General features: G+C 64.8%; 55 protein-coding genes, 6 tRNA genes and 2 pseudogenes (2 of these 63 cut by a window edge). 12 read left to right on the forward strand and 51 right to left on the reverse strand.

Translation table 11 applies throughout. From position 1 onward, the window contains the following. From rpoB to IPL75_16530, 32 genes and pseudogenes are all read right to left on the reverse strand, one after another. Nucleotides 1-3,080: the 5' portion of a DNA-directed RNA polymerase subunit beta gene (gene rpoB, locus IPL75_16375; protein MBK9241780.1), read on the reverse strand. The gene continues 1,237 nt to the left of window position 1, outside the view; the window shows 3,080 of its 4,317 coding nt (coding positions 1-3,080); its start codon is at nt 3,078-3,080; the stop codon falls past the left edge of the window. Nucleotides 3,081-3,262: 182 nt separating this feature from the next. After that, entirely contained in the window at nt 3,263-3,640 is a 378-nt protein-coding gene (gene rplL / locus IPL75_16380; GenBank protein ID MBK9241781.1) for a 50S ribosomal protein L7/L12, read from the reverse strand. Nucleotides 3,641-3,720: 80 nt separating this feature from the next. Next, nucleotides 3,721-4,251, reverse strand: a complete 531-nt coding sequence (gene rplJ, locus IPL75_16385) for a 50S ribosomal protein L10 (protein ID MBK9241782.1) — start codon at nt 4,249-4,251, stop codon at nt 3,721-3,723. 21 nt (nt 4,252-4,272) lie between these two features. Beyond that, nucleotides 4,273-4,977, reverse strand: a complete 705-nt coding sequence (locus IPL75_16390) for a 50S ribosomal protein L1 (GenBank protein MBK9241783.1) — start codon at nt 4,975-4,977, stop codon at nt 4,273-4,275. A gap of 114 nt (nt 4,978-5,091) precedes the next feature. Next, nucleotides 5,092-5,517 carry a 50S ribosomal protein L11 gene (gene rplK, locus IPL75_16395; GenBank protein ID MBK9241784.1) on the reverse strand — a complete coding sequence of 142 codons (426 nt, stop codon included), beginning with the start codon at nt 5,515-5,517 and terminating at the stop codon, nt 5,092-5,094. A 15-nt stretch (nt 5,518-5,532) separates the two neighbouring features. Continuing rightward, the gene (gene nusG / locus IPL75_16400; GenBank protein ID MBK9241785.1) at nt 5,533-6,075 is read right to left on the reverse strand and encodes a transcription termination/antitermination protein NusG; all 543 of its coding nucleotides are present in this window, start codon (nt 6,073-6,075) and stop codon (nt 5,533-5,535) included. Beyond that, a complete protein-coding gene (secE, locus tag IPL75_16405; protein ID MBK9241786.1) occupies nt 6,075-6,332 on the reverse strand; it encodes a preprotein translocase subunit SecE in 258 nt (85 codons plus the stop codon). Before secE ends, nusG begins: the two co-directional genes overlap by 1 nt. Nucleotides 6,333-6,347: 15 nt before the next feature. Further along, a tRNA-Trp gene (locus IPL75_16410) sits at nt 6,348-6,423 on the reverse strand. A 103-nt stretch (nt 6,424-6,526) separates the two neighbouring features. Next, nucleotides 6,527-6,679: a 50S ribosomal protein L33 gene (gene rpmG / locus IPL75_16415; protein MBK9241787.1), complete on the reverse strand. Its 153-nt coding sequence runs from the start codon at nt 6,677-6,679 to the stop codon at nt 6,527-6,529. Between the two features lie 67 nt (nt 6,680-6,746). Then, nucleotides 6,747-7,946, reverse strand: a complete 1,200-nt coding sequence (gene tuf, locus IPL75_16420; protein ID MBK9241788.1) for an elongation factor Tu — start codon at nt 7,944-7,946, stop codon at nt 6,747-6,749. Nucleotides 7,947-8,053: 107 nt separating this feature from the next. After that, a tRNA-Thr gene (locus IPL75_16425) sits at nt 8,054-8,129 on the reverse strand. 165 nt (nt 8,130-8,294) lie between these two features. Beyond that, a tRNA-Gly gene (locus IPL75_16430) sits at nt 8,295-8,369 on the reverse strand. Between the two features lie 164 nt (nt 8,370-8,533). Then, nucleotides 8,534-8,620 (reverse strand) — tRNA-Tyr (locus tag IPL75_16435). 33 nt (nt 8,621-8,653) lie between these two features. Then, nucleotides 8,654-8,730: transfer RNA gene (locus IPL75_16440), tRNA-Thr, on the reverse strand. A 48-nt stretch (nt 8,731-8,778) separates the two neighbouring features. After that, nucleotides 8,779-9,501 (reverse strand): 23S rRNA (guanosine(2251)-2'-O)-methyltransferase RlmB, encoded by a 723-nt coding sequence (gene rlmB / locus IPL75_16445; GenBank protein ID MBK9241789.1) that lies wholly within the window; start codon nt 9,499-9,501, stop codon nt 8,779-8,781. A 141-nt stretch (nt 9,502-9,642) separates the two neighbouring features. Further along, entirely contained in the window at nt 9,643-11,112 is a 1,470-nt protein-coding gene (locus IPL75_16450; GenBank protein MBK9241790.1) for a glutamate--tRNA ligase, read from the reverse strand. Beyond that, nucleotides 11,109-12,177, reverse strand: a pseudogene (gene ispF / locus IPL75_16455) (2-C-methyl-D-erythritol 2,4-cyclodiphosphate synthase). Before ispF ends, IPL75_16450 begins: the two are co-directional and overlap by 4 nt. A gap of 214 nt (nt 12,178-12,391) precedes the next feature. After that, nucleotides 12,392-13,021, reverse strand: coding sequence for a hypothetical protein (locus tag IPL75_16460; GenBank protein MBK9241791.1), 630 nt, complete (start codon nt 13,019-13,021; stop codon nt 12,392-12,394). 17 nt (nt 13,022-13,038) lie between these two features. Further along, the gene (locus IPL75_16465; protein ID MBK9241792.1) at nt 13,039-14,085 is read right to left on the reverse strand and encodes a PIN domain nuclease; all 1,047 of its coding nucleotides are present in this window, start codon (nt 14,083-14,085) and stop codon (nt 13,039-13,041) included. 9 nt (nt 14,086-14,094) lie between these two features. Beyond that, nucleotides 14,095-15,456: a DNA repair protein RadA gene (radA, locus tag IPL75_16470; GenBank protein ID MBK9241793.1), complete on the reverse strand. Its 1,362-nt coding sequence runs from the start codon at nt 15,454-15,456 to the stop codon at nt 14,095-14,097. After that, nucleotides 15,453-16,634 carry an alanine racemase gene (gene alr / locus IPL75_16475; GenBank protein MBK9241794.1) on the reverse strand — a complete coding sequence of 394 codons (1,182 nt, stop codon included), beginning with the start codon at nt 16,632-16,634 and terminating at the stop codon, nt 15,453-15,455. The genes radA and alr overlap by 4 nt, the downstream gene beginning before the upstream one ends. Nucleotides 16,635-16,673: 39 nt before the next feature. Next, nucleotides 16,674-18,017 (reverse strand): replicative DNA helicase, encoded by a 1,344-nt coding sequence (gene dnaB, locus IPL75_16480; protein ID MBK9241795.1) that lies wholly within the window; start codon nt 18,015-18,017, stop codon nt 16,674-16,676. A 123-nt stretch (nt 18,018-18,140) separates the two neighbouring features. Next, nucleotides 18,141-18,602 (reverse strand): 50S ribosomal protein L9, encoded by a 462-nt coding sequence (locus IPL75_16485; GenBank protein ID MBK9241796.1) that lies wholly within the window; start codon nt 18,600-18,602, stop codon nt 18,141-18,143. Nucleotides 18,603-18,617: 15 nt separating this feature from the next. Then, entirely contained in the window at nt 18,618-18,929 is a 312-nt protein-coding gene (locus tag IPL75_16490; protein ID MBK9241797.1) for a 30S ribosomal protein S18, read from the reverse strand. Then, entirely contained in the window at nt 18,926-19,387 is a 462-nt protein-coding gene (gene rpsF / locus IPL75_16495; GenBank protein ID MBK9241798.1) for a 30S ribosomal protein S6, read from the reverse strand. The genes IPL75_16490 and rpsF overlap by 4 nt, the downstream gene beginning before the upstream one ends. Nucleotides 19,388-19,453: 66 nt before the next feature. Further along, nucleotides 19,454-20,044 carry an aminoacyl-tRNA hydrolase gene (locus IPL75_16500; GenBank protein ID MBK9241799.1) on the reverse strand — a complete coding sequence of 197 codons (591 nt, stop codon included), beginning with the start codon at nt 20,042-20,044 and terminating at the stop codon, nt 19,454-19,456. A gap of 9 nt (nt 20,045-20,053) precedes the next feature. Next, the gene (locus IPL75_16505) at nt 20,054-20,725 is read right to left on the reverse strand and encodes a 50S ribosomal protein L25 (protein ID MBK9241800.1); all 672 of its coding nucleotides are present in this window, start codon (nt 20,723-20,725) and stop codon (nt 20,054-20,056) included. Between the two features lie 70 nt (nt 20,726-20,795). Continuing rightward, nucleotides 20,796-21,740: a ribose-phosphate pyrophosphokinase gene (locus tag IPL75_16510; GenBank protein MBK9241801.1), complete on the reverse strand. Its 945-nt coding sequence runs from the start codon at nt 21,738-21,740 to the stop codon at nt 20,796-20,798. 46 nt (nt 21,741-21,786) lie between these two features. Next, nucleotides 21,787-21,861 (reverse strand) — tRNA-Gln (locus IPL75_16515). Nucleotides 21,862-21,970: 109 nt separating this feature from the next. Then, entirely contained in the window at nt 21,971-22,882 is a 912-nt protein-coding gene (gene ispE, locus IPL75_16520; GenBank protein ID MBK9241802.1) for a 4-(cytidine 5'-diphospho)-2-C-methyl-D-erythritol kinase, read from the reverse strand. A 5-nt stretch (nt 22,883-22,887) separates the two neighbouring features. Continuing rightward, a complete protein-coding gene (locus IPL75_16525; protein MBK9241803.1) occupies nt 22,888-23,706 on the reverse strand; it encodes a hypothetical protein in 819 nt (272 codons plus the stop codon). Next, the gene (locus tag IPL75_16530; protein ID MBK9241804.1) at nt 23,703-25,262 is read right to left on the reverse strand and encodes a tetratricopeptide repeat protein; all 1,560 of its coding nucleotides are present in this window, start codon (nt 25,260-25,262) and stop codon (nt 23,703-23,705) included. The genes IPL75_16525 and IPL75_16530 overlap by 4 nt, the downstream gene beginning before the upstream one ends. Before the next feature lie 66 nt (nt 25,263-25,328). Between IPL75_16530 and IPL75_16535 the strand changes: the two genes are divergently transcribed. From IPL75_16535 to IPL75_16550, 4 genes are read left to right on the forward strand one after another with little or no spacing between them, the layout of a single operon-like run. Continuing rightward, nucleotides 25,329-25,508 carry a Trm112 family protein gene (locus IPL75_16535; GenBank protein ID MBK9241805.1) on the forward strand — a complete coding sequence of 60 codons (180 nt, stop codon included), beginning with the start codon at nt 25,329-25,331 and terminating at the stop codon, nt 25,506-25,508. Continuing rightward, a complete protein-coding gene (locus IPL75_16540) occupies nt 25,505-26,587 on the forward strand; it encodes a glycosyltransferase family 9 protein (protein MBK9241806.1) in 1,083 nt (360 codons plus the stop codon). Before IPL75_16535 ends, IPL75_16540 begins: the two co-directional genes overlap by 4 nt. Further along, a complete protein-coding gene (locus tag IPL75_16545) occupies nt 26,584-27,768 on the forward strand; it encodes an O-antigen ligase family protein (GenBank protein MBK9241807.1) in 1,185 nt (394 codons plus the stop codon). The genes IPL75_16540 and IPL75_16545 overlap by 4 nt, the downstream gene beginning before the upstream one ends. Then, nucleotides 27,765-28,733 carry a bifunctional hydroxymethylpyrimidine kinase/phosphomethylpyrimidine kinase gene (locus IPL75_16550; GenBank protein ID MBK9241808.1) on the forward strand — a complete coding sequence of 323 codons (969 nt, stop codon included), beginning with the start codon at nt 27,765-27,767 and terminating at the stop codon, nt 28,731-28,733. Before IPL75_16545 ends, IPL75_16550 begins: the two co-directional genes overlap by 4 nt. Before the next feature lie 227 nt (nt 28,734-28,960). Here IPL75_16550 and IPL75_16555 read toward each other — a convergent pair whose 3' ends face one another. Further along, entirely contained in the window at nt 28,961-30,655 is a 1,695-nt protein-coding gene (locus IPL75_16555) for a glycosyltransferase family 39 protein (protein MBK9241809.1), read from the reverse strand. A 2-nt stretch (nt 30,656-30,657) separates the two neighbouring features. Further along, a complete protein-coding gene (gene purH, locus IPL75_16560) occupies nt 30,658-32,226 on the reverse strand; it encodes a bifunctional phosphoribosylaminoimidazolecarboxamide formyltransferase/IMP cyclohydrolase (GenBank protein ID MBK9241810.1) in 1,569 nt (522 codons plus the stop codon). 158 nt (nt 32,227-32,384) lie between these two features. On the opposite strand from purH, the gene IPL75_16565 reads away from it, so the two are divergent. Continuing rightward, complete coding sequence (locus IPL75_16565) at nt 32,385-32,591, forward strand: cold-shock protein (GenBank protein ID MBK9241811.1); 207 nt, start codon at nt 32,385-32,387, stop codon at nt 32,589-32,591. An 82-nt stretch (nt 32,592-32,673) separates the two neighbouring features. Here IPL75_16565 and IPL75_16570 read toward each other — a convergent pair whose 3' ends face one another. Continuing rightward, nucleotides 32,674-33,108 (reverse strand): hypothetical protein, encoded by a 435-nt coding sequence (locus IPL75_16570; protein ID MBK9241812.1) that lies wholly within the window; start codon nt 33,106-33,108, stop codon nt 32,674-32,676. Nucleotides 33,109-33,156: 48 nt separating this feature from the next. On the opposite strand from IPL75_16570, the gene IPL75_16575 reads away from it, so the two are divergent. Then, nucleotides 33,157-34,590, forward strand: coding sequence for an L-seryl-tRNA(Sec) selenium transferase (locus IPL75_16575; protein MBK9241813.1), 1,434 nt, complete (start codon nt 33,157-33,159; stop codon nt 34,588-34,590). Nucleotides 34,591-34,687: 97 nt separating this feature from the next. Here IPL75_16575 and IPL75_16580 read toward each other — a convergent pair whose 3' ends face one another. The 13 genes and pseudogenes from IPL75_16580 to IPL75_16640 all read right to left on the reverse strand — a co-directional run bounded on the left by IPL75_16580 (nt 34,688) and on the right by IPL75_16640 (nt 46,903). Further along, complete coding sequence (locus IPL75_16580; GenBank protein ID MBK9241814.1) at nt 34,688-36,136, reverse strand: NADH-quinone oxidoreductase subunit N; 1,449 nt, start codon at nt 36,134-36,136, stop codon at nt 34,688-34,690. Then, the gene (locus IPL75_16585) at nt 36,133-37,710 is read right to left on the reverse strand and encodes an NADH-quinone oxidoreductase subunit M (protein MBK9241815.1); all 1,578 of its coding nucleotides are present in this window, start codon (nt 37,708-37,710) and stop codon (nt 36,133-36,135) included. The genes IPL75_16580 and IPL75_16585 overlap by 4 nt, the downstream gene beginning before the upstream one ends. After that, nucleotides 37,701-39,845 (reverse strand): annotated as a pseudogene (gene nuoL / locus IPL75_16590) (NADH-quinone oxidoreductase subunit L). Before nuoL ends, IPL75_16585 begins: the two are co-directional and overlap by 10 nt. Before the next feature lie 4 nt (nt 39,846-39,849). Then, nucleotides 39,850-40,158 carry an NADH-quinone oxidoreductase subunit NuoK gene (gene nuoK / locus IPL75_16595; protein MBK9241816.1) on the reverse strand — a complete coding sequence of 103 codons (309 nt, stop codon included), beginning with the start codon at nt 40,156-40,158 and terminating at the stop codon, nt 39,850-39,852. Nucleotides 40,159-40,163: 5 nt separating this feature from the next. After that, nucleotides 40,164-40,709, reverse strand: coding sequence for an NADH-quinone oxidoreductase subunit J (locus IPL75_16600; GenBank protein ID MBK9241817.1), 546 nt, complete (start codon nt 40,707-40,709; stop codon nt 40,164-40,166). A 6-nt stretch (nt 40,710-40,715) separates the two neighbouring features. Beyond that, on the reverse strand, nt 40,716-41,753 hold the full coding sequence (gene nuoH / locus IPL75_16605; GenBank protein ID MBK9241818.1) for an NADH-quinone oxidoreductase subunit NuoH: 1,038 nt from the start codon (nt 41,751-41,753) through the stop codon (nt 40,716-40,718). 8 nt (nt 41,754-41,761) lie between these two features. Further along, nucleotides 41,762-43,066, reverse strand: coding sequence for an NADH-quinone oxidoreductase subunit NuoF (gene nuoF, locus IPL75_16610; protein MBK9241819.1), 1,305 nt, complete (start codon nt 43,064-43,066; stop codon nt 41,762-41,764). Nucleotides 43,067-43,070: 4 nt separating this feature from the next. Next, on the reverse strand, nt 43,071-43,673 hold the full coding sequence (gene nuoE, locus IPL75_16615) for an NADH-quinone oxidoreductase subunit NuoE (protein MBK9241820.1): 603 nt from the start codon (nt 43,671-43,673) through the stop codon (nt 43,071-43,073). Continuing rightward, nucleotides 43,670-44,827: an NADH dehydrogenase (quinone) subunit D gene (gene nuoD, locus IPL75_16620; protein MBK9241821.1), complete on the reverse strand. Its 1,158-nt coding sequence runs from the start codon at nt 44,825-44,827 to the stop codon at nt 43,670-43,672. The genes nuoE and nuoD overlap by 4 nt, the downstream gene beginning before the upstream one ends. A gap of 14 nt (nt 44,828-44,841) precedes the next feature. Continuing rightward, nucleotides 44,842-45,420 (reverse strand): SIS domain-containing protein, encoded by a 579-nt coding sequence (locus tag IPL75_16625; GenBank protein ID MBK9241822.1) that lies wholly within the window; start codon nt 45,418-45,420, stop codon nt 44,842-44,844. Further along, nucleotides 45,420-45,986, reverse strand: a complete 567-nt coding sequence (locus IPL75_16630) for an NADH-quinone oxidoreductase subunit C (GenBank protein ID MBK9241823.1) — start codon at nt 45,984-45,986, stop codon at nt 45,420-45,422. The genes IPL75_16625 and IPL75_16630 overlap by 1 nt, the downstream gene beginning before the upstream one ends. Before the next feature lie 108 nt (nt 45,987-46,094). After that, nucleotides 46,095-46,565 carry an NADH-quinone oxidoreductase subunit B gene (locus IPL75_16635; GenBank protein MBK9241824.1) on the reverse strand — a complete coding sequence of 157 codons (471 nt, stop codon included), beginning with the start codon at nt 46,563-46,565 and terminating at the stop codon, nt 46,095-46,097. Next, on the reverse strand, nt 46,562-46,903 hold the full coding sequence (locus IPL75_16640) for an NADH-quinone oxidoreductase subunit A (GenBank protein ID MBK9241825.1): 342 nt from the start codon (nt 46,901-46,903) through the stop codon (nt 46,562-46,564). The genes IPL75_16635 and IPL75_16640 overlap by 4 nt, the downstream gene beginning before the upstream one ends. Before the next feature lie 169 nt (nt 46,904-47,072). On the opposite strand from IPL75_16640, the gene IPL75_16645 reads away from it, so the two are divergent. The 6 genes from IPL75_16645 to IPL75_16670 are packed head-to-tail and all read left to right on the forward strand — an operon-like array spanning nt 47,073 to nt 52,307. Further along, nucleotides 47,073-48,446 (forward strand): glycosyltransferase, encoded by a 1,374-nt coding sequence (locus IPL75_16645; GenBank protein ID MBK9241826.1) that lies wholly within the window; start codon nt 47,073-47,075, stop codon nt 48,444-48,446. A 12-nt stretch (nt 48,447-48,458) separates the two neighbouring features. Further along, complete coding sequence (locus tag IPL75_16650; GenBank protein ID MBK9241827.1) at nt 48,459-49,250, forward strand: DUF3108 domain-containing protein; 792 nt, start codon at nt 48,459-48,461, stop codon at nt 49,248-49,250. Next, nucleotides 49,247-49,459: a sulfur carrier protein ThiS gene (gene thiS, locus IPL75_16655; GenBank protein ID MBK9241828.1), complete on the forward strand. Its 213-nt coding sequence runs from the start codon at nt 49,247-49,249 to the stop codon at nt 49,457-49,459. The genes IPL75_16650 and thiS overlap by 4 nt, the downstream gene beginning before the upstream one ends. Before the next feature lie 33 nt (nt 49,460-49,492). Beyond that, nucleotides 49,493-50,062 carry a dTDP-4-dehydrorhamnose 3,5-epimerase gene (rfbC, locus tag IPL75_16660; protein MBK9241829.1) on the forward strand — a complete coding sequence of 190 codons (570 nt, stop codon included), beginning with the start codon at nt 49,493-49,495 and terminating at the stop codon, nt 50,060-50,062. Beyond that, nucleotides 50,059-50,853, forward strand: a complete 795-nt coding sequence (locus tag IPL75_16665; GenBank protein MBK9241830.1) for a thiazole synthase — start codon at nt 50,059-50,061, stop codon at nt 50,851-50,853. Before rfbC ends, IPL75_16665 begins: the two co-directional genes overlap by 4 nt. After that, entirely contained in the window at nt 50,850-52,307 is a 1,458-nt protein-coding gene (locus IPL75_16670) for a class I SAM-dependent methyltransferase (GenBank protein ID MBK9241831.1), read from the forward strand. The genes IPL75_16665 and IPL75_16670 overlap by 4 nt, the downstream gene beginning before the upstream one ends. 8 nt (nt 52,308-52,315) lie before the next feature. Here IPL75_16670 and IPL75_16675 read toward each other — a convergent pair whose 3' ends face one another. The 3 genes in view from IPL75_16675 to IPL75_16685 are tightly spaced (at most 28 nt apart) and all read right to left on the reverse strand, a layout consistent with a single transcriptional unit that may run on beyond the window. Continuing rightward, a complete protein-coding gene (locus IPL75_16675) occupies nt 52,316-53,086 on the reverse strand; it encodes a YdcF family protein (GenBank protein ID MBK9241832.1) in 771 nt (256 codons plus the stop codon). Nucleotides 53,087-53,088: 2 nt separating this feature from the next. Further along, entirely contained in the window at nt 53,089-56,070 is a 2,982-nt protein-coding gene (locus tag IPL75_16680; protein MBK9241833.1) for an SLBB domain-containing protein, read from the reverse strand. Between the two features lie 28 nt (nt 56,071-56,098). After that, nucleotides 56,099-57,229, reverse strand: partial view of a hypothetical protein gene (locus IPL75_16685; GenBank protein ID MBK9241834.1) — the 3' portion only. 18 nt of this gene lie beyond the right edge of the window; only the last 1,131 of its 1,149 coding nucleotides appear in the window; the start codon falls outside the window, past its right edge; its stop codon occupies nt 56,099-56,101.

Below are 57,229 nucleotides of genomic sequence, written 5' to 3' on the forward strand. Positions count from 1 at the left end.
CCCGGGGGGCACGTGAGCGACGCGTCTTTTACGTCTCCGGCCTTTTCACCGAAGATGGCGCGCAGCAGCTTCTCTTCCGGCGTCAGCTGGGTCTCGCCCTTCGGCGTGACCTTGCCCACCAGGATGTCGCCCGGCTTGACGGCTGCACCGATACGGATGATGCCGCTTTCGTCCAGGTCACGCAGGTACGTTTCCGACACGTTCGGAATGTCGCGCGTGATTTCCTCGGGGCCCAGCTTCGTGTCGCGCGCTTCGATCTCGAACTCTTCGATGTGGATGGACGTGTAGTAGTCGTCCTTCACCATCCGCTCGGAGACCAGGATCGCGTCTTCGAAGTTGTAGCCGCGCCACGGCATGAACGCCACGAGCACGTTCCGGCCCAGCGCCAGTTCGCCCAGCTCCGTGCAGGGGCCGTCGGCCAGCACCTGGCCCTTGGCCACGCGCTGTCCCACGCGCACGATCGGGCGCTGGTTGATGCACGTGTTCTGGTTGGAGCGCTTGAACTTCGTGAGGCCGTAGATGTCGGCGCCCATTTCGCGCGCCACACCTTCAACGTCCGTGCCTTCCACGCGCACCACGATGCGTTTGCTGTCGATGTAGTCCACCGTGCCCGTGCGGCGCGCCACAACGACGGCGCCCGAGTCACGTGCGGTGATGTATTCCATGCCCGTGCCCACGTAGGGCGCGCGCGCCTGCAGCAACGGCACGGCCTGCCGCTGCATGTTCGATCCCATCAGCGCCCGGTTCGCGTCGTCATGCTCAAGGAACGGGATGAGCGAGGCGGCGACCGACACCAACTGCTTGGGCGAGACGTCGATGAAGTCCACCTTGTCGCGGGGCGCCAGAATGAACTCGCCGGCCTGGCGGGCATTCACGCGCTCCTCGGTGATGTACAGGTCTTCGTCCAGGTTGATGTTCGCCTGCGCGACGATGTACTGGTCTTCTTCCCAGGCAGACAGGTAGAAGCAGTGGGGTTCGAACTCCACGCCCTTCTTCTTCGAACGGCCGTCGGCACCGACGAGTTCGTGCGCTTCCACGACGTCGCCCACCGAGTACTTCGGGTTGCCGCCGGCGTTGGTGACCACCACGTAATCGAGCACGTGGCCGTCCTTGACCTTGCGGTAGGGCGATTCGATGAAGCCGAAATCGTTGATGCGCGCGTAGGACGCGAGCGACGAAATCAGGCCGATGTTCGGACCTTCAGGCGTTTCAATCGGGCAGATGCGGCCGTAGTGCGTCGGGTGCACGTCGCGCACCTCGAAGCCGGCGCGCTCACGCGACAGACCGCCGGGCCCAAGGGCCGAGAGGCGGCGCTTGTGCGTGACCTCGGACAGCGGGTTGGTCTGGTCCATGAACTGGGACAACTGCGAGGATCCGAAGAACTCGCGGATGGCCGCCATCACGGGCTTGGCGTTGATCAGGTCGTGCGGCATGGCCGTGGCCATTTCCTGATACACCGACATCTTTTCCTTGATCGCGCGTTCCATGCGGACCAGGCCGATGCGGAACTGGTTCTCGAGGAGCTCGCCGACCGACCGGACGCGGCGGTTGCCGAGGTGATCGATGTCGTCCACGCCCGCCGGATTCTTGCGGAGCTTCAGGAGGTATTTGATGACCTCGTAGAAGTCCTGCGGGTGCAGCACCTTCTCGTCGAGCGGCGTCTGCAGCTTCAGCTTCGTGTTGAGCTTGAGCCGGCCCACGCGCGAGAAGTCGTACTTCTGCGCGTTGAAGAACATGTTCTCGAACAGCGTGCGTGAGCTGTCGAGCGTGGGCGGATCGCCCGGCCGGAGGCGGCGGTAGATTTCGATCAGCGCCTCTTCGTGCTTCTGGATCGGATCCTTCTTGAGCGTCTGCGACAGCACCGAACCCACGTCGTCCTTCTCGGGGAAAAACACGGTGATGCGATCGACGTTCATCTCCTGCGCCATGGCGATGACGCGCTCGGAGAGTTCGTCGTTGGCTTCAAGCAGCACTTCGCCGGTGGACGGGTCCACCACGTCGGCCGCGGCAAACGCGCCCTCGCGCTCGGCTTCGGCCAGCTCAATGCCTTCGACGCCGGCCTTGCGCAGGGCTTCGATCTGATCCTTGCGGATTTTCTTGCTCGCGAAGATCTGGAGGTCGGAACCCGGAATCTGCATTGCGGCGCCGGCGCGGCGACCGACCAGCGAATCAGACACCTTCCACAACACGCGGCCGTTCTGGAGCACCAGCTCGTCCACCGTGTAGAACGTACGCAGGATCTCGGCGGCGCTGCGCAGCCCGAGGGCACGCAGGAACACCGACGCCAGGAACTTGCGCTTGCGGTCGATGCGCACGTAGAGCAGGTTCTTCGAGTCGTACTCGAACTCCACCCACGAGCCGCGGTACGGGATGATCTGCGCCGCGAACAGCGTCTTTTCTTCCGCGTGGAAAAACGCGCCAGGCGACCGGTGCAGCTGCGAGACGATGACACGCTCGGTGCCATTGATGATGAAGGTGCCGTGGTCGCCCATCAGCGGGATGTCGCCGAAGTAGACCTCCTGCTCCTTGATGTCGCGGATGGTCTTGACGCCCGTCTCAGGGTCCTTGTTCCAGACCACGAGGCGGATGGTGACCTTGAGCGGCACGGCATACGTCATGCCGCGCTCCTGGCACTCTTCCACGTCGTACTTGAGCTTCATCCCGACGGTGGTGCCGCAGATGTCACAGACATCGCCGCGCGCATCGTTCGATCGTCCGCACGAGTAACAAATGACGTGACCTTCGCCGTACGGATCGGCGACGAGGACAGAGCCACAGCCTTCGCACTTCTTGCGCAGGTGCTCGAGACCGGCGAGCCGGCCGCACTTGCACTCCCAGTTGCCGATGGAATAGTCGATGAACTCGAGTGACGAGTTCTCCCGGAAATCGCTAATCGGAAATACCGACTTGAAGACCGACTGCAGTCCCACGTCCTCGCGCTCGGCCGGCAGACGATTCATCTGCAGGAACCGCTCGTAGGATTTTTTCTGAATCTCGATCAGGTTCGGGATCGGAATCGTGGTATTAATCTTCGAAAAATCGATGCGTTCGCGATAGACGTTCTTGGGCAGGCTGTACATTCAGTAATCCTCGGGCCGTGCCAGAGACACACCGGCGTGTTGGCCACACGCCGACGCCAAACTACGGTGCGACGTCACACAGACGCCGCACCGTTATGAAAAAAGCCGTGAACGACTGAGGACGTGAAGGCCCAAGGCCTTCAGCCCTGCATGCCTGCGCGCGACCGGAGTCGCGCGCCTCGTTATTTGATTTCGACCTTGGCGCCGACTTCTTCGAACTTCTTCTTGATGCCGGCGGCTTCGTCCTTGGTCACGCCTTCCTTGATGGCCTTGGGCGCGCTCTCGACGAGGTCCTTGGCTTCCTTCAGGCCCAGGCTGGTGACTTCACGCACCACCTTGATCACGTTGATCTTGTTGCCGCCGATGTCGGTCAGCGTCACCGTGAACTCGGTCTGCTCTTCGGCCGCTGCGGCCGCACCGCCGCCACCGCCGCCAGGCATCGCCATCGGCATCGCCGCAGCCGCGGACACGCCGAGCTCCGTCTCCAGCGCCTTGACGAGCTGCGACAGCTCGAGCACCGAAATCCCCTTGATGTAGTCCACCACCTGCTGCTGTGTCATATCGGCCATTGTTCTGTCTCCTGAATCGAAAATCTGCAATCTCTAATCGGTAAATCGGTATCTGGCTGCGGCTATCTACGCTACTCGGCTTCGGCCTTCTTCTTCTCTGCTGCGGCCAGCACGTTCATGAGGTCGCGCGGTACTGCGGACAGCACCGTGACCAGCTGCTGCATCGGCGCCTGCAGGACATACAGGAGCTTCGCGTACAGCTCCGGCTTGCTCGGCAGGCTGGCCAGCGCGGCCATCTCTGTGGCGGGCACGGTCTTGCCCTGCACCACGGCGGCCTTGATGCTCGCCGTCGGCACCGCCTTGAGGAACGTGGTCAACGCCTTGGCCATCGCCACCGGGTCTTTGTCGGTGAAGACGACGCCGGTCTGGCCGACGAAGTGCGAGGACAACCCTTCAAACCGTGTCCCTGCGGTCGCCCGCTTCGCCAGCGTGTTCTTGACCACCGTGTATCGCGCGCCCGTGGCGCGAATCTGGCGGCGCAAGTCGGTGACCTGCGGCACCGTGATGCCACGGTAATCGACCAGCACCGCGGTCTCGGCTTCGCCGAACGCGGCGACGAGCTGCTGCAGCTCGGTTGCTTTTTCTGCTCTTGTGACTGCCATGATCAAAAACTCCCGGGCGCGTTAATGTTTGACGGCCTGATCGAGGTTGGCGGTATCAATCACCACTCCCGGGCCCATGGTCGAAGACATCGTCACGCTCTTGACGTACTTGCCCTTGGCCGCCGAAGGCTTGGCCTTCATGATGCTGTCCATCAGCGCGTGTGCGTTGGCCACGAGGTTGGCCGTGTCAAACGAGATGCGCCCCACCGGCGCATGCACAACACCCGCCTTGTCCACGCGGAACTCCACTTTGCCGGCCTTGATTTCCCGCACGGCCTTCGCCACATCGACGGTGACGGTGCCGGTCTTCGGGTTCGGCATCAGGCCGCGCGGCCCGAGCACCTTACCCAGCTTGCCGACCGCGCGCATCATGTCGGGCGTGGCCACGACGGCGTCGAAGTCCTGCCAGCCGCCCAGGATCTTGTCCACGAGTTCTTCGCCGCCTACGGCGTCAGCCGACGCTTCGGTGGCTTCGCGCTGCTTTTCGGCGTTCGCGATGACGAGCACTTTCTTGGACTTGCCGAGGCCGTGCGGCAGCACCACCGTGCCACGCACCATCTGGTCGGCGTGTTTCGGATCAACGCCCAGACGAATCGACAGCTCGACGGTTTCGTCGAACTTCGTGTACTTGACCTTCTGAATCAGCGGAACAGCCTCTTCAACCGTGTGAGGCCTGACCGGCACCTGTTCGCGCGCGGCCGTATACTTCTTCCCTCTCGAACGCATGACACTCCTTTGGTGGTTCCAACGGGGGTGTAATCCCCCCACTCTGCGGAAACTACAATCTGAAATCGGTAATCGGTAATCGCTTATCGATCATCGGCAATCTTGCAAACAACCTCAGCCCACAACGTCCAGGCCCATCGAGCGCGCCGTGCCTGCGACCGAGCGCACGGCCGAGGCCAGCGTGTCGGTGTTCAGGTCGGGCAGCTTGATCTTGGCAATCTCTTCCACCTGCTTCGCGGTGACCGTGCCCACCTTGTTCTTGTTGGGCACGCCCGACCCTTTCGCGATGTTCGCGGCGCGCTTGAGCAGAATCGCGGCGGGCGGCGTCTTCAGGATGAACGTGTACGACCGGTCGGAATAGATCGTGACCACGGCCGGAATGATCAGCCCGTCCTGCGCGGCCGTCTTCGCGTTGAAGTTCTTGCAGAAGTCCATGATGTTCACGCCATGAGGACCCAGCGCCGTGCCCACGGGGGGCGCGGGGGTCGCCTTGCCGGCGGCAATCTGGAGTTTGACTTGTGCTGTGACTTTCTTCGCCATTGTTTTCTCTCTGTCCTAGAACTTCTCGACCTGGAGGAAATCCAGTTCCACAGGTGTCGCGCGACCGAAGATCGTGACCATGACCTTCAGGGTGTTGCGATCGGTATTCACTTCGTCCACGACGCCGTTGAAGCTGGCGAACGGGCCTTCGTTGATCCGCACCTGATCGCCCTTCTCGAACGAATACTTGGGCTTCGGCTTCTCGGCGGCCACCGTCACCTGATGCAGGATCTGGTCAACCTCCTCACGCGTCAGCGGCATCGGCTTGGCCCCGGCGCCGACAAACCCGGTCACCTTCGGCGTGTTCTTCACCACGTGCCAGGCGTTGTCGGACATGTGCATGTCCACGAGGATGTACCCCGGGAAGAACCGGCGCGAGCTCTTCACTTCCTTGCCGGCTCGCCGTTCCACGATGTCCTCGGTCGGAATCAGCACTTCACCGATTTCGTCCTGCAGGCCGTACGCCTGCACGCGCTGCTCGAGCGATTCCCGCACCTTGTTCTCGAAGCCCGAGTAGGTGTGGATGATGTACCACTGCTTGGTCTTGACGTCCGTCATTAGCCACCGAACCGTGCGAAGACCCACCGGACGCCTGCCGAAATGCCCAGGTCGACCGCGTACAGGTAAATACCAAACAGGGAAGAGACAATGATCACCACGAGTGTGGTGGCCCACACTTCGCGGCGAGCCGGCCAGCTCACCCGTGCCAGTTCGTTCTTGACCTCAGACAGAAACCGGCGCGCCCGGGCGATCCGTCCGCCGCCTTGCTCGACCAGTTCCTTGTTGTTGTCCGCCATCGCTGCGTTACCACCCACGTTCCCGGCAATTACTGGCAGGCCAGGAGGGACTCGAACCCCCAGCCCTCGGTTTTGGAGACCGATGCTCTACCAATTGAGCTACTGGCCTATTACGAATGTTCCAATGCCCGAAATGTCCGAAATGGCCAAATGGGATTGTGCGACTGCACATTTCGCCATCTCGGTCATTTGTGACATTTCGCCATTACGCGTTACTTAGACTCTTTATGTCCTGTGTGCTTGCGACAGAACCGGCAGAACTTGTTGAACTCCAGACGATCCGAACTCTTCTTCCGGTTCTTCGTCGTGCTGTAGTTGCGGCGCTTGCACTCGGTGCACGCCAGCGTCACGATTTCCCGCATCACTCACCTCAAAAATGGATGAACGCCGAGCCGGCTCCCGAAGAAGCAGGCCCGGCCGTCCACATGGCTGTTACGCGATGATGTCCGTGATCGTGCCGGCGCCCACCGTGCGGCCGCCTTCACGAATCGCGAACCGGCTGCCCTTTTCAATGGCCACCGGCGCCATCAGTTCACCCGTGATCGTCGTGCTGTCGCCAGGCATCACCATTTCGACGCCTTCGGGCAGGTTCAACGTCCCGGTCACGTCCGTGGTGCGGATGTAGAACTGGGGACGATAGCCGTTGAAGAACGGCGTGTGGCGGCCACCTTCGTCTTTCGACAGGATGTACACCTCGGCCTTGAACTTCGTGTGCGGCAGGATCGAGCCGGGCTTGGCCAACACCTGGCCGCGCTCGACGTCGTCTTTTTCCACACCGCGCAGGAGGATGCCGACGTTGTCGCCCGCCACGCCCGAATCGAGCAGCTTGCGGAACATTTCAACGCCCGTGACCACCTTCTTCGTGGTCGGGGTGAAGCCGATGATCTCGACTTCCTCGCCCACCTTGACCGTGCCACGCTCGATGCGGCCGGTGACGACCGTGCCACGACCCGAGATCGAGAACACGTCTTCGATCGGCATCAGGAACGGCTTGTCGGTTTCACGCTCCGGGATCGGAATGTAGGTGTCGAGCGCTTCCATGAGCTTGAGCACCGACTCGACGCCCGCCGGGTCACCGTTGAGCGCGCCGAGCGCCGACACACGGACCACCGGAAGATCGTCGCCGGGGAACCCGTAGCTCGTGAGCAGCTCACGCACTTCGAGTTCGACCAGGTCGAGCAGTTCGGAGTCGTCCACCGCGTCGACCTTGTTGAGGGCGACCACGAGGTACGGCACGTTGACCTGCTTGGCCAGCAACACGTGCTCACGCGTCTGCGGCATGGGGCCGTCAACCGCGCTGACCACCAGAATGCCGCCGTCCATCTGCGCGGCGCCCGTGATCATGTTCTTGATGTAGTCGGCGTGCCCCGGGCAGTCCACGTGGGCATAGTGCCGATTCGGCGTGCCGTATTCGACGTGACTGGTCGCAATGGTCAGGATCTTCGTGTCGTCACGACGACCCTGCGATTCCGACGCCTTGGCCACTTCGTCGTAAGGCACAAACTTCGCCCAACCCTTGTCGGCCGCCACCTTGGTCAGCGCCGCCGTCAGGGTGGTCTTGCCATGGTCAATGTGACCGATGGTGCCCACGTTCACGTGCGGCTTTGAACGATCGAACTTCTCCTTCGCCATTGCTCTCTCGTCTCCGTTTATCGGCCGGGCTGCTTTCTGCCCCGCCTACAAGTTTCACTACCCGTCCCCAACACACTCGACTTACTTCAACCCGACGTTCGCCAATCTGGAGCCGATGACCGGGATCGAACCGGTGACCTCGTCCTTACCAAGGACGTGCTCTGCCAACTGAGCTACATCGGCCTTCGCTAAACGCCCGCTACGCGGGCAGCTACGGCCGACAAGTCGGCCTAAGCCTGCAACCCCAATCTCACCCACCACCGCGCTCACATCCCAACCCACATCGCCGGTCAACGGCTTGCCGGCCGTAGCCACGAGCGCAGCGAGTGTCTGGCGAAGGCCGGAGTCTGGAGCGGGAGACGGGGATCGAACCCGCGACCAACAGCTTGGAAGGCTGTGACTCTACCACTGAGTTACTCCCGCCTTCGTTAAACGCTCACTCCGTTCGCAACTTCGGCGGGCTCGCCCGCTGTCTCCGTTCACCGACTGCGTACCGCGGCTTCGCCCGCACTTTCCGAATCCAGCCCCACCGAAGCGCGTGGCTCGCCAGCCGAAGCTGCGAGCGACGCGAGCGCTTCAGCGAAGGCTGGTGGCGAGGGAAGGATTCGAACCTTCGAAGGCGCTGGGCCGACAGATTTACAGTCTGTTGCGTTTGACCGCTTCGCTACCTCGCCATAAATTGACTGCCCCTGCGCGACCCCCAAATTTGGAGCTGGCGAAGGGATTTGAACCCCCGACCAGCTGATTACAAATCAGCTGCTCTACCGGACTGAGCTACGCCAGCCAGACGAAACGCCGATGGTAGCACGGTCCATGCCAATGCGGCAACCGCCTAAGTACGGCTCCGACGCTGCCGGGCCGCCTCAAACAGGGCCACCCCGGTGGCCACCGACACGTTCAAGCTCTCGACCAGCCCGCCCATCGGGATCTTGACCAGCCGGTCGCACGTTTCCCGTACCAACCGGCGCAGTCCTTCACCCTCGGCCCCCACCACAAACGCGGTGGGTATGGTGTAGTCCAGCGAGTCGTAGGTATCACCCGCCTCACCGTCCAGCCCCACCGTCCAGACCCCCAGTGTTTTCAGGGTCTCGAGCGACCGGGCAATGTTCACCACGGTCGCAATTTTCACGTGATTCACGGCACCCGCCGACGCACGCGCCGTGGCGCCATCCAGGGGCGCCGCATGCCGCGCCTGCCGGATCACGCCATGGCAGCCGGCACCATCCACCGACCGCAGGATCGCTCCCACGTTTTGCGGGTCTTCGATGCTGTCGAGCACCACCAACAGCGGCGGCCCCTCGGCCTGCTGCACCAGTTCTTCGATGGTGTACGCGGCCAGCGCCTCAAGATCGGCTGCCACGCCCTGGTGCACGCCGCCGCGGGCCATCTTCTCGAGCGCCTGGCGATCCACGGTCTCAACCGGGATCCGCAATTCGTGGGCCCGGGCAATCAACGTATCAACCCGCGCGCCCGCCCCACGGACATGGACCAGTCGGGACACGCGCCGAGCCTTCAGCGCTTCTCCCACGGCGTGGATTCCATAGATCAAGGGCATCCAAGCAGAATATCAGTACTGGGGAACTTAGGAACTGGGGAACTGGTATTCGTAGCGCGGCCTGGGTCTCAAGGCCGCGTTGTCCGGCGCGCTTGAGACCCAGCGCGCCCTACGTTCGGAAAAAACCGAGGACTCCGCCCGTTAGTCTGCCAATCTCCGAGCGCGGGCCGCGCAGCCTGGCACACCGGGGAGCAGGCCCGCGACCCGATCAATGGCGGGCAGGGCCAGGTCGAGTTCCGGGCCAGACTCCCAGCCGGTCATGGCGACGCGAATGGGGTGAAACAGGGCGCGGCCTTTGACGCCGGTGGCCTCACGGGTCTTCGTCGCGGCGGCCCTGAACGACTCCTTCGTCAGCGGCCCTACGTCTGCGATGGCATCGGCGAACACGCGCACGATCTTTGCGCCATCGAGTTCGGCGGCCACAAGTTGTGCGGCGGCGGCCGCGTCCCACGCGAACACAAACGACACGCGCGCCGGCACTTCCTCCAGCCGGTCAACGGCCCCCACGGCCATCGGCAACACGGCTTCGATCGCCTCAAGCGCCTCCGGGTGGCTGCCCGCCATAAACCCAGCCGACACAAACCACGGCGCCACGAGCGACGCGAGGTGCGCGGGAGCCGACTGCTTCATGTAGTGCCGGTTGATCCACGCCAGCTTCTCGGTGTCGAACACCGCGGAACTGTGACTGACGCGCGACAGATTAAACCGGCGCGCCATCTCGTCGGCCGCCATCAACTCTTCCCCGTCGCCAGGCGACCAGCCGAGCAGCGCCAGATAGTTAATCAGCGCCTCGGGCAAGTACCCGCGCGCGCGGAACTCGGCCACGCTGGTTGCGCCATGGCGCTTCGACAGCGGCGCGTGGTCTGGCCCCAGCACCAGCGATAGATGCGCGAACGTCGGAGGCGTCCACCCGAGCGCCTCATAAATCAACACCTGCCGCGGCGTATTCGAGATGTGATCCTCACCCCGAATGACATGCGTAATCGCCATCTCCGCATCGTCCACCACGACGGCGAAGTTGTACGCCGGGCCGCCGTCAGACCTCACGATCACGGGATCGCCGATGACGCTTGTGTGGAACGTCACGTCGCCACGCACCACGTCGGGAAACGTCACGTCGCGATCGGCGGGCACGGCGAAGCGCAGCGCGGCGGCTTCACCGCCCGCGCGCCGGCGCGCCACATCCTGAGGGTCGAGCGTCCGGCAACGGCCCGAGTACTTGGGCGGCAGGCCGGCGGCGAGAGCGGCGGCCCGCTCCTGCTCCAGTTGGTCGGCGCTGCAGAAGCAGTAGTACGCGCGCCCTGCGGCAATGAGCCGATCGGCCGCGAGACGGTACCGGTCCATCCGCTCGGACTGACGATACGGCGGATACGGTCCGCCCACATCCGGGCCCTCATCCCATGTCAATCCGAGCCAGCGCAGATCGTCCTTGATGCCGTCTTCGGACGCACGCGTGGACCGCTCCACGTCGGTGTCCTCCACCCGCAGCACGAACGTGCCACCCTGGCCACGCGCGAGCAGCCAATTGAACAGCGCCGTGCGGGCGTTCCCGACGTGCAGCAGTCCCGTCGGACTCGGCGCAAAACGCAGCCGCATCGGTGCGGGCGTCAGGGCCGGCCCCCTTTCAGCAGCGCCACGGCGTGGGACGCGATCGCATCACCGGTACCGACGGCATCCACACCTTCGTTTGTCTTGCCCTTCACGCTCACCGCCTCTACTGAAACCCCAAGCACCGTCGCCAGGCTGGCGCGAATCGCCGGTACGTGCGGCGCCAGCTTTGGCCGCTCCAGCACCACCGTCACGTCCACATTCACCACTCGCCAGCCATGTTCCCGGACGGCAGTCACCGCACGACCAAGCAGGTCCAGGCCGGCGGCATCTTTCCAACGCGCGTCCGTGTTGGGAAACAACTGGCCGATGTCGCCGATGCCGGCAGCGCCGAGGATGGCATCGGTCAGCGCGTGGCACACCACATCTCCATCCGAGTGCGCGAGTGGACCACGTTCAAACGGCACGGTCACACCGGCCAGCACCAGCGTGCGGCCCTCCACCAGACGATGGAGGTCGTAGCCGGTGCCGACGCGCGATTGTGCCGTCCACAGCGCCTGCGCCTGCTCCACGTCACGCGCGGTTGTGACCTTGACGTTGCTCACGTCGCCTTCCACCACCCGAACCTCACTTCCCATCCACTCCACCAACTGCGCCTCATCAGTCGCCTCTGCGTGCCCCTCACCCGCGGCCATGGCCGCAACGAGCACATCGCGACGGAATCCCTGCGGCGTCTGCGCGAGCCACACTTCAGCGCGCGGCTCGGTTCCGAACAACATGCCGACGGGCGTCGCCCGCTGCCACGCGTTTGACGGTGTCGGCCACTGGAATCGCGGGCACGGCCGCGCCGCTCTCGGCCGCGGCAGTCACGACGCGATCGATCACCTCTCGCGACACAAACGGCCGTGCGGCATCGTGGACGAGCACAATCGTTGCCGCGTCCGACACGGCGGCCACACCCGCGCGCACTGAGTCTTGCCTGCGCTCGCCGCCGGCCACCACCCGACATGCGGCACGTGTGAGCCCGACCAGCGCCGAGCCGTCCGCCACCCAGTCGGCCGGCAGGACAACAACGAGTTCGCTGACGGCCGGATGGGCATCACACGCCGCCACGCTGCGCTGCAGCATCGTACGGCCGCCCAGATCCACCAATTGCTTCGGCACCGCGCCACCAGCACGTACGCCCCGGCCGGCCGCCACGAGAATCACTGAGACAGACACCGGACAATTCTAAGGCGCTTTCGACGTCGCCGGGTCTGAAGGCCCGGCCTCCTTCTGGATGTACGTAGCTCGGGCTGTTCCTCAAGCCCGAGGAATTCTCGGCCTTGAGGAGCAGGCCGAGCTACGACTGGAAACCACAGAACGTCTGGACGCGCTCGCGCGTCATTGCAAGCGCTCCTTCGGCGACCGATGTATCCAACGCCACCGGCGCGAAGATCACAACAATCGCCTGCGTCGTCTCCACCGTCACCATCGTCCGCGCTGAGTCCGATGTCGGATTCCCGAACGGCCCGAGCGCGTCGGCCAACACCAGGCGGCCGGCCACGTGCACCTGGTCTTTCCGAATGCCCGCGTACGACTCATCGGGATGTCCCAACCTCAAGACCACCGGACCTTCGATGCGACCGGCGTCATACAGACCAAACGGCAATTGCGATTCGAGCGAACACCAGTTGATGACATCCACAAGGCTGTTGACGCGCGGCAGTGGATCGCCCTTCCTGACGCGCCTCCACAACGCTTCAGACGACGGGCGGTTTTTGGTGGGGTCAAGGCCCACGCGCTTGTACATCGTGCGGACGGCGGCGGTGACGTCCGCCATGTCGCTCGAAACGCGCATGCGCTCGGCGGCCTGTGCCAGCGGGGCATCCATCCGAGGGTCGTGCGCCACCACAGTCACCGAGGAAAACTCGGCACTGATCGGCAAGACGAGCGCAGCGACTGCGGGGTCTACGGCAACTGCGTCGCGCATGAGTGAGAGCGGTGGACCTACGCCTCGGCGGCAGGGCGTGGGCGTTTCACGGTGTCGTCGCGGTCCACAGCGGCGGCCGGTCCATCCAGATGCCGGCCAAAAATCATGCGGCCGGCGGTGGTCTGAAGGACGCTCGTCACCACGATGTCGAGGTTGCGGCCGATGCGGCTCCTGGCGTTATCCACCACCACCATGGTTCCATCGTCGAGGTAGGCCACGCCCTGATTAAATTCCTTGCCTTCCTTGATGATGAACACCGACATCATTTCGCCGGGAAGCACCACGGGCTTGAGCGCGTGCGTCAGATCGTTGATGTTCAAGACCTCGACGCCGCGCAACTGCGCCACCTTGTTGAGATTGAAGTCCTGCGTGACGATCTTGCCCAGCATGGTGCGGGCCAGCTCAATCAGCTTCATGTCGACTTCCTTGACCGCAGGAAAGTCGATGTCCGAGATCAAGACTTCCACACCCGCCATCTTCTGGATGCGATTGAGGATGTCGAGCCCGCGCCGGCCGCGATTGCGCTTGAGCGGGTCGGACGAGTCGGCCACAAACTGCAGTTCCCTGAGGACAAACTGCGGCACCACCAGGGTGCCATCGAGGAAACCACTTTCGGCCACCTCGGCAATACGGCCGTCGATGATGACGCTGGTGTCGAGAATCTTGTAGCGCTTCTGGGGGCGGGCGTCTCGAAACAGGCTGACCAGCTTGGAGGGCTGCAGCCACTCGCCCTTGCGCGCGCCGAACATCAGGCCCAGATAGGGCAACACGATGATGATCAGGCTGTGCAGGAAGCGCACCTTGGTTTCGCCAGTGTTGGCCCAGAAGAGGGCGCCGCTCAGTGTGGTGGCCACCATGAGCATCACGCCAAAACCCAGCAGACCGCCCAGCACCTGCGTGACGGCGGCGTCGCGCATCCGGGTTTCGGCCGCGACGATCGCGAGGGCAAACGCGAGCCCCAGGGCGCCGTTGAGCACGGCGTGGCCCACCAGAGGCTGGATCTGGACGGCCGCATAGACGACCACGCACACGAAGAGGGCCCGCACGAGCACGAAACCGCGCATGGCCACAGATTACATCAAGGCGTCGAGCGCTTCGCCAATCGTGCGGACGCCCACCACCTCCATGCCTTTCGGGCCGTCGCCTGGCGCGGCGTTCCCTTCCGGCACCACACAGCGTGTGAAACCCAGTTGCGCCGCCTCCCTGAGCCGGAGAGGCGCCTGGGACGTGGCACGGACCTCGCCCGCCAGCCCGACTTCGCCAAACACCACCGTGTGGGGATGCAGCGGCCGGTTGCGCAGGCTTGAGGCCACGGCCGCCAGGATCGCCAGGTCCGCGGCGGGCTCGTCAACCGTCATCCCCCCGGCGACGTTCACATACACATCGTCGGTCGCCAGGTTCAGTCCGGCCCGCTTGTCGAGCACAGCCAGCAGGAGTGAGAGCCGCGTCGGGTCCAGGCCACTGACGGTTCGGCGCGCATTGCCGAGGGTGGATGTGCCGACCAGTGCCTGCACCTCGACAAGAATCGGCCGTGATCCTTCCAGACAGCACAGGACCGCTGAACCTGGGACGTTTTCGGGCCGCTCCGCGAGAAACATCGCCGACGGATTCGGGACCGCCTTCAGGCCCTGCCCCGTCATCTCGAAGACGCCGAGTTCGCTGATGGCGCCGAATCGATTCTTGACCGCACGCACCACGCGATGCGCATGATGACGGTCGCCCTCGAAGTACAGGACGGTATCCACCACGTGCTCGAGCACTTTGGGCCCGGCCAACGACCCGTCTTTCGTGACGTGGCCCACGACGAACACAGGGAGGTTGCGGCCCTTCGCCGTAAAGAGCAGGTCGGTGGCCGCCTGCCGCACCTGCCCGACGCTGCCTGGCGCGGAGGCCATCTTGAGCGAGAACACGGTCTGGATGGAGTCCACGATCAACAGGGCCGGCCGCACGCGATCCACTTCCTCGAGGATTCGCTCGATACACGTCTCGGCGAGCAGGAACAGCGGCGCATCACCGACGCCGAGCCGCTCGCCACGCATCTTCACCTGATGCTCTGATTCCTCGCCCGAGGCGTACAGCACCGGACCGGTGTCACGCGCAAACGCCGCCGCAGCCTGCAACAGCAGTGTGGACTTGCCAATGCCCGGTTCACCACCGAGAAGCACCAGCGAGCCGGGCACAATGCCGCCGCCGAGCACCCGATCGAACTCGCTGATTCCGCTCGAGAATCGCGTGGAGACCACCGCGTCCACGTCCGCGTAGCGCGTGGCTTTGCCGCCGCCAAGCGGCTCGGCGGCGCCTTTGCGCTCGGTGACCTTACCCGGCTTTTCGACGGTTTCTTCGACGAACGAATTCCAGGCGCCGCAATCGGAACAACGCCCGAGCCACTTGGGCGCCTGTGCACCGCACGACTGGCAGGCAAAAACAGATTTCATGACGACACGCGCTGAATGCGGCTGCCCAGGCGGCACACCACTTCCCAGGGAATGGTGCCGATGGCGCCGGCAATTTCCCTGACCGTGATCTCCTGATCACCCTGGCAGCCGATCAACACCACTTCATCACCAGGTGACACGTCTTCTCCGGTCACATCCACCATCATCATGTCCATGCAGATCGAGCCCACCACCTGCCGGCGCTTGCCCCGCACCAGCACATGGCCACGGCCGGCGAGGCGCGTATCGAGGCCGTCGGCATACCCGGCCGGCACAATGGCGATGCTGCGTGGCCGATCCTCCTGCCATGACATTCCGTATCCCGTGCCCTCTCCGGGCCGCAGGCCCTTGACCGCCACAATACGGCTGGTCAGTGACAGGGCAGGTCTCAGGTCCAGGTTCGCGGCCGCAAGCGGTGGCGGCACCATGCCGTAGAGCAGCAGGCCCGGGCGGACGGCGTCGTACCACGTCCTCGCATCACGCAAGAGCGCGGCCGAATTCGCCGCGTGTCGCAACACACCGCGCAGGCCCATGGCGCCCAGTGCCGCAAGCGATCGATCGAAGCGCTGTCGCTGCTCTTCCATCCACGGCGACTCAGGTTGGTCTGCGGTGGCGAAGTGGGTATACACGGCCTCGATCCGCAGGTGCGGCATAGAGAGCACCGCCGGAATGGTCCGGCCGAGGTTGTCGTGCCTGAACCCGAGACGATTCATGCCCGTGTCGATCTTGAGGTGACACCCGATCGTCACGCCGCGGGCAGCCGCGTCCGCCTCAAGCGCACGCGCCGCAGATGGCGTAGACACCGTGGGCGTGAGCGCGTGGGTGAACACATGAGACAAGTCGCTTACGCTGAGTGCGCCGAACACCAGAATCGGCCGCGTCACGCCCGCCTCGCGCAGCGCCACACCTTCCTCGAGGTCCGCGCACGCGAACATGGCGGCGCCGGCGGCCTCAAGCGTCAGCGCCACCTGCGCCGCACCGTGGCCATACGCATTCGCCTTCACCACAGCGATTATTGACGGAGCGCCGTGGCCTCCGTGCTGCTGTGCTTCTGTGCTGTTGTGCTGGGGTGCAGTGCTGGTGTGCTCTGTGCGCACGTCAGCACGAGAGCTCGTCAGCACGAGAGCACTGATCTGCTTGAGATTGTGCTGCAGGGCTTCGAGGTGCACGGTGGCCACGGTAGGCCTCGTCATTCCCGGCAGGCCCAACACGGCGTGTTATCCCCGAGACCCGGACTGCAGGTTTTCGAACCGGGTGTACTGCTTGAGAAACGCGAGGTTCACAGACCCGATGGGTCCATTGCGCTGCTTGCCGATGATGATCTCGGCCACGCCGTCCGCCTCCGGCCGACGCTCTTCTTCGCCCTGCTGGTACATTTCCTCGCGGTAGATGAACATGACGACGTCGGCGTCCTGTTCAAGGGCGCCTGATTCGCGCAGGTCCGACAGCTGCGGACGATGGTCGGCGCGCGTCTCGGTGGCGCGGCTCAACTGCGACAAGGCGAGGATGGGAATCTCGAGCTCCTTGGCCAGGATCTTCAACGACCGGGAAATGGACGCCAGTTCCTGTTGGCGATTGTCGAATTTGCCGCGCCCCTGCATCAGCTGGAGGTAGTCGATGATCAGCATGTCCAGGCCATGCTCGAGTTTGAGGCGGCGCGATTTGGCGCGCATCTCGAGGATGCCGGCCGACGCGGTATCGTCCACGAACACCTTCGCTTCGTGCAGCCGCGCAAACGCGACGTTGAGCTTGTCGTAGTCCTGTTCGCCGAGAAAGCCACCCCGGAAGCGATGCGCATCCACGCGGGCTTCCGACGTCAGCATGCGCATGAACAACTGTTCCTTCGACATTTCCAGGCTGAAGATGCCGACGGTCTTGTTCGCCTCCATCGCACAGTTGAGCGCGATATTGAGCACGAAGCTGGTCTTGCCCATCGAGGGCCGCGCAGCCACGATGACCAGGTCGGACTTCTGGAAGCCTGACGTCATCTCGTCGAGATCCACAAACCCACTGGGCACGCCGGTCACAAGCCCGCGATTGGCCTGCAGCGCCTCGAGCATGTCGTAGCCGCCGGCGACCAGTTCGCTCAGCTTCACGAACCCCGACCGCATCCGGCCTTCGGCGATGGAAAAAATCGACCGCTCCGCCTCGTCGAGCAGGGTGTCGGCGTCTTCTTCGGCGTCGTACGCGCGCGCCAACACCTCGTTCGACGACTGGATCAGCCGGCGCAGCGTGGATTTTTCCTTGACGATCTTCGCGTAGTACTCGACGTTGGCCGATCGCGGCACGCCGTCGGTCAACGCACTCACGTACGCCGGGCCGCCCACCTCATCAAGCTCGCCGCTGCGCGTCAGCTCGTCCCTGAGCGTGACCATGTCGACGGGCTCGTTGCGATCGGTGAGCGTGACCATCTTCTCGAAGATGCGGCGATGCGCATCGCGGAAGAAGTCCTGCGAATCGATCACTTCGGCGGCCTGGTTAAAGGCGTGGTTGTTGATCAGGATGGCGCCAAGGACGCTCTTCTCGGCCTCAAGATTGTGCGGAAGAGTTCTTTCGGCCATAGAGGAGGACAAGGATACAGCAGCGCAAAGAAAACTGGCCCCTGAAAGCGCCGCGCGCCTGTCGCGCGAAACGCCCCCAGGGGCCCAAATGCCTCGGCCTTGAGAAACCGGCCGAGCTACGGCCTAGCCTGCGGCCTGGGCCGGAACGATCTTCACTGTCAACGTCGCGGGGACGTCGCGGTGCAGTTTGATGGTCACCACGTGTTCGCCGATCGTCTTGAGCGGCTCGGCGAGCACGATCTTCCGCCGATCGACAGTGATCTGCCGGGCGCTGAGCGCTTCGGCAATGTCACCAGTCGTCACAGACCCGTAAAGCGTGTCGTGTTCGCCCACGCGACGTGCGATCGAGATGTCGGCTGCGGCCAGTGCCGCCGCCAGCGCCTGAGCCGCCGCGCGCTCGTCGTTCTCCTGCGCCTCGGCCTTCGCGCGCTCACGCTCGATCTGCTTCTTGTTTTCCTCGGTCACCCGCAACGCCAGCTTGCGCGGCAGCAGAAAATTGCGCGCGTAGCCGTCAGCGACCTTGACCACCTCGCCTCGATTGCCGAGGTGTTCCACGTACTGTCTCAGAATGACTTCCGTTGCCATGGCTTCTCCTTGCTCCTAGTCCGTGACGTACGGAATCAGCGCGAGCGTCCGCGCGCGCTTGATGGCCACCTGCAGCGCCCGCTGGTGCTTGGCGCAGGTACCGGAAATACGGCGCGGCTGAATCTTGCCGCGTTCGGGAATGAACGGCGTCAGCACCTTGACGTCCTTGTACGAGACGTAGTCGATCTTCTCGACGCAGAACTTGCAGACCCGGCGCCGGCGGAAAAATCCACCACGCCGGCCGGCCTTGTCGTCCTTGCCCTTGGCCGCGCCCTTGGCACCGCCGCGTCCACCACCACCACGTGAGTCCTTGTCGTAGTCGTTCATCGGTCTCCCTCCCCGAAGCCGTCGGCGCCATCGGCGTCATCAGCCTCCGCCTTCCGGCGGCTCAATTCCTGTTCAGTGGGCTCGGCCGGCAATCCGCGGCGCAGCCGGCGCGACACCGTGGCGGCCTTGCGGCGCGTCTGGGTCCGCGTCTCTTTCGCGAGCACTTCATCAACCCGAATGATCAGGTGCCGCATGACGATGTCGAGCACCCGGAGGCGCCGATCCAGTTCGGTGGTCATGGCTCCGGGGCCATTCAGGATGTTGAGGACGTACACGCCTTCGCGCTGGCGGTTGATTTCATACGCCAGGCGACGCCGCCCCCAACTTTCCGTCCGTTCGATGGTGCCGCTGAACCGTTCCACGACCGTGGCGACCTGCTGGTGCAGTTCCGCCAACTGTTCTTCGGTCGAGTCCGGCATCGCGATGTAAACGAGCTCGTACTGTCTGTGCATGCTCATGTGCCTCCTTATGGACATTCAGGCCGTTCCCCCAATCGGAAACGGCAAGGAGCGTTCTCTACTTGCTTACTTCTCTAACTTCCCGACTTCTTTACTTTCCGCATTGAACCTGTTCATCACAGGTCCCAGGCCGTCCGTAATCCACAACTCAACCGCGTCGGCCGCACGATCCATCGCGGCATTCATGACCGGTTGCTCATCAGGGTCGAACCGCGATAACACGTGGTCCACCAGATCCCGTCGCTCGTCGCCGCGCCCCACCCCGATCCGGATCCGCGCATACGACGCAGTTCCGAGCGAGGCTGTAATCGACCGCAGCCCGTTATTTCCACCCTCTGAACCCTCGGGCCGCGCCCGCAAGCGCCCCTCCACCAGGTTCACGTCGTCGCACACCACCAGGACGTCGACGAGGTCAATCTTGTAGAACCCCATCACTGCGGCCACGGCCTCGCCGCTGAGGTTCATGAACGTCAGCGGCTTGACGAACAACACCCGGCCTTCCGGACGCCGCCATTCCGCCATCTCGGCCAGCGATTTCCACGCGTCGAGCCGAAGCCCGTGCCGCGCCACCAGCCCGTCCACCACTTCAAAGCCGACGTTGTGCCGCGTTCCCCGATACCGGGACCCGGGGTTCCCGAGGCCAACGACCAGCTTCATGCCAGGCCCTTACTTCTTGTCTTTCTCGTCCTTGTCCTTCTCGGGCTTGCCCTTCTTCATCACTTCGGGCTCGGCAGCGGCGACGGGTGTGGCCGCCGCATCCGGCGTGGCCACCGCTTCGGCGCGCGGCGCCACGATGTGGACGATCAGCATCTCGGGCTCGCTCACCGCGGTCCACTTGCCATCGGCCGGCAGGTCGCGCACGCGCACGCCCTGGCTGATCATCAGCTCGGTGACGTCCACCACGATGTGTTCCGGGATATCCGCCGGCAGACACTCGAGCGCCACTTCACGATGGACGAAGTCCAGCGTGCCGCCCTGGACCTTGACGCCCTTGGCTTCACCGGTCAGCTGGACCGGGACGATGACGCGCAGCCGCTTGTCCATCGCCACGCGGTAAAAATCCGCGTGCAGCAGACGGTGGGTGACCGGGTCAATCTGGTACTGCTTGACGAGCACCTTGGTGTCGGCCGTGCCGTCAATCTGCAGCGCGATGAGGGAGTTGACCCCTGAATGCGAGTGCAGGATGCGGCTCAGTTCCTTCGGGTCCACGGTGACCGATTCGCCGACCTTGCTGTCCCCGCCGTACAAGACCGCCGGGATCTTGCCCGCCTGCCTGAGGCGCACCGCCTCGTTCTTGCCAATCGTGTCGCGCCGAACCGCCTGCAATGTCGAATCCATGGTCCCCATCCTTAAACAAACAACTTCGAGACCGAGGTCTCGGCTTCAATGCAACACTCCGAGCCGCCGGTCATACGAACAACTTCGAAACCGACGTCTCTTCGTGAATACTGCGAATGGCCTGCGCCAGCAGACGCGCCACCGACAACACCACAATTTTCTCGCTCGCCATCTTCTCGGGCCCCAGCGGGACCGTGTTGGTGACGATGAGCTTGTCGAGAGGCGCGGCCTCGATCCGGCTCATCGCCGGACCCGACAACACCCCGTGCACCGCGCACGCCAGCACCCGGCTCGCCCCGTTGGCCTTGAGGGCCTGGGCCGCCTTCTGAATCGTTCCCGCGGTATCGATGATGTCGTCCGAGATCACGCAGACCCGGCCTTCCACATCACCGATGACGTTCATCACTTCCGCCGTGCCGTCTTCGCTGCGGCGCTTGTCGATAATCGCCAGTTCCGCATCAAGGCGCTTCGCATACGCCCGGGCCCGCTCCGCGCCGCCGGCATCGGGCGACACGATCGTGATCGGGCCGAAGTTCTGCCGGGCGAGATATTCAATGACCGCCGGGGCCGCAAACAGGTGGTCCACCGGAATATCAAAGAACCCCTGAATCTGCGCCTTGTGCAGATCCATGGTCAGTACCCGATTTGTGCCCGCCGCACCCAGCAGGTTGGCCACGAGCTTTGCCGAAATCGGCACCCGGGGCTTGTCCTTGCGATCCTGCCGCGCGTAGCCGTAATACGGAATCACGGCGGTAATCCGCGAAGCGGAAGATCGCCGGAACGCGTCGATCATCACGCACAATTCCACCAGGTGCATGTCCACCGGCGTCGAGGTCGGCTGCACGATGAACACATCCGTGCCGCGAATGTTCTCGTCGATCTGGAACGAGACCTCGCTGTCGGGGAAGCGATGCAGCCGCGCCACTCCAAGCGGCGTTTCCAGCTGCTCGGCGATTTCTTTCGCCAGCGCCGGATGGGCGCTCCCCGAGAAGACTTTCAGCTGGCCGTGGCTCATGTTCCGTCTACTCTTCCCCTGCCGCTCACCATGAGCCGCGAAGAATTGGTTGGGGCGGAAGGATTCGAACCTTCGAATACGGGTTCCAAAGACCCGCGCCTTACCGCTTGGCCACGCCCCACCTCGTCCGCGTACGCGCACTGCAGAGGAACCCAGCCGACGCCCCGGCCATCATCACCGGGCACTCCTACAGCGGCGCGTCAGGGACCGACCGCAAAACGTGGAGTCTATCACAAGCCCATGCGTCGGGCCGCCTCACGTCGGGACTGTGTGCGAGCCACCAGGACCAGCCAATCAGGGCGTTTCAGCTGTCGCGCCGCCCTGGCCGTGGCGCTTTCGGGAAACAGGCCAAACACGGCCGATCCGCTCCCACTCATCTGGGCGGCCACCGCCCCGGCAGCCAGACAGGCGTCCACCATCTCGCGGACGGCCGGATGACGCTGGACAACGGGAGGCATGAGGTCGTTGACCAGCCGAACGGATCGGCTCGGCCATCCCACCTCCACCGGATGGCCGATTGATGCGTGCGGGGCCGAAAGGCCGGCCCCGCCGCTGCCCGAGTCCTCGCGGTCGGCATCGAGCCAGCGATAGGCATCAGCCGTCGCCACCCCAAACGAGGGCTTGATTACCACCACGCCCACCCGCTCGACGTCGTCGACCGGGTAGAGGTCTTCGCCGCGGCCGGTGCCCAGAGCTGTGCCGCCCTGCAAAAAAAACGGCACGTCGGATCCGAGTTGGGCCGCCAGGCTCATCAGCTCGCGCCGCGACTTGCGGGCACCCCAGAGCGTGTTGAGGCCTACGAGCGCGGCGGCGGCATCCGCGCTGCCGCCCCCCAGACCGGCCTGCGAGGGAATCGCCTTGTCCAGCTTGATGTGCGCGTCCCGGGGATCACCTTCGCGGCCCATGGCCGACCACAATGCCTCGGCCGCCTTCCACACCAGGTTCGAACGGTCGCCCGGAACTCCTGGCGTTCGACAGGCGAGTCCGAACGGGCCCCGCCTGGCCGAGATCGTGAGCGTGTCGTGGAGCGTGATCGACTGCAACAGCGTGGTGACGTCGTGAAACCCATCGGGGCGACGGGGGCCTACCTGCAGTGTCAGATTGATCTTCGCCGACGGCTCGAGAATGAGGATGCGCGCCATAACTGCTACGGAACCCGCTTCACATCACCGAGCGGTCGCACCGAGCGGAGGTCTTCAAGGGTCATCGGCGTGAACGCTGCGGGCACGGTCAGCTCGAATGTCGCCGGAGGCAGCGGGACGTTGGCGCTGACCTGGCTCACGCGAAACGTCACGAGCAACGGAGTGGTTCCCGGCGTGGCGTCCGACACACGGACATCCGACGGAAACGCGCCCTCTCGCGCACGGTACTCAACCAGGAGTCCGTCACGCGTAGCGGCGTCCACCTGCCATGCGCCAGCCACACGCCGAAGCCATGCGCGCGCGCCCACTCCCAGTTCCACGGCGGCCTGGTCCGCGCCGTAGGCGACCCCGCTCACCGCCGCACCTGGCGTGGTCACGCAGCCCGTGAGCACATTGAGCAGGTCCACGGCGTCCCACTGCAACCCGGTCAAGGCCTCGACGATGTCTCGCGTGGGCGCGCGGAGGACGCGCTCGTCACGCGGCAGGAGCAACACGGCACGCTCCGCGCGGCCGCCTATCTGGACAAACGATCGCCCGGGGCCCGGCACTTCGAGGTAGACATCATTTTCACGGGTGAACGCCGCATGCAGCGCTGCAGAAAACCGTTGGCGCGAGGGCCCAACCCACCCGTCCACCCTGACTTCGGCGACAAACACGCGCGTGGTACTGCAGCGCGCGGTCACGGCTTGCCAGATGCCGGGCGCCTCATCAAACGGCACACCCGGGCCAACCGGTGGGGAGTACAGGCGGGTGGCACAGGCGCCGGTGAGCGACAGGCCGATCGCCAACCACGCGCCCGCGCGCACCCGCGCTTGTGGCGTCACAGTTTGCCTGCCAGCGTTCTGGCCCTGTCGCGTTTGCCCGTGACGTCTTCCACGTTAATGCCCGTGCGGTCGCCGGCGAGCGCGCGATCCCACATCGCCTGAGCCTCGCGGTAGCGCTTGAGCAGGAACAGCGACTCGGCGAGATGGTCGAGCGTCACAGAGCGGGTGGGCAGCGCTGCGGCGGCGCGTTCCAGCACGGCCCGTCCGTCTTCCACTCTTCCCTGCTGTACCTGCGCCCATCCCAGCCCGTCGAGCGCGATGCCATCGATGGGATCGGCGGCGAGCAGTTCCCGGTACGTGCGCTCTGCCGCCGCGGGATTCTTGTCGCGGCTGTACGCGGCCGCCAGTGCGTGCAGCAGGTCGAAGTCGCGCGGCGCACGGTTGCGCGCGTCTTCGAGCACACGCACGGCGCGCCCCGCGTCGTCGCTATTCTGCAGGGCGGTGGCGAACGCCGTGGCCACCTCCGAATAGGCATCGCCGGCCGGCTGATCGCGCAGCGCGGCCAGCACTGGTTCAAGAATGGCCACCGCACCTCGGTGGTCACCTCGCGCCACACGCGCTTCGGCCAGCGCCAGCGGCCCACGAGGATCGGCCGGGTCAATGTCGGAGATCTTCTTCGCCGCCGCGTCTGCCGCGTCGTGCCGGCCGGCGCGGCTTTCCACCTGCGACAGCAGATACCAGGCGTCGATATCGCGCGGCGCTTCGCTTGTGAGCGACGACAACTGCTGCCGCGCCTCATCGATTTGCCCGCCGTTGGCCAGGGCCGTCGCGTATCGGGTGCGCAGCGCGGCATTACTGGGATTGGCCCGCGCCAGTTCGGCCCAGTGCGGAATGGCGTCCGCGTTGCGGCCAGCGCGTTCGTACATCTCGGCGAGCCTGGCGCGCGCCGGCACCATGTCCGGCTCGTCCCTGACCAGGGGCTCCAGCAGATTCACGGCCTGCGTGAACTGGCGTGTGGCGTCGAGCGACTCCACCAGCAGCAGCACACCCTCCGGATATCCCGGCTGGTCGTTCAGAAACGCCTGCAGCGTCGCGATGGCCTTGGTGTGCTGCGCGGTCCGCACATACAACCGGCCGAGTGACAGTTCGACCCCTGGGTCGCGCATGCCTCCCGCCAATGCCTTTTCAAAGTGATCGATCGCCTGGGTCACGAGCGTGGCCTCAAGCGTCGACGCCCCACGCCCGCCCTGGTTGTCAGCCAGCGCCGACCGCACGAATCCGAGGATTCGATGCGCCTCGCGATTGGCCGGGTCAGCTTTCAGCGCACTCTCCGCTTCGGTGATCGACTCGGCGGCCCGACCCTCGCGCGCGTACAACCCAGCCAGTTCTGCGCGCACGTCGGCGGACTGGGGCATGAGCGCGATGGCTTTTCGATAGGCGGCGATCGCGCCGGGCACATCGCCCCGCCCTTCAAGCGTGCGTCCCTGGATGAACAGGAAATACGCCTCGCCGGTGGCGGCAACCGAAGGCGTCGCGGCCTGAGTCCGGCTCGCGGCCGGCACGGACGTAGTCTGCGCCGACGCGGGAACGGGTGGCGGTGGAGCGAACCAAATCATGAATGACTCGTGAGGTAAGAAGATGATTGTTTCACAGTCGACCTGTGGATGGCTTATATTCGCGGCATGGCCCTTGACCCCGCGCTGCTTGAAATCCTGGTCTGCCCTGAATGCAAGACCCCCGTCCGACTGGTGAAGGACGGCGCCGGGTTGCAATGCGGCACCTGCCGCCGGATCTACCCGGTCAAGGACGACATTCCCGTCATGCTGGTGGATGAGGCGGAGGCGCCCGCCCCCGGCCGTTGACCATTCTCCTCATCAGGCTTCGGCTCATCGGTGACGTGGTCTTCACGACACCGGCGATTCGCGCCCTTCGCTCGCAGTATCCCGACGCCCGGCTCCTCTATCTCGTGGAGTCTTCGGCGGCGCCGGTGGTGGCGCACAACCCTCACTTGTCGGACGTCATCAGCGTCCCCCACTCGCGCGGGTGGACACGCATCAAGGACGACCTCCGCCTGGCACGGCGCCTGCGCGCCGAGCGATGTGATCTGGTCATTGATTTTCACGGTGGGCCCCGGAGTGCGTGGCTCGCCAGGGCCTCTGGGGCCCCGCGCCGCGTGGGATACGACATTCAGGGACGCGCATGGATGTACACCGACGTGGTGCATCGGCCGCCCGGCCTGCACCCGCGTCACTCCGTTGAGAACCAGTGGGACCTGCTGGCTGCCGTCGACGCCGCGTTTGCGGACGGGGCGGACCGCACTGCGAACCGGGTCGAGATGATGACGACGCCTGCGGCGCGGAACTCGATGGACGCGCGCCTTGCGGCACTTGGCATCGGCGCCCCCTCGAGCAACACCTCGCTCATCGTCCTGCACGTCAGCGCGGGCAATCCATTTCGGCGATGGCCAGAAACGGCATTTGCCGACGTGGCCGCCGGACTAGTGCGACAATCATCGGGCCGTCGGGTGCTCGTCACCGCGGGTCCGTCCGACAGGGCGGCGGTGCAACGGGTGATCTCAATGGCACAGAGCCGGGCAGGCGACGACGCCGCGCGAATCATCGACGCGCAGGACTTTTCACTGGAGGCCCTGCGGACGGTGCTGGATCGAAGCGCGCTGTTTATCGGGGGTGACAGCGGACCTCTGCACATTGCGGCCACGTCCGACGTGCCGATTGTGGGACTCTATGGGCCGACGCTGCCCGAGCGTTCGGCGCCCTGGCGCCCACCGCACCTGGCGACCGCTTCGGTGGACGCGGGCGAGTTGCCGTGCCGGCCGTGCGACCAACGCGTGTGTGCCCCGGGCGATTTCCGGTGCCTGACGACGATTTCGGGAGAGGCCGTATTGGCCGCCGCAGAGAGGCTGCTGGAGAACGGGCGATGATGACGACACCAGATTCGGGACTGCATCGCGCGGGATTCGTGCTTGTCGCGTTTTCCCTGGCGATGACACCGTTAGGCCTCTTCTATGCGCAGGCTGGGTTGTACGCGGCTGTGGTGTTGTGGCTGGTCGTCACCGCGCGGAACGGACGCTGGCGCGACCTTCCCGCCTTCACACGTCCGTTGGTGGCGTACGGGGTATGGACGTTCGTCAGCGCCGCCGCGTCGGTCAACCCGATGGCGAGTTTCGCCGACACCAAACAACTGCTTCTGTTTCTCATGGTCCCGGCTGTCGCGACGTTTGCGCGAGGCAGCCGTGCAACGCGTGTCGTGGACAGCATCATCGCTGCTGGTTCAGGCGCCGCGCTCTATGGCATCGTGCAATACAGCCTGCTTGGCTACGACACCCTGGAGAATCGGGCGGTGGGGTTCCTCGGCCACTGGATGACATTCTCGGGCGTCCTCATGCTCATCACGGGCGCCGCCCTCGCGCGCCTGCTTTATGCAGGCCGCGAGTGGATCTGGCCGGCTATTGCCGTCCCTGCGTTGGTCGTGGCGTTGTTTTACACCTACACGCGTAACGCCATGGTCGGCCTGGTCGCCGCGATCGGGGTGCTCATGGCCGAGAAGAACTGGCGGTTGCTGCTCGCTCTTCCGGTGCTGGGCCTGATCTTTCTTGTGATCGCGCCCAGCGCGATCATCAGCCGCGTCCAGTCCATCGGCGACCTGAACGACCCCAGCAATCGCGATCGTTTTGCGATGCTGCGGTCAGGCGTCCGGATGGTGCAGGATCATCCCCTGACCGGCGTCGGCCCCGACAGCGTGAAGCTGGTCTATGCACAGTATCGCGACGCCATCTACGCGGTGGATGATCGGATCAATCCCCACCTGCACAACGTGCCGATGCAGATTGCGGCCGAGCGTGGCTTGCCGGCGCTCGCTCTCTGGCTCTGGTTCGTCGTGGTCGCCTCACGCGACCTCTGGAGGCAATTGCGCACCGGGGAACACCGGGCCGTGGCAGGCGCCGGTGTCGCGGCCATGGTCGCGATGCTCGTCGCCGGCCTGTTCGAATACAACTTCGGGGATTCGGAGTTCCTGATGTTGTTCCTTGGGCTCATCACCCTGCCCTACGCCGCCGCTTTCGACGCGCCAGCCGCGCGCGATACCTCTCTGGCATCGTCATGACCTCACTCGCGTCCGTGTTTGACCTGTTGCCGGGAACGACCGTCGCCGTCATCGGCGATGTGATGCTCGACCATTTCCTGATTGGCCGCGTCGATCGGATTTCGCCGGAGGCGCCCGTCCCTGTCGTGAGATTCCTGCGCGAGGAGTACCGGCTTGGCGGCGCGGCCAACGTGGCCGCCAACGTCCGGGCGCTCGAGGGTGTTCCGGTGCTCGTCGGCTGTGTGGGCGCGGACGAGGCCTCGGCCGGACTGCGCCACGCGCTGCGTGAACGCGGCATCGCCGACGACCGCCTCGTCGTCGACGAGACCCGCCCCACAACACGCAAAGTGCGGGTCGTCACGACGCGCAATCAGCAGGTGGTTCGCCTGGACTACGAGGATGATGCCGAACTGGCGCACGCCACTGACCAGGCCTTGCGCGCGGCGGCCAGCCAGGCGGCGATCGGGGCGAAGGCGATTGTGCTCTCGGACTATCGCAAGGGCGTCATCACACCGGGGGTGATCGCCGCAGCCGTGGCTGCGGCGGCGGGCGCGCCCGTCGTGGTGGACCCCAAAGTGCCTGATGCCACCCGGTATATCGGCGTCACGTTGCTGACGCCCAACCATCACGAGGCGGAACTGATGACGGGCACCCGCATCATCACGTCAGACGACGCGCGGCAGGCGGCGCGAGCGCTCCACGAGACCACACATGCGAGCGTGCTCATCACCTGGGGCGAACACGGTATGTGGCTGCTGGATGCGTCGGGGCCGTCGATGGTGGAACTGGCCATCCCGGCCACCGCTCGCGAAGTCTCCGACGTCACGGGCGCGGGCGACACGGTCGTGGCGACGCTCGCCCTTGCGCTCGCTTGTGGCGCGTCACTCAGTGACGCGGCCCGGCTCGCGAATCACGCGGCGGGCATTGTAGTGGGGCGCTTCGGAGCCGCGACGGTAGGACGCGACGAACTCCTTCGCGCGCTGTAATGGCGAAATGTCACAAATGTCCGAAATGGCGAAATGCGGACAGGGCAATGCGGAGCGATTTGCACTGAAGAATGTTGGAATGTCCAAGGCGCACAATGAACGAATGACCTTGGAGCAGCAGATTCAACCACTAGTCACCAAGGACATTCGAGCATTCTTCCCTGCAATGGTTGTCCGCATTGGTTTGTCCGCAGTTCGCCATTTCGGACATTTGTGTCATTTCGCCATTACGCGCGAGGCGTGCGCGGGGCGCATGCCGTCCCCGTTCCGACGAGATACACCTCGGGCCACGGGACGCCTTCGAGCACGAGTTTCAGCTTCGCCTCGAACAATGTCTGGCGCTGGACGATGCAGCGGTCGATCGACTGCGCGCGGGCGGCGTGATCGAAGTCCTCGTACTCATGCGGTCGCATGAGGATGTACATCTCGGGCACGGTGCGCGCGCGCTCTATCAGCGGCGGCAGATCAAAGTACCCTTCGACCGGACGTTCCAGGTAGTACACGAAACTCGGCAGTGACGTGATGTAGTGCGCCACCACGGGAGGCGCGCCCGAGCGCGTACGCGCTTGAATCGTCTGTACCATCGGGAGCACAGGCTTGAACGCCTCAACCGCAGGCAGCGACGCGAGCACGAAGATGTAGTTGGCCACCACCATCGTTGCGGCCAGGGCCAGGGTGGCCGCCTGCACCCGCTCCTTCAAGGCCATGACGATCACGATCAGGCCGCCGGCGACGAGCGTCGCGCCGAGTGCATTCGCGCCGGCGATGTGGTGCGTGGGCGCCAGAAACCCGAACAGCGAGGCGATGCCGGCACCGCCCAGGATCAACAGCGCCGCCGTGGCCACAAACATTGCCTGCAGGCGTGCGCCCCCGCGATTCAGGCCGGTGAGAATCGCGTCGGCGCAAAGCGCCGCGAGCGCAGGGATGATCGGGAAGATGTACAGATCCTGTTTGGTCTCGGAGAACGAGAACACCCCAACCAACAGCGCCACCCAGATCATGAGGAACCGCTTGATGGCGGGTACCCCTGAGTCGGCATCCGGGCTCGCGACATTGGCGTGGCGAACGCGCGCCCACAATGCTGCGGCGCCGGTGACCAGGCCGGCCATCACGAAAATCGACCACGGGAACAGATCGCCAATCACCACGGGCACGTAAAACCACATGTCCCGTTCGCCCGGCTGCATCGGCTCGGTGTATCTGCCGAAATTTTCGCCGAGCCAGAATGCTTGAAGTGGTTCCATCCCGTGTTGCGCGTAGATGGCCCCCCACCACGGCGCGTTGATGGCCAGCACAATCAGCGCACCAGGCACGATCCAGAGCCGCTTGATGTCGCTGAGTCGCCGTTCGATGAGGAGCCACGCGCCGATGGTGGCGACAGGAAAGACCAGCGCCACAGGCCCCTTGGTCAGCACACCGAGACCAATCGCGGCATACATGAGGCCCAACCACAGGCGCCGCCGCTGGGGAAACGCTTCCGCGAGCAGGAAACACCCGATGCTCAATCCCATGAACATCGTCACCCAGATGTCGATGAAGATACGCCGCGAGAACATCACGAACCGTGGCGCCGTGACGACGATGAGGACCGCGAGCCAGCCGGCGAGCGGAGAACGCATCGCGCGACCGCAGAGGTATGCAGCGAGCAGAATGCCGAGCGCACCGAGGGCGATGCCAAATCGCTCGACGGTCAGTGAGAGACCGAAGACCTTGTACAGACCCGCGACCACCCAGTAGCTCAACACGGGTTTGTTCATCCGGGCTTCGCCGTTAAAGACGGGGTTGACGTAGTCGCCCGACAACACCATCTGCCGCGGAGTGTCGGCGTAGAACGCCTCGTTCGCGTCCCAGATGGTATTGGCACCCAGGCCGAGGAACAGCAGGGCGACGGCAGGAATCAGCAGGAGCCGCAGTTGCCCCATTGCTAGTGGCGAAAGTGTCGACGCCCCGTGAAGACCATGGCGATGCCATGGGCGTCGGCTGCCGCAATCACTTCATCGTCGCGCACCGAGCCGCCGGGTTGGATCACCGCCGTGGCGCCGGCCGAGGCCACCACATCGAGGCCGTCCCTGAACGGGAAAAACGCATCGGACGCGGCGACTGAACCGCGCAGGCGGTCGCCCGCCTTCATGACGGCTGTCCGCACGGCGTCTACCCGGCTCATCTGCCCGGCGCCAACGGCCAGCGTGGCATCTGCCGACGTGAAGATGACGGTGTTCGACTTCACGTGTGAACAGACCCGCCACGCAAAACGCAACGCCGTCCACTCAGCAGGCGTCGGCGCGCGCTTGGTGACCACACGCGGGCCGTCCTGAGCCGGCCACTCGATGTGGCTCTCGACGACGCGGTCGCGGTCCTGCACCAGCCACCCGCCGAGAATGGAGCGTACGTCACGTTCCTGATCGAGTCCCTCGAACGATGCGGTCACCACGCGGAGGTTGGGCTTGGTCGCGAGCACGGCGCGCGTTTCCTCGTCGGCAGACAACCCGGGCGCAATCACCGCCTCGATGAACGTCGACGTCAGCACGTGCGCCAATTCCAGATCGATGGGCCGGTTCACGCCCACGATGCCGCCAAACGCCGAAAGCGGGTCGGCTTCCCGAGCCCGCACGTACGCATCCGCCGCGGTGTGGCCGGTTGCCACGCCGCACGGATTGGTGTGTTTGATGACCACGGCCGCCGGCTCGGCAAACTCCAGCGCAATGCGCGCGGCCGCGTCGAGGTCCAGGAGGTTGGTGAACGACAGTTCCTTCCCCTGATGCACGACGGCGCCGCCGAACCCCCGCGGACTCATCGAGTACCAGGCCGCAGCCTGATGCGGGTTCTCGCCATACCGCAGATCGCGCACCTTGCTGAGCACCGGCGTCCACCGGCTGCTGGTGGCGCCGCGTGTGAAGACACTGGCGGCGTCCACTTTCACCTCGCCGAGCGTGGCCGCGATTGTGCGGTCGTAGTCGGCCGTGTGCCCGTAGGCTTTTCGCGCCAAATCAAAACGCAACGACAACGAGCCGCCGTCGGCCCGCAGCGCGTCCACCACACGGGTGTAGTCCGCCGGATCGACCACCACCAGCACATCGCGGAAGTTCTTCGCAGCCGCGCGCAGGAGGCTGGGGCCACCGATATCGATTTCTTCAATGAGATGGTCAAACGGCAGGTCCCGCTTGGCGGCGGCCTGCGCAAACGGATAGAGGTTCACCACCACCAGGTCGATGAGCCCGATGCCGTGTTCCGCGAGGGACGCCAGATCCCCAGGGACGTGGCGTCGCGCAAGAATCCCCCCGTGGACCTTGGGGTGCAGGGTCTTGACGCGGCCGTCCATCATCTCGGGAAAGCCGGTGACATCCGAAATCCCGATGACCGGCAGGCCGGCGTCGGCCAGGGCACGGGCGGTGCCCCCGGTTGATACCAGTTCCCAGCCGAGGCCTACGAGGGCCTGGCCCAGGGGAACGAGGCCGGTCTTGTCTGAAACGCTGAGCAATGCACGCTTTGGCACTATGAGTCCTCTGAGGCCTTGACACGGCCCATCTGCCCGACTAGGATTGTCGATCGACGTTGGGCGGGACCATCGTCGACGTAGAGACCGCATGTGCGGTCTTTTTTTTCTAGTGCGGCGGATTCACCGCCGCCGTTCTCGCAAGGCAGGCAAGTACGATGCGTATTACGGGCAAGGTCAAGTGGTTCAACAACGCTAAGGGTTATGGTTTCGTCGAGCGCGAAGGGGGCAACGACGTGTTCGTCCACTTCTCCGCCATTCAGGGCGCCGGTTTCCGGACCCTCGAGGAAGGCCAGGAGGTCGAATTCGAGATTGTCGACGGTCCGAAGGGACCCCAGGCTGGCAACGTTACCAAGCCAAGCTAGACCACACTCAAAGGGCCGGGACGCCGCGTTCCGGCCCTTACCTTCCACATCCCCCGACGTTACTTGATCAAACACCAAGCCTCTACTTGATCAGACACCAAACCAGGGGCAGCCACAACTCACGCGCATACGGCAGCGGTCTGTCGTCAATCAGGACCTCGGTCCCGGCGACGTCGGCGATCAGCTCATACAACTCGCGCACCTTCAGCGGACGCTCACCCGGGAAAAACCGCGCGCGGTAACGTACGCCTCGGGCGGTCGGCACTTCCTGAAATTCATCCGACCCGCGCGCCAGTTCCAGGGCACGGGCGAAGGCGTCGCCTGAAAACTCAGAAAAACCCAGCGTGATCGAAAACGGCATGGCGTTCGCCCCGAAAAGCGCACGTCGCAGTTCGGGATGAATGGCGGCCAATTCCTCTTCACTCGGCTGCTCTGACAGGTCCGCGTACGGCCAGAACCGCTCGAGCGGACGATGCGTTGGATTCTCGGGCAACACGGGTTCTGATGGCTTCGACACGACGGACGCTGATGCTATCCTGTCCCGTCGGACTGTCGCAACCACGCCATGACCGCCCGAAACATTCCCTCAATTGACGTCCTGCTGCGGCGGCCCGCGATGGCCGCGAGAGTGGCCGCCGATGGCCGGGTGCTTGTCGTCGACGCCCTCAGAACTGCGGCCGATGCCTGGCGGGCTCTGCCGCCCGCTGACGGGAACGCCGCCGAGCCGGCTCCCTGGATCGTGGCCCGTGCGCTCGAGGCCCTTGACGGGGCCCAGGCCCCGTCATTGCGCCGCGTCATCAACGCCACGGGCGTCCTTATTCACACAAACCTGGGCCGCGCGCCCCTGGCACGGCAGGCCATCGCCGCCGCGGCCGACGTGGCGAGTGGATACTGCAACCTCGAGTACGAGCTGGACACCGGCACCCGGGGCCATCGGCATGTGCACGCAGAACGCCTGGTGTGCGCGCTGACAGGCGCGGAAGGCGCCGTCATCACCAACAACAATGCCGCGGCCACCTGGCTGGTGCTGGCCGCGCTGGGGGCCGGGCGCGAGGTCGTCGTCTCGCGGGGCGAACTCGTCGAAATCGGCGGGGGCTTCCGCGTGCCGGAGATCATGGCGCAATCGGGCGCCACCCTTCGCGAAGTGGGCACGACCAACCGGACCCGCGCGAGCGACTACGGGGCCGCCATCAGCGACCGGACCGCGTTGCTCCTGCGGGTGCACCCGTCGAATTTCCGGATCGAGGGCTTCACGGAGCGTCCGGACCTGGCTGAGCTTGCCGGCCTTGCCCATCAGTTCCACCTGCCCCTGTTCGAAGACCTGGGGAGCGGCTGGCTGGGCCTGCCCCAGGAGGGCGGCTGGCCCGACGCCATCCGCGACGAGCCCTCGGTGCGCGACAGCCTGAAGGCCGGTGCCGACCTGGTGGCCTTCAGTGGCGACAAACTGCTGGGCGGCCCCCAGGCGGGCATCATCGTCGGCCGCCGGGCGCTGGTGGAGCGCGTGCGGCGTCACCCCCTGATGCGGGCGGTGCGCGCTGACAAACAGACGTACGCGGCCCTGGAGGCCACGCTGGGGCTCTGGCAGCGCGAGGCGGCGCGGACCGAGATTCCGGTGGTGCGGATGCTCCTCGAGCGCCTGGAGAGCCTTGAGGCCCGCGCGAGGGCGCTGGTGCAAACGACCTCTGAGGTCGTTTCCGCCGGGTCGGGTCCGGAAACGACCTCAGAGGTCGTTTTGGAGATCGTCGACGGCCACTCCACCATCGGCGGCGGCAGCGCCCCCCAGTCGGCAATCCCGACCCGACTGGTCTCGATCAGGTCGGCAGCCAGAAGCGCAGGCGAAATCGAATCGGCACTGCGGGCGCAGAATCCGCCAGTTGTGGCGCGGATTCAGCACGACGCCGTGTTGTTGGATTTGAGAACGGTGGCCGCGGAGGACGACGCGTATGTCGCGGCGGCCGTGACCCGGGCCCTGGTGGGACCAGCGAGAAACGACCTCTGAGGTCGTTTCTGCGGCGTAAAGTCTGGAAACGACCTCAGAGGTCGTTTTTCTGTCGCCTGGACTCGGGACTCTGGACCCTGGACCCTGGACTCTGGACCTAGAAGATTGACGCGACCGACTCGGCGGCGATCTTCAGCAAGCCGCCGGGGAGCACACCGAGGTAGAGCACTCCGGCGAGCGCGATGAGCAGCCCCGCCGTCGTAATGGCCGACACGGCCGGCCTGTGCTCCGGGGCGGTTTCGTCACTCATGTACATCATGACCACGATGCGCAGGTAGAAGAAGACCGACACCACGCTGGTCAACACGCCGAGAATCGCAAGGGTGTAGAGGCCCTCCTGCATCGCGGCGTTGAAGATGTACCACTTGCCGATGAAGCCTACCGTCGGCGGGAAGCCACCCAGCGAGAGCAGGAACAACGTGAGCAGCGCCGCAAGGCCGGGTCGCTCTTTCGACATCCCCGCAAAATCCCGCACATCGTCATGCTGGCGGTCCGGCGTCACGAGCGCGGCCAACACGCCGAAGGCGCCGAGGTTGGTCACGCTGTAGGCCACGAGGTAGAAGAGCATGGCGGCCTTGCCGGCAGAGCTTGCGGCCACCAGGCCGACAAGCAGATAGCCGGCGTGCGCAATGCTCGAATACGCGAGCATACGTTTGACGCTCGTCTGGGCCACGCCCACGACGGTGCCCAGGATCATGGTGAGGGCGGCGATCACGGTGACGATCGGCACCCAGTCCAACCGCAGCGGCTCAAGCGCCGACAGGAAGACGCGGATGAACGCGGCGAAGGCCGCGGCCTTGACGCCGGTGGACATGAAGCCCGTCACCAGCGCCGGCGCGCCTTGATAGGCATCGGGCGTCCACATGTGGAACGGCACCGCGCCCACCTTGAAGGCAAAGCCCACGAGCAACAACACCATGGACAGGATGGTCAGGATGCCGGGGTCCAGCGCCGACGACGCCACACGCATGCCGATCTCGTCGAGCCGCGTGGTGCCGGTCACGGCATACGCCATCGCAATGCCATAGAGGAAGAAGGCGCTGGAAAACGCACCCAGGACAAAGTACTTAAAGGACGCTTCGGCCCCTTCCGCACTCGACCGCTTGATGGCGGTCAGGACGTACACGCCGAGCGACATGATCTCGAGCGCGATGAAGATCACGAGCAGATCGGTCGTGGATGCCATGAGCATCATGCCGACGATCGCGAACAGGATGAGCGTGTAGTACTCACCGAGCGGCAGGTGGTCGCGCTCGGCGTTGCCGGCCGAGAGAATGATCGTCAGGATGCCGATCGCGCACAGCGTGATGTTGAAAAACACCGTGAAGTTGTCGACGCTAATGACGCCGAAACCCACCAGACTCTGGTTCCACTGGTTCAGCGAGGCGGCAATCGCCCCACCGAGCCCGATGAGTCCATAGGTGCCAAACCAGCGGCCGGCGGCCAGGTCTCGCTGGGGCCGGAAGGCCTCGGCCACCATGGTGGTGCACGCGGCGAGCGTGACCATCAGGACGGGAACGATGGCGGCGAAGTCGTTCTGATTCATCGCGCGCTCCCTTCGATGGCTGGCAAAACGACCTCTGAGGTCGTTTTCGCGGCTTCAGGGAAAACGACCTCAGAGGTCGTATTGCCGGCGTTCACCGGCGCCATCCCCCGCACCTGGGCCACGATGCGCTTGACCGCGGGTTCCATCGGCTTCAGGAACACACCCGGCGCCACGCCCATGCCGATACACATGGCCACAATGGGCGCAATCACCGCCCACTCACGGGCGCTGAGATCACGCAGTCCCTTGTTCTTCGGATTGGTAATCGGACCGTAGTTCACGCGCTGGAACATCCACAACATGTAGACCGCCGACAGGATGACGCCCGACACGGCCACCGCTGTGAGCCCGGGGTTCGCGGCAAACGACCCGACGAAGATGAGGAACTCGCCGACGAACCCGTTCATGCCCGGCAACGCGATGGACGCCAGGGTAATCAGCAGGAACATGGCCACGAGCTTCGGCATCACGGCCTTCAGGCCGCCGTATTCGGCGATGAGCTTGGTGTGCCGGCGCTCCGAGAGCATGCCGACGATGAGGAAGAGGCCGCCGGTGGACACGCCGTGCGCCAGCATCTGGAAGAGCGCGCCCTGCACTCCGGTGACGTTCATCGCACAGAGGCCCAGCACCACAAACCCGAGGTGGCTCACTGAGGAGTAGGCCACGAGTTTTTTCATGTCGGGCTGCACCATCGCGACGAGCGCGCCGTACACGATGCCGATGACGGCGAGGATGGCGATGTAGGGCGCGAACTGGAGGGCGGCCTCGGGGAACAGCGGAAAGGAAAACCGCAGCAACCCGTACGTGCCCATCTTCAGCATGACGCCGGCCAGAATGACCGACCCGGCAGTCGGCGCCTGCACGTGCGCGTCAGGCAACCAGGTGTGGAATGGAAAGAGCGGGACCTTGATGGCAAACGCCACGGTGAACGCCAGGAACAGCCACATCTGCAGTTCGGCGGGGATGTCGAGCGCGTAGAGGTCCAGCAAATCGAAGCTGACGACGCCGGTCACGGTCTGGTGGTAATACGCGATCCAGATGATGGCGAGCAGCATCAGCACGGAGCCGGCCATCGTGTAGAGCATGAACTTGACGGCCGCGTAGATGCGCTGTTCGTAGCCCCAGATGCCGATGAGAAAGTACATCGGGATCAGCATCGCGTCCCAGAACAGGTAGAACAGGAACAGGTCGAGCGAGATGAACACGCCAATCATGGCCGCTTCAAGCAGCAGCATGAAAAACGAGAACTCCTTCACCCGCTGGTCCACGGACTCCCACGAGCACAGCAATCCGATCGGAGTCAGGAACGTCGTGAGGAGCACCAGCCACAACGTGATGCCATCCAGGCCGACATGGTAGGAAATGCCGAAGTCTGGCAGCCAGGTGTACCGTTCGACGAACTGGAAGTCGGCCGACGCGGCGTCGAAGCCCGACCAGAGCCAGAGGCTCGCCAGGAACGTCACAAGCGAGATGCTCAAGGCCACCTGCCGGACGAGCCGGTCGCGGTCTTTGCCCAGGAGCAGTACCAGCAGGCCGCCCACAAGCGGCAGCAGGACGAGAAGAGTTAACGCCACAGGTAATACCCCAGGATCGTGACGACCCCCAGAAAGATCGACATCGCGTAGGCCCGCACCGACCCGGTCTGCAGACGACGCAGCACCGCGCTCCAGCCGCGTATCATCAGCCCGACGCCGTTGACCGTGCCGTCGATGACGACCGTATCCACACCTCGCCACAACAGGCCGGTGGACACGCCCTTGATGGGCTGCACGATCGCCGCGTCATAGAACTCATCCACGTAGTACTTGTTCAACAGCAGGCGATGAACGCCGCTGAACCGTGTGGCCATGGCGTCGGCGCGCTCAGGAGACTTCAGGAAGAACACGGTGGCCAGTCCGATGCCGGCCAGCGCGACCATCACCGACCCGAACATCAGCAGCAGTTCCGTCTGCGTGTCGCCGTGCGCGGCCTCGGGCGCATGTTCGACCTCAGCGACGGCCGGTGGTTCGGCAGTGACGGGAAGCGCGTCGCCACCCACCTCCTGAGCCGCGAGCGAGGCCGGTTCGGGCGCCATGGTCATGGCGTGGAAGCTCGGCTCAAGGAACGCTTCGATGCGATTGTGCCCACCCAGCGCGTGCGGCACACCAAAGAAGCCGGCCAGCACGGATCCCATGGCGAGCACAACCAGGGCAATCGCCATGGCGGGGGGGCGTCATGGGCCGGGGGGGGGGGGGGGGGGGGGGGGGGGGGGGGGGGGGGGGGGGGGGGGGGGGGGGGGGGGGGGGGGGGGGGGGGGGCGCTATGTGCCCCCGTGCTCATGTGCGGCTGTGCTGGCGTGCTGGGGTGCGGACGAACCGGGCCGGCGCGTGCCGTAGAACGTCAGGTACAGCAGGCGGAACATGTACGTCGCCGTCAGGAACGCCGCAAGTACGGCCATGCCCCACAACACGGGATGTCCAGTGGAGAAGGTCTTCCAGAGGATCTCGTCCTTCGAGAAGAACCCGGCCAGCGGCGGAATGCCCGCGATGGCGATCGTCCCGACCAGGAACGTCCAGAACGTGATGGGCAACTTGCTCTTGAGGCCGCCCATGTAGCGCATGTCCTGCTCACCGTGCAGCGCGTGAATCACGGCGCCCGACCCCAGGAACAGCAGCGCCTTGAAGAAGGCGTGGGTGTAGAGGTGGAACACGCCGCCGGCAAATGCCCCCACCCCCATCGCCAGGAACATGTAGCCCAGCTGCGAGACCGTGGAGTACGCGAGCACGCGCTTGATGTCGTTCTGCACCAGGCCGATCGTGCCGGCCACGAGCGCGGTCAGTACGCCGACCACCGCAATCACTTCCAGGGTGAACGGTGCATGGCCGAACAACACGGCATTGCGGCCCACCATATACACACCGGCCGTCACCATCGTCGCGGCATGGATGAGCGCCGAGACTGGCGTGGGGCCTTCCATCGCGTCGGGCAGCCAGACGAACAGGGGGATCTGGGCCGACTTGCCGGTGGCTCCCAGGAACAGGAGCAGCGTCGCGATCGTCAGGACGCCCGCGCCGGCCATGGTGGCCGGCTCCACGCTCAGATGCGAGATCTGCATCGCCAGCTGCTGAAAGTCGAGCGTGCCGAACTGCGTAAAGAGGATCAGCATCCCCAGAATGAAACCGAAGTCACCGATGCGGTTGACGACAAACGCCTTCTTGCCGGCGTCGGCCGCCGCCGGCTTCGTGAAGTAGAACCCAATCAGCAGGTAGGAACACAGGCCGACGCCTTCCCACCCGATGAACATCACGGGGAAGCTGGCGCCCAGCACGAGCACGAGCATGAAGGCGGCAAACAGGTTCAGGTATGAGAAGTACCGCGCGAAGTCCGCGTCGGTTTCCTCGTGCATGTAGGCGGTCGAATACAGGTGAATCAGGGTCCCGATGCCCGTGACGACCAGAATCATCAGCGCCGCGAGTGGGTCGAGCCTGAGCGCGAACGGAATCTGCACGGTGTCGGACGACAACCACGTGAACACGACCTCATCGATGGCCCGAACGCCGCCCACCGGTTCCAGGCCGAGCATCGTCCACACGGCATACACCGAGACGCCGAACGACCCGGCCATGGCGCCCGTGGCGAGACCGCCCGTCAGGCCCTTCGGCCAACGGCGGCCGATGGTCGCATTGACCAGAAATCCGAGAAACGGCAGGAGCAGAATCAGCAGCAGCACGGTGTTACCACTTCAACGATGTGAACGCGTCCGGAGACAGGGATTCGCGGTGCCGGAACAGCGCGATGATGATGGCCAGCCCGACGGCCGCCTCGGCGGCGGCGACGGTCATCACGAAGAACGCGATGATCTGGCCGTCGACGGTGCCGAGAAAACGATCCACGGCCACAAACGTCAGGTTGACCGCGTTCAACATGACTTCCACCGACAGCAGGATGGTGATCAGGTTGCGGCGCAGGAACACCCCGGCGGTGCCGATCGAAAACAACACGGCCGACAGGGCGAGGTAGGTATTGAGAGTGGGCTCGGGCAACACAGCTACTGTTCCTTTCGAGTGGGCAGATGCGGGTCCCGGCGTGCCAGGATCACGGCGCCCACCATCGCCACGAGAATCAGCACCGACGTGGCTTCAAACGCGAACGCGTATTCGCGGAAGAGGCGCAGGCCGATGGCATAGACCGATGTCTGCGCGGCGGCATCAGGGCCGGCCGGCGCAAACGGCGCCTCGGCAATGCGCCGGAGCGCCCAGATGAGTTGCACAGCCAGCACCACCGCGAGCACCGCACCGAACCTGCGCGGACCGGGGCCGATGTCAAACGGGCGGCGCGTCTCCGCCCCGTCCTCCTCGGTCCGCACGTTGAGCAGCATGACCACGAAGAGGAACAGCACCATGATGGCGCCGGCGTAGATGATGATCTGCACCACCGCCATGAACGGCGCGTTCAGCAGGACGTAGAGCCCCGACAACGCGGCGAACGACACAATGAGCAGCAGCACGCTGTACATGGGGTTGCGCTGCCCCACCACCAGCAGGGACGCCACGACCATGACCGCCGCAAAAATCCAGAAGAACAATGCGTCCATGGTCCGTTACCACCCCATCCAGATCACCACGCCCGCGGTGACCAGCAGATTCAGCGTTGCCGCAGGCAGCAGCCACTTCCACCCGAACTCCATCAGGTGGTCGTAGCGGTAGCGCGGCAGCGTCCAGCGCATCCAGATGTAGAAGAACAGGAGCGCAAACACCTTCAGGAGGAACCACATCCAGCCCAGGTATTCCGGCAGGAATGGCCCGTGCCAGCCCCCGAGGAACAGGTTCACCGCCACGGCCGACACCGTGACCATGTTGATGTACTCCGCCATGAAGAACAGGGCGAACGTCATCGAACTGTATTCGGTGTGGTACCCGGCCACCAGTTCCTGCTCGGCTTCCGGGAAGTCGAACGGTGCGCGGTTGGTTTCTGCCACGCCGGCCGTCATGAAGATGAAGAACCCGAGCGGCTGCAAAAACACGTACCACTTCGGAATCGGGAGCACGCCGAACAGGTGCCAGTACCCCGCCTGAGCGTCCACGACTTCCCGCAGCGACAAGGTGCCAGCCAGCATGATGACGGCCGCGAGCGACAGTCCGTAGGAGAGCTCGTAGCTGATCATCTGCGCCGACGAGCGCAGTCCCCCGAGCAGGGAGTACTTGCTGTTGGAGGCCCACCCCGCCAGCACGATGCCGTACACGCCCATCGACGTGATGGCAAAAATCACCAGCAGCCCCACATTGACGTCGGCCGCCATCAGCTTCACGGGCTCGTCGAGCAGGCCGAAGAACGTGGTGTCGGCGCCGAATGGCACCACGGCAAATGCCGCGAAGGCGGCGGTGGCGCACAGGATCGGCGCCAGGTAGAACAGGAACGTGTCGGCGCTCTTGGGCCGCAGTTCCTCCTTCATCATCAGCTTGATGATGTCGGCCAGCGGCTGCATCGCGCCCCACGGGCCGACACGATAGGGGCCCAGGCGCTGCTGGATGAACGCGGCCACCTTGCGCTCCATGAGCACCAGGACGGCCGCCGAGTTCAGCAGCATGAAGAACGTGAATCCGATGACGACGAGTTGGGCGATGAGGGTGGCTGACATGATCGAACTCAGTGGGCCGCCAGCGTCCGCGACGCCGCGCGCCAGTCCGCCGGCAGCGTGCAACGCCCTTCGCGCACGTGGGCCTCATATTCCTCACGAAACAACTTCACGGTGGTCAGCACGGGTGTGGCCGCCGCGTCGCCGAACGCGCACAACGTCTTGCCCATGATGTTGTTGGCCACCGACAGGAGCAGGTCGATGTCCTTCATCTGGCCTTCGCCGCGTTCAATGCGGCCGAGCAGATTGTGCAGCCACGCGCCGCCCTCGCGGCACGGCGTGCACTTGCCGCACGATTCGTGTTTGTAGAAGTAGAGGAGATTTTCGGCCGCCCACACCATGCAGGTGGTCTCGTCCATCACGATGATGCCCGCCGACCCCAGCATCGACCCGGCCGACGCCACGCCGTCGAAGCTGGCGGGAATGTCGAGCTGATGCGGCAACAGGATGGGCACCGAGGACCCGCCCGGAATGACGGCTTTCAATTTGCGATCGCCGCGAATGCCGCCCCCATACTTCGGGTCGTAGATGAGTTCGCGCATCGTGACGTGCATGGGCGCTTCATACGTGCCCGGGTTTTTCACATGGCCGCTCAGGCAGTAGAGCTTCGGTCCGCCGTTTTTTTCGGGGCCCAACGCCGCAAACCACTCGGGCCCGTTGGTGATGATGGGCGGCACGTTGCAGAGCGTCTCGACGTTGTTGACCGCCGTCGGGCAGCCATACAGGCCGGCGACGGCGGGAAACGGCGGCTTCAATCGCGGCTGGGCCCGCTTGCCCTCCAGCGATTCGATGAGGGCGGTCTCTTCGCCGGCCTCATACGCACCGGCGCCGCGATGCACATAAATCTCGCAGTCGAAGCCGGTGCCGAAGATGTTCTTGCCGATGAATCCCGCCGCGCGCGCCTTGGCCAGTTCCGCCTCCAGCACTTCCTGCACGTGGTAGAACTCACCGCGGATGTAGATGTAGGCGACCTTCGCCCCAATGGCGTGGCAGGCGATCAGGCACCCTTCAAACAACAGGTGCGGGTTGCGTTCCATCAGCACGTGGTCTTTGAACGTGCCCGGCTCACTCTCGTCGGCGTTGCAGCAGATGTACTTCGGCTTCGGCGACTTCTTGTCCACGAACTGCCACTTCATGCCTGTCGGAAAGCCTGCGCCTCCGCGGCCACGAAGGCCCGACGCCTTGACGATGTCGACCACAGCCTCGGGCGTCAGGGCGAGCGCTTTGCGCAGCGCCTCGTACCCACCCTGCTTGGTATAAAAATCCAGCGTGAAGCCGTTCGGCGTCTTGACGTGGGGCGTGAGAACCAAATCCATAGTCTTACGCTTTCTCCACGTGCAGGTGACATCCGGTGAGGCCGGCGGCGCCGTGCGCTTTGAGCCCGTCCACCAGCGCGCGTGCGTCTTCGGGCTTCTGGCATTCGTGCCAGTGATCGTTCACGCCCACCACAGGCGCGCGGTCGCACGCCCCCAGGCACTCGACTTCAAAGAGGGAAAACTCGCCGTCGGCGGTGGTCTGGCCAGGGGCGATGCCCAACACGGCCTGCAGTTCCGCTGTCACGCGTTCGGCCCCATTCAACGCGCACGAGAGTGTGCGGCAGACCTGAATCACATGGCGCCCCACAGGCCGCTGGTAGAACATCGTGTAAAACGACACGACGTCTTCGACGTCCGCGGTGCTGCACCTGATGGCGGCCGCCACCGCCTTCATCGCGTTGCGCGAGATGTAGCCCTGCTGCCGCTGCGCGAGATACAGCGCCGCCAGAATGGCGGACTTGCGCTGCTCGTCCGGGTACCGCGAGCAGATGTCCTCGAGCTTGGCCAGCGCCTCGGCCGTGTATTCGAACGCGGGACCTTCGTCAGCCATCGACCGCGATGACTGATGGTGCGCCCGCCCGTAATCCATCAACGGATGAAAACTCATCGATCCACATCCCCCATCACGACATCGGTGGACCCGATTGCGGCAATCACGTCCGCTATCAGGCCGCCTTTGATCATGTGCGGCAAGGCCTGGCAGGCCAGAAACGACGGCGCGCGCGACTTCACCCGCACAGGGCGATTGCCGCCGTCCGACACAATATAAAATCCGTGTTCGCCGCGGGCGCCTTCGACCGGGACGTACGCCTCGCCTTTGGGTACCGTAAAGCCCTGCGAGTAGATCAGGAAGTGCTGAATCAGCGCCTCCATCTCGGTGTAGACGCGATCCTTGGGCGGCGGCACCACGCGGTAGTCGCCGCAATCGTAGACGCCGGTCGGCGAAATGCGCTCGAGCGCCTGCTGGCAGATCCGGACGCTCTGCCGCATTTCCTCAACTTTGACCTGGTAGCGGGCGAACACATCGCCGTCGGTGCGCGTCGGCACGACAAAATCAAACGTCTCGTACTTCAGGTACGGCCACATACGCCGGACGTCGTAGTTGATACCGACGGCGCGCGCCATGGGTCCCACAAGGCCCAGCCCCAGCGTCAGTTCCTTTGACAGGACGGCGACACCTTTGGTGCGCTTGGTCCAGACCTGGTTCTTGGTGAGCATCAGCTCGTAGTTGTCGATGGCGGCCGGCATCTTGTCGAGCAGTTCTTTGACGGCCTTCTTGTAGTCGCGCGGCAGGTCTTCGCGAAGCCCGCCGATCCGGATGTAGCTGGGGAACAGGCGGAAGCCGGCGATCATCTCGTTGAGATTCAGCAGCTGTTCCCGTTCGCGGAAGGCGTACATCATCACCGAGATGGCGCCGATTTCCATGGCATGTGTCGCCAGCCACACGAGGTGACTGTTGAGCCGCTGCAGTTCGGCAATCAGCACGCGAATGTACGTCACGCGGTCGGGCATCTCGAGGCCCAACAGCTTTTCGGCCGAGAGGCAGAACGACAGGCTGTTGGATTGGGCGCCCAGATAATCCATGCGCTCCACGAGCGGGATCACCTGCTGCCACTTCTTCTGCTCCGCGGTCTTTTCGATCCCCGTGTGCAGGAACCCGATGGTGGGCTCAGCGCCGACGATGGTCTCTCCGTCGAGTTCGAGGACCAGCCGCAGCACGCCATGGGTGCTGGGGTGCTGGGGCCCCATGTTGACGGTCATTGTCTCGGTTCGCGTCACAAGTCCTCTTCCACCCACGCGCACACCGCGTGAATCCACGTGCCGTGCACTTCCTGAATCCTCGCGGTCACATCAGAGGGCACGTTCACGTGCACATCCGCCAACCGCCCCGCCTCGCCGCCATCGCGCCCGGTCAGGGCGATGGTGGACAAGCCCCGCGCCTTCGCCACCTTCAATGCCTCGAGCACATTCGGGGAACGCCCGCTGGTCGAGATGGCCACCGCGACATCTCCCGGCCTGCCGAGCGCTTCGATCTGCCGGGCAAACATTGCCTCGACCCCCAGGTCATTGGCCGCGGCCGTCATGACCGCACCATCACTCGTCAGCGCCAGAGCGGCCACCGCCCGTCGCGCCCGCACGAACCGCACCACCAACTCGGCGGCGAAGTGTTGCGCATCGGTGGCGCTGCCCCCGTTGCCAAACACCAGAATCAACCGCCCCGCGACTGCGGCGTCCCGAATCAGCACCGCAGCGGCTTCGGCCTCGCGCCCCGATCCCGCCACAAAGGCCTGATGCGTCAGGATGGTGGCATCAACCGCCTGCGCCAGCTGCGGGCCAAACGCACCAGCCACCATCAGTCCTTGTCAGTCCGCGTCGGCACGGACTCATCAGCCCGGGGCCTGGCCGCCGCGGCCGACGAGGCACGCGTCGCCCGCACGTTGGCGGCAAACTCCTCCACGGTCAACTGCATCGGCGACCACGAGGCGGCGTCCTTGCGCACCTGCACCGGATAGTCCTTGCGCAAGGGGTGTCCCGTCCAGTCGTCCGGCGTCAGGATGCGTCGCAGGTCCGGGTGCCCGGTAAACGCCACGCCGAACAAATCGAAGACTTCGCGCTCGAGCCAGTTGGCCGCGGGCCAGAGCGGCGTGAGGCTGTGCGCCCATGGCAGGCTCTGCTCACCCAGGTCGTTGTCGGGCACACGCACCTTCAGGCGCAACCGCCGAGGGACCGCCGCGCCAGCCGGCTGTGCGAAGGCCTCCCCAAGACACGCCAGGTGATACACGATCTCGAAGCGGGGCGACGCGGGATGATAGTCGGCCGCGGTGATTTCGACCAGAAAGGAAAACTGCAGCGCGGGGTGATCACGCAGTGTCTCGCACACCGTTAGCATGTGCTCGCGCGCCACGTACGCGGTCGGCATGTCGACGGCCGGGGCCGGGTCGATGGCGTCGGCGGGGACTCTCTCGCGGACCAGGTCCAGCACCTGCGCGTCGAACGGAATCTGCACTGGCGTTTCCACGCAACTCTCCTACGCGCTCATCCGCTGCTGGTCGATCTTGCGCTGCAGCTGCACGATGCCGTAAATCAGGGCTTCGGGGCGCGGCGGGCACCCGGGCACAAACACATCCACCGGCACAATCTGGTCCACGCCCTGCACAATGGCGTAGTTGTCAAACACGCCGCCGCAACTCGCGCACGCGCCCATGGAGATGACCCACTTGGGCTCGGGCATCTGGTCGTAGATTCTGCGCAGCACAGGGGCCATCTTTCGCGACAGGCGTCCGGCAACGATCATCAGGTCTGACTGACGGGGTGACCCGCGGAACACCTCGGCGCCGAACCGGGCGACGTCGTACCGGCCGGCGGCCATCGCCATCATTTCGATGGCGCAACACGCCAGGCCAAACGTCACCGGCCAGATGGCCGACCGTCGCGCCCACTGGACCATCTTTTCGACCGACGTCGTGAGAATTGACCCTTGCGGTTCTTCGCGCGTCATCGGTCTACCTCGGAACTCCAGTCAAAGATGCCCTTGCGCCACACGTAGACGTAGCCGGTGACCAGCAGGGCAAAAAACGCGACGATCTGGAAGTAGGCCACCGCCCCCAGTTCCCGGAACGCCATCGCCCAGGGATAGAGGAACGCCACTTCGATGTCGAACAACAGGAAGATCATCGCCACGAGGTAGAACTTCACCGACTGCCGCTCCCGGGCGTCGCCCACAGGCGGCATGCCGCACTCGTACGGAGCACTCTTTTCAGGGGTCGGCTTGGACGGGCCCACAAACTGCGACAGCAGCACGGAACCGCCGGCAAACCCGGCGCCCAGGCCGATCATGATGAGGATGGGTAAAAAACCGTCCACGGGTCCAGAATCTCCTTCAGTGGCCGAGCCACCCACGCGAGCTTGTACCTCGCATGATCAAGGTGAGATGCTAACGTGGAATGAGCCAATTGGGCAATGGGCCAATGAGGCCATGGCCAATCGGTGAGACCATCTGATCCAGATGTCGCGCCTCGCCTTCTTCTCCCCCTGGCCGCCGCAACCGAGCGGCGTGGCCACCTGCTCGGCCGATGTCGTCCCGGCCCTGGCCGCAGCGGGGCACGGCGTGGATGTGTATGTGGACGAAGCCCTGGTGGAGGTGTCACGGGGCGGGGACCGCGGCCCCGATCCGGGCGAAGTCCGCATCCTCAGTGCCCACGATTTTGTCTGGCGGCAGGCGCGGCAGGCCTACGACCTGCCCATTTACCAGATCGGCAATTCCTGGGCGCACGAGTTCATCTGGCCGTACCTGTTCCAGTGCCCTGGGCTGGTGGTGATGCACGACGCGCGGCTGCACCACGCCCGCGCAGGCGCCCTGTTGCGGCGGCACCGATCGGCTGACTACCGGAACGAATTCGCCTACAACCACCCCCAACTGTCTCGCGACGCGGCCGAACTGGCGGTGCATGGATTTGACGGCGCCTATTACTACCAGTGGCCCATGCGCCGCGCCATCATCGATTCGGCCCGCATGGTCGCGACGCATTCGGTGGGCGCCATGAAAGTACTGCGCCAGGAACACCCTGACCGGACGATTGACCATATCGCGCTCGGGCATGGCGTGGCCGAGTTCGACAAGGCCTCGGCACGCCGCGCGTTTCGCGCCCGCATCGGCATTCCAGCCGAAGCCCTGGTCTTCGGGGTACTCGGCACGGCCGCGCCGGAAAAACGCGTGGCGCAGATCATCCGGGAGTTTGCCGGCGCGCGCCAGTGGGCGCCCGACGCCCGGCTGCTGTTCGCGGGGCAGGTGTCACCGCTCCTCCCACTCACTGAACTCGCCCAATCCTTCGGCATTGGCGACGTGACGCACCTAGTGGGGCGCCTCGACGACGCCGATTTTGATCACGCGGCCGCCGCCTGCGACGTGGGGCTGAACCTCCGGTGGCCCACAGCGCGGGAGGTCTCCGGCCCCTGGCTCCGGATGTTGTCGCTGGGCCTGCCCACCGTCATCATCGACGCCATGCATCACCTCGACGTGGTCACGCTGGATCCCCGCACCTGGCTCTGCCATGCCCCGACGTCGGATCTGGCGCCGCACCCGGAATCGCGGGCCGTGGCGGTGGGCGTGGATATCCTGGACGAAGGCCATTCGCTGAGGCTGGCGCTTCGACGCCTTGGCTCTGACGCCGAGTTGCGCCGGCGCCTTGGAGCGGCCGCCCGCGCCCACTGGGAGTCCAATCACTCTGTGCCACGGATGGTGGCCGATTACGAGCGCGCGATCGCGCGCGCCACGGACATTGCGCCGCCTGTCGCGGACCTTCCCGCCCACCTTCGGCCGGATCCGGAAGGGCACGCGCGGCACCTCGTCCGTGAGATGCTGGACCGACCCCTGTTTTAGAAGGAACCGACGATGGCAGATTCACGATTCCCCCTCCGCTGGCGCGCGCTGTTCATCAGCGCCGCCCTGCTCACGGTCCTGGTGGCGCGTCCGGAACTCCAGACCGCCGGCGCCGATCGCGCCGTGCCGTTCAAAGTTGGAGAAACGCTGACGTTCGACATCTCGTGGACGAGTTTTGTGTCGGCGGGCACCGCCACCTTCTCGGTCAAGGAGCGCCGCCCTGCGGGACCGGGCCGCAACGCGTATTACCTGATCGCGGAAGCCAAACCTTCGTCGGTCATCGGGACGCTGTACTCGTTGTATTACAAAGCCGAGTCGATGCTCGACACGCGCTCGCTCCTGCCGTCGGTTGCCACGCTCTATAGCGATGAAGGCGGCCGCAAGCGGCAGAAGACCACCACGTTCAGGGGCAACGGCGCGGTGCAGTACGAACTCAAGACGGCGACGACAGCCACGTCATCACTGAAGGTGCCGGTGGCCACGCAGGACCCCCTGGGGGCGATCTATATCCTGCGGGCGCTGCCGCTCAAAGTCGGACTCGCCGTGCCGATTCCGATCACCGACAGCGGCAAAGCCTACACCATGCGAATCAAAGTCGCGGCGAGGGAACTCGTCAGGAGCGGTGTGGGCTCGCTGCCGGCCTGGAAGGTGTCGATGTCGGTGACCGATGCGTCGGGCAAGGCGGCCGACGCCAGCTCGTTCACGGTCTGGATCTCTGACGACGAGCGCAAACTGCCGCTGAAGTTCCAGGCCGGGCTGACCGTCGGCAGTGTTCAGCTCACACTCGCCAAGGTCACCGGGTGACCACGCTCGACGTCATCACGCTCAACGGCGAACCGCGGGACTGGCCCGCGCCGCAGTCGGTTGAACGCATGTTGCAGGACCTTGGCCTGGACGGCCGGCTCGTCGCCGTTGAGCTCAATCGACTCGTCGTCAAACGCGGCCGATTCACCGAGACGCTGGTGCGTGGCGGTGATGAGGTGGAGATCGTTTCGTTCGTCGGTGGCGGCTGATCCGGCCCATTCACCGTTACACTGATCCACGCAATGGTCCTGACCCCCACACCGATCCCAGGCGTTCAGGTCATCGCCTTGACCCCCCTGAGGGATGAGCGTGGGTTCTTCGCGGTGGGATTCTCTCGAGAGACCTTCAGTCAGCATGGCTTGAACCCGCACGTCGAGCAGATGAATCTGTCGCACAACGCGGCCAGCGGAACCCTCCGCGGCCTGCACTATCAACTGGCGCCCTACGCGGAAGCCAAAGTGGTGCGGTGCGTGAAGGGTGCGGCCTTTGATGTGGTGGTGGATCTGCGCCCGGACTCGTCGTCGTACTGCCAGTGGTTCGGCATCACGCTGGACGCCACGGACCGCCGTGCCCTGTATATTCCCGAAGGCGTGGCCCACGGATTTCAGACCCTCACCCCTGACACCGAAGTGCTCTACACCGTCTCTGCGCCGTACACGCCGTCACACTGCCGGGGTGTGCGGTGGGACGACCCGGCATTTGGCATCGAGTGGCCCAGCCATGCCCATCGCATCCTGCACCCGCGCGACCGCGACTACCCCGACTTCGATCGCGCAGGCCACCTGCGCTCACTCCAGGAGATCCCATCGTGACCACTGCGACTGATGACGCGCCGCTCGTAATCGCGGGCCGCAGCTTTTCGTCCCGTCTGGTTGTGGGCACCGGAAAGTACCCCTCCCACGAGGTGATGCAGGCGGCGCATCGGGCTGCGGGAGTTGAGATGGTCACTGTGGCCGTTCGCCGGGTGGACCTGGCCGCCCGTGGTGAAGGGTCGTTGCTCCACTGGATCGATCGCGCCGCGATTTTCCTGCTGCCGAACACCGCCGGGTGCTACACCGCCGACGATGCCATTCGCACGGCGAGGCTTGGGCGCGAAGCGGGCTTGTCTGAGTGGGTGAAGCTTGAAGTCATCGGCGATGAACGCACGCTCTTTCCCGACAACGAGGCATTGCTCGAGGCGACGCGGGTGCTGGTCAAGGAAGGGTTTGTGGTGCTGCCCTACACCAATGACGACCCGATCGCCTGCCGGAAACTCGAAGATGCCGGAGCCGCGGCGGTGATGCCCCTGGGCGCGCCGATTGGTTCCGGTCTGGGCATCCAGAACCCGAACAACCTGCGCATCATCAAGGAACAGTCGCGCGTCCCGGTCATCGTGGACGCCGGGGTCGGGACGGCCTCGGACGCCGCATTCGCGATGGAGTTGGGCGCAGACGGCGTGCTGATGAACACGGCCATCGCGGGCGCCACCCACCCGGCCCGGATGGCTGAAGCGATGAAACATGCCATCATCGCGGGACGGCTGGCCTACCTGTCGGGCCGCATTCCGAAGAAGATGTACGCATCGGCAAGCAGCCCGCTGGATGGGTTGATCGCCTCGAGATGACTGTGGAACCCGAACGACTTGAAACGCTGCTGGCCCGGCTCGAGCAGGAGCGCGCGGACGCGCACCGCGAGTACAACGACCGCCTGACGCGGGTCGACCAGGCCCTGCCGCAACGTCCGGAATTTCCGCATGCGCCACCCGCCTACGACGACGCGCAGATCACACCGCTGAACCTGTCATGGGACATTCTGCCCGACGGCGAACCTGCGATTGACGGGTCGTGGAAAGGCCGCCTGAGGGGCTTCATCTGGCGCCTGATTGGCCCACCACTCGTGACGCAGAAGGCGTTCAACGCGGCACTGGTCGATCACCTCAACAGAAACGTCGCGGCCCACCGCGAATCCGAGCGCGCCATCTCCACGACCATTGAGCTTGTTCGCCAGCAGACCGACGCGACGATTCGTTTCCATGCGGCGCTGCTCTCGCTGCTGCAGAGCCTCACGCTGTATGTCGATACCAAGGACCGCGCCGTCGGTGGCCAGGCCCAGGTGGTCAACTCGGCGATTGGCGCGCTGGCCGACGACTGGTTGAAGCACTGGGAGGCGCTGCTGGCCCGGGAGGAGCGGTTTGAGTCGCGGCACCCCGCGTTGCAGCGCGGCTACGACGAACTGGCCCAGCGGGTCACGCTGGCGCAACAGTCGGCCGTCCTCCTCAAGCGCGAGGTTGAACACCTCATTGCCAAAGGTCTCCAGGTGTCGGTTGGGACCGCGCCTGGCACGGGCGCCACGAACAGCGAGGCCGGCAACCTCGACTCGTTCAAGTACGTCGGATTCGAAGACCGGTTCAGGGGATCGCAGGACGCCATTCGCGAACGCCTGATCGACTACCTGCCCGTGTTTGCCGGTGCCGCCAACGTGCTCGACGTGGGGTGTGGCAGGGGTGAGCTCCTGGATCTGTTCCGCGGCGCGGGCATCGGCGCCCGCGGCATCGATACCAATCAGAGCATGGTGCAGGTGTGCCGCGAGCGTGGCCTGTCGGCCGAGCGGGCGGATGCCATCGCGTACATGGACGGGCTACCCGACGGGTCACTGGACGGGCTCATCGCCATTCAGGTGGTCGAGCACCTGGAGCCGGCGTATCTGACGCGGCTCATTGAACTCGCGTTTCACAAGCTCAAGCCGGGAGCGCCCATGGTGCTCGAGACGCTGAACCCTGCGTGCTGGGTGGCGTTCTTCGAGAGTTACCTGCGCGACATTACCCACCGGTGGCCGTTACACCCTGAGACGCTGCAGTATCTGGTGCAGGCCAGCGGCTTCACCACCGTGAGTGTGGAATACCGCGCGCCAGTGGCCGAGACCGATCGCCTGCAACACGTGCCCCTGCCGCCGCCGCGCGAAGGTGTTGAACTGAATCCCACTGTCACCGACCTGGTGGATATCGTGAACTCGCACGCGGACAAGTTAAACGCCCGGCTGTTCACGTTCATGGACTACGCGGTCGTCGCCCGGCGCTAGAACCTAGCTCACGACAGCAGGATGGCGCCCATCTCGCGGAGGTTGATGAAAAAATCAAACGTCCGGTGCGCCAGCCGAAACAACAGGTCGCCGTACCGCTTGTCTGATGGCTGGTAGTCCGCGACAGAGTTCGTCAATGTGTCAGGCCTGACCGTCCCTTCCGGTGGCTCTCCCACGGCGGGCGCCGACGGCTCTTCGGACGCGTCGGGTGGGCTCGCAGTGAACTGGCTCACCACACGAACGCGGGTGAACCCCGCGCGGGAAAATGCCATCAGGGCGCGGCGCGAGTGAAACGTCGACGTCACCACGAGCAACGGCGTGTCAGCGGCGATGACGGCGCCGGTCGGGAGCACCATCCCACGGAGCGCGTGTCCGTGGTCCTGCGTCCCGCCGGCGGTCGCCTCAAGGACCATCACCGATCGGGGGATTCCCATCCACGCCGCCGCGTTCGCATAAATTTCAGACTGACTCACGTTTTGCGTGCCGGACCCGCTGAAGATTACGACCGGCGCAAAGCCGGCCGCGTACAGACGATGCGCGGTATTGATGCGCTCCCAGCCTTGCTGCAACGGCAGGCTGCCGGCGCCCGTGCCCCCACCCAGCACCACGATCGCTGCGGCGGGCTCCGGGGGCTCGGTCACATCGAGCCATCGATCGATGCCAACAGGCCACCCGGCCGCGAGCCAGAGCATCAGCACCAGCGTCAGCACGCCGAACGCGCGGACGAATCGCCAGAGAATCCTCAGCGTCGGTTTGCCCGGGCGGCCGGAGCCTGACATGGTCAGCGGCGTCGAATTTCGAGCGCTACCAGCATGCGCTCCGTCTGCCGCACGGCGGTGACCTCGAGTTGATCGCCGGCCTTCAGGTCTGCGCAGGGCGTGCCCACAAACACCGTCGCCTCGGTGGTCGTGATGCGGCTCGAGCCGATGTCAAACGCGAGCGCGGGACACGTGCCGCTGAGCGGCCCGGCAACTCCGGAGATCATCCACGAAGGGACCGGTGAGGCGGAGACGGTCGGGGTCGCCACCTCAGGCGCCTGCGGGGCCGGTGGTGGAGCCACCACGACGGGTTCGGGAACCGGCGGCCGGATCACACCCGTTTTGGATGGCACCACGATCGTGCTGCCCGGCACGATATTTGGGCCGCGCAGGAATCTGTTGGGCGCATACCGACCGCTGGGCAACACCACCGCCACGCCTTTCGCGTCGGCATCTGCAGTGACGCCACCCGCAGCCTGGAGGTAGTACTGGACCCCTTTGCCCTTGGCAAAGGCAATGGTGATCGGACGCTGCACCGCGTCCACCACCGTGACCGTGTTGGACCGCCGTGTGACATGCAGGCGATCACCATGCTCGAGCAGCAGGTTGTCGGGGGAATCGGGCGATCGGAGCGCGCGCGCGAAGTCGAGCACGACACGCGTTGACGCTTCTGCCCCCGTCCCGTCACGCCGATGCAGCGAGGCTCCCTCGAGGAAGGCGTCGGGCAGCACGCCACCCGCCATTCGAATCACATCGGCCAGGCGCTCCGCCCCGCCGCTCAGCGTATATCGGCCCGGGTACTGGACTTCTCCGCTCACGTCGATGACGCGGGTGGGTTGATAGCCGGAGCGCATCCGCACCAGGAGCCGGTCCCGGTTGCGCAACACCAGCGACGTGTCCGACAGCGGCACGGCCACCGACTCCAGCCGGAGTTCTCCGTCACCGGTGGCCCCCATACGGAACAGGTCCGCCATCTTCGGGTCGGCCAGGTCCTTGAGGCCCCCGCCCTTCACCAGAAGGTCGCCCATCGTCATGTTGGACGCCAGTTCGTAGACGCCCGGCTTGTTCACGGCGCCGTCGATTTCAACGGTTCGCGTTTCGACGAAGTCACGCGCCGCGTAAACGATCACCTCATCGCCACTTTGCAACTGCAGGTTCTGAGCCGGGTCGCCGCCCAGCGCCGCACCCAGATCAAACCGCAGGAGTTCCCGTTCGACGCGGTCGCCCCGCCCGACGATGCGCCAGATCTCGCCGCGCGGCAGGTACGCATCGCGCCGACGGTCGGGGTCTTCGAATCCTCCGGCGTTCCGCAGCAGGTCCAGCAGCCGCATGCCCTGCAGCAGGCTGTGGGTACCCGGCGACCTCACGAACCCGGAGAGCGTCACTGTGCGATCGGTGCCCAGGATCTCGTTGCGTTCGTAGATCACGACCTTGTCGTCGGCCTGCAGCAGCAGGTTCTGCGCCTGGTCGCCTTCCAGAAGTTTGCCCAGGTCGAAGGTCAGCAACTCCGTGCGCACGGTGCCACGTACGACGCGGATGATATCGCCGCGCCGCAGGAAGGTATCCCGCATGAAGTCGGCGTCCTGCAGGCCGGCTCGGGTAAACAGCAGGTCGTAGACGCGCATGCCCGACGAGAGCGGGACCGTTCCGGGCGTCTTGACGTGCCCGGTCAGGCTGACCTCTCCGGCAGCGCCCACCACATCGATGACGCTGTTCACGGTCAGCTCATCCAGCGGCTCGATCACCACGTTGTGCGCGGGGTTTCCTGCGGCCGCCAGACGAAGATCGACGTGAACATAACTCGTCCGCAGATCCGGCCCTGTCCGTCTGAGTTCGGCCCGCTCAAGATACGCCTCGGGTCTCAAACCGCCGGCCCTGACCAATAGCTCCTGGATCCGCATCCCCGGCGTGAATTGATACTCGCCCGGGAGAGGCACGCCGTTGCCCTGCAGGGTGATGTAGTCGCGACGTCTGGTGTCGGAGGCCAGGATGGTGACGACGTCCTGGTCCTGCAGCGGCACCTCCCGTTTGGCCGCCGCCTCGGCATCAAGGTTCACACTGATCGTGCGCGTGCCCACGTTGACTTCGCTGCGGCGAATCAGGATGCGCTCGGTGATCGCGGTTGGCAGGACTCCCCCCGCGTACTCGATCATTTCGTCGAGATCTTCGTGGCCCGCGGCGAGCAACGTGTACACCCCCTGCCGGCGCACCTGCCCCTGAATCGTCACTTCCTTACGCTTGAGCGGCACGAAGATCAGATCGCCATTGCGAATCTGCAGTTCGGTGCCATCCACAGTCCCCTTCAACAGGAACTGGTAGAAATCCACTTCGAAGGTGCGTGTGCCCCGGCGAATGCGCACGTTCCGGAGCGATCCGCTGTCCTTCACGCCGCCGGCTTTGGCAATCGCGTAGATGAGATTACCGAGACTCGGGTGCAGCAAATAGCTGCCCGGCGTAGCCACCTCGCCCTGCACAAGAAACTGGATGCCGCGCACTTCTCCCAGCGTCACGTCCACAAACGCCGTACTGGCTGCGGGATTCTCCAGGTCGAAATACACCGCGTGCGCAGTGGCCAGGTGCCGCATGACGCGATCGGTCACGTCCCCCAGGGGCAGGTCCGCCGTATACACGCGGCCGAGCACACCTGGAATCTCCAGGTAATGGTCGCTGCTGACGGTCAATTGAAACGTCAACTGCAGTTCGCCCCAGACGCGCACGTGGACAACGTCGCCCGGCGAGAGGACGTAACTCTTGTCAACCGGTCCAGGCGGAATGGCCGATACGTCAATCTTGAACGCGTCGTAGCCAATGAGGGGCAGGTCGGGCCGGGCTTCGGCCGCGCGGTTGGGACTGGCCAACGGCGTCTGCACCGGCAATCCCGCCGGCGGCGTTGGGGACTGGACCGGTGGTGGTGCCTGACTCGTGGGGGACGCCTGCCCCGCTGGCGGCGGCTGCGGCGGCCGCCCCGTGCCCTGGGCCATCACCATCGGACCAAGCAGGCCCACACACATCACAGTTGCGAAAGAGACGTTCCTAAACATCGTGTTTTTGTTCCGGCGGTTCTTCAGCCAATTCCCGGCCCGGCAGCCTCGGCACGCTCGGCACGGGGAAGCGCCGCAGTCCCCCGCGGATGTCGGCCAGGTGCCCCGCGAACTCCCGGGCCTCCGGGGAGCTCACATCGAGGGTCGTGCGAAACTCAAGGAGGAGAGCCAGGCCCAGCCCAAGGACCAGGCCAATCATCCCTCGCATCAGGACCACACCCCGGCGCGACCCACCGCTTCGAGACTTCGGCGGGACGGCCGCCTCAACCACCACCAGAGCCGAGGCATTGTCCAATTCCGAGATTTTGGCTTCTTCGTACGAGGTCTTGAGCGACACATAGAGATCCCGCTGGAGGTCAATTTCCCGCTGCAGTTGGTCTCGCCCCAACGTGAGTTGCGGCGGGATGGTCGTCGGCCGCTCTTCGTTCGGTGCATCGTTCGGAATCAGGAGCCGGTTCTTCTCGGTGAACATTCGCAATTTGTCTTCGGTGTCCTTCAGCTGGTTGGCCTTTTCGGTCACCTGCTTTTCGATGAACTCCCGTCGGTCCTTCGCCGCCTTGGTGCGAATGTCCTTGTCGAAATCCGCCAGCGCCTTCTGGAACAAGTTCGTGAGTTCCGCCGCCATGCCGGGGTCGGTCCAGCCGGCCGAGATGGTCAATACCGGCATCTCGTCTCCCCAGGACCGCGTGCTCGACTCGAGCTTGGGATTGGCGTCAGCCAGACGTTCGCGCGCCAGGGCCTCTCGTTGTCCCGGTGGGGTCCCGGGAGGACTCAACCGATCGAGCACGGTGACGCCGTCACTCAGCTTGTCCTTGAGGACGGCGTTCATCACGACCGTCGAGGACAGCACGGTCGAGTAATAGTGAAAAGGATTCCCCCGGTACGGCTGCTCGACTTCGTCCACCACGCCGGCGGCTGCCCGGCCCTCGCCAGGGCTCATCACAAACGTCACTGAGGCCTGATACCACGGCGAGAGCATCAAGGCCTGCACCACTCCAACGGCCAGGCCCAGAGCGAACATCACGGCGAGCAGCACGCGATGGCGCAAGACAAAATTCAGCGCCACTAGTGGCGAAAGCCGGACCTCCCCCTCGTCATCGAAGTGATCGGGGAGCCGCTGGGT

This window comes from Acidobacteriota bacterium (assembly GCA_016716905.1).
Classification (GTDB): Bacteria; Acidobacteriota; Vicinamibacteria; order Vicinamibacterales; family SCN-69-37; genus SYFT01.

Coding starts and splice junctions, on each gene's coding strand:
- rplL (MBK9241781.1), bottom strand. CDS start 3,640: ATGACACAGCAGCAGGTGGTGGACTACATCAAGGGGATTTCGGTGCTC.
- rplJ (MBK9241782.1), bottom strand. CDS start 4,251: ATGGCAGTCACAAGAGCAGAAAAAGCAACCGAGCTGCAGCAGCTCGTC.
- IPL75_16390 (MBK9241783.1), bottom strand. CDS start 4,977: ATGCGTTCGAGAGGGAAGAAGTATACGGCCGCGCGCGAACAGGTGCCG.
- rplK (MBK9241784.1), bottom strand. CDS start 5,517: ATGGCGAAGAAAGTCACAGCACAAGTCAAACTCCAGATTGCCGCCGGC.
- nusG (MBK9241785.1), bottom strand. CDS start 6,075: ATGACGGACGTCAAGACCAAGCAGTGGTACATCATCCACACCTACTCG.
- tuf (MBK9241788.1), bottom strand. CDS start 7,946: ATGGCGAAGGAGAAGTTCGATCGTTCAAAGCCGCACGTGAACGTGGGC.
- rlmB (MBK9241789.1), bottom strand. CDS start 9,501: ATGCCCTTGATCTATGGAATCCACGCCGTGGGAGAAGCGCTGAAGGCT.
- IPL75_16460 (MBK9241791.1), bottom strand. CDS start 13,021: ATGCGCGACGCAGTTGCCGTAGACCCCGCAGTCGCTGCGCTCGTCTTG.
- IPL75_16465 (MBK9241792.1), bottom strand. CDS start 14,085: ATGCGCGGTTTCGTGCTCGTGCGGGCCCTCTTCGTGTGCGTGGTCGTC.
- radA (MBK9241793.1), bottom strand. CDS start 15,456: ATGAAATCTGTTTTTGCCTGCCAGTCGTGCGGTGCACAGGCGCCCAAG.
- dnaB (MBK9241795.1), bottom strand. CDS start 18,017: ATGGCCGAAAGAACTCTTCCGCACAATCTTGAGGCCGAGAAGAGCGTC.
- IPL75_16485 (MBK9241796.1), bottom strand. CDS start 18,602: ATGGCAACGGAAGTCATTCTGAGACAGTACGTGGAACACCTCGGCAAT.
- IPL75_16490 (MBK9241797.1), bottom strand. CDS start 18,929: ATGAACGACTACGACAAGGACTCACGTGGTGGTGGTGGACGCGGCGGT.
- rpsF (MBK9241798.1), bottom strand. CDS start 19,387: ATGAGCATGCACAGACAGTACGAGCTCGTTTACATCGCGATGCCGGAC.
- IPL75_16500 (MBK9241799.1), bottom strand. CDS start 20,044: ATGAAGCTGGTCGTTGGCCTCGGGAACCCCGGGTCCCGGTATCGGGGA.
- IPL75_16505 (MBK9241800.1), bottom strand. CDS start 20,725: ATGGATTCGACATTGCAGGCGGTTCGGCGCGACACGATTGGCAAGAAC.
- IPL75_16510 (MBK9241801.1), bottom strand. CDS start 21,740: ATGAGCCACGGCCAGCTGAAAGTCTTCTCGGGGAGCGCCCATCCGGCG.
- ispE (MBK9241802.1), bottom strand. CDS start 22,882: ATGGCGCGCATCCTCATTCTCGAGCCGTCGGCGAAGATCAATCTGACA.
- IPL75_16530 (MBK9241804.1), bottom strand. CDS start 25,262: ATGATTTGGTTCGCTCCACCGCCACCCGTTCCCGCGTCGGCGCAGACT.
- IPL75_16535 (MBK9241805.1), top strand. CDS start 25,329: ATGGCCCTTGACCCCGCGCTGCTTGAAATCCTGGTCTGCCCTGAATGC.
- IPL75_16545 (MBK9241807.1), top strand. CDS start 26,584: ATGATGACGACACCAGATTCGGGACTGCATCGCGCGGGATTCGTGCTT.
- IPL75_16550 (MBK9241808.1), top strand. CDS start 27,765: ATGACCTCACTCGCGTCCGTGTTTGACCTGTTGCCGGGAACGACCGTC.
- IPL75_16555 (MBK9241809.1), bottom strand. CDS start 30,655: ATGGGGCAACTGCGGCTCCTGCTGATTCCTGCCGTCGCCCTGCTGTTC.
- IPL75_16565 (MBK9241811.1), top strand. CDS start 32,385: ATGCGTATTACGGGCAAGGTCAAGTGGTTCAACAACGCTAAGGGTTAT.
- IPL75_16575 (MBK9241813.1), top strand. CDS start 33,157: ATGACCGCCCGAAACATTCCCTCAATTGACGTCCTGCTGCGGCGGCCC.
- IPL75_16580 (MBK9241814.1), bottom strand. CDS start 36,136: ATGAATCAGAACGACTTCGCCGCCATCGTTCCCGTCCTGATGGTCACG.
- IPL75_16600 (MBK9241817.1), bottom strand. CDS start 40,709: ATGGACGCATTGTTCTTCTGGATTTTTGCGGCGGTCATGGTCGTGGCG.
- nuoH (MBK9241818.1), bottom strand. CDS start 41,753: ATGTCAGCCACCCTCATCGCCCAACTCGTCGTCATCGGATTCACGTTC.
- nuoF (MBK9241819.1), bottom strand. CDS start 43,066: ATGGATTTGGTTCTCACGCCCCACGTCAAGACGCCGAACGGCTTCACG.
- nuoE (MBK9241820.1), bottom strand. CDS start 43,673: ATGAGTTTTCATCCGTTGATGGATTACGGGCGGGCGCACCATCAGTCA.
- nuoD (MBK9241821.1), bottom strand. CDS start 44,827: ATGACCGTCAACATGGGGCCCCAGCACCCCAGCACCCATGGCGTGCTG.
- IPL75_16625 (MBK9241822.1), bottom strand. CDS start 45,420: ATGGTGGCTGGTGCGTTTGGCCCGCAGCTGGCGCAGGCGGTTGATGCC.
- IPL75_16630 (MBK9241823.1), bottom strand. CDS start 45,986: ATGCCGACCGCGTACGTGGCGCGCGAGCACATGCTAACGGTGTGCGAG.
- IPL75_16635 (MBK9241824.1), bottom strand. CDS start 46,565: ATGACGCGCGAAGAACCGCAAGGGTCAATTCTCACGACGTCGGTCGAA.
- IPL75_16640 (MBK9241825.1), bottom strand. CDS start 46,903: ATGATCGGCCTGGGCGCCGGGTTTGCCGGCGGTTCCGTGCTGCTGTCG.
- IPL75_16645 (MBK9241826.1), top strand. CDS start 47,073: ATGTCGCGCCTCGCCTTCTTCTCCCCCTGGCCGCCGCAACCGAGCGGC.
- IPL75_16650 (MBK9241827.1), top strand. CDS start 48,459: ATGGCAGATTCACGATTCCCCCTCCGCTGGCGCGCGCTGTTCATCAGC.
- rfbC (MBK9241829.1), top strand. CDS start 49,493: ATGGTCCTGACCCCCACACCGATCCCAGGCGTTCAGGTCATCGCCTTG.
- IPL75_16670 (MBK9241831.1), top strand. CDS start 50,850: ATGACTGTGGAACCCGAACGACTTGAAACGCTGCTGGCCCGGCTCGAG.
- IPL75_16675 (MBK9241832.1), bottom strand. CDS start 53,086: ATGTCAGGCTCCGGCCGCCCGGGCAAACCGACGCTGAGGATTCTCTGG.